Source organism: Chryseobacterium sp. SIMBA_028, from assembly GCF_046535285.1.
Classification (GTDB): Bacteria; Bacteroidota; Bacteroidia; order Flavobacteriales; family Weeksellaceae; genus Chryseobacterium.
The window spans coordinates 57,672-115,342 of the sequence record NZ_JAWRWZ010000011.1 but is presented as its reverse complement, the minus strand read 5'-3'; the positions used below and the strand labels follow the sequence as shown (position 1 = coordinate 115,342).

Genomic DNA, 57,671 nt, shown 5'->3' with positions numbered 1-57,671 from the left:
AATTCTCATGCCGGAGGATTAAGTAATAGCAGACAGGCGTTCAGTACAGCAAATGGAGTACCAGGAATGCCAGATGATGGATTAACTTATAGTTGGACTCCGTCAGCTTGTAAACCGCCTCTTTCTGTTGGAGTAAATAATATTACAAAAAATGCAGCCCAAATTTCGTGGACACAGCCGGCTGTTGTTCCTAATGAAGGCTATGATATTTATTATTCAACTTCTGATCTTGCTCCTGCATCATCTTCTATACCAAGTGCTTCAGGAGTAATGGGTTCTTCTTATTCAATTTTATCCGGATTGCAGCCGGGAACTGTATATTATGTCTGGTTACGCTCAAGATGTTCATCTACAGAAAAAGGTAACTGGACACAGGCCAAAGCATTTTTAACAATGTGCGAGCCATCAGCAATTACATCTACAGTAGGTGCTGAAACATGTATAGGACCAGCTTCAATGACATTATCTGCGACTGCAGCACAAGGATCTCAAATAGCATGGTATGATGAACAAACAGGAGGAAACAAGGTAGGAACAGGAAACAATTTTGTTACTCCTCTTATTTCCTCAACAAAAGATTATTGGGCAGGTACCTCTACTGAAAGTATTGGTACTATTGGTAAGTCTACACCTTATTCCTTAGTGGAGGATCTTACTTATGAAAATGGATTAGTATTTAATGCTGAGAGAGATTTTACACTGAAATCTGTAGATATTTATCCTATTCATAATACCAGTACTACAGGACTTGTAAAGCTTGTTTTGAAAAGCTCAGCAGGTGTTGAGTTACAGAGTAAAATAGCCAATGTTAATGTATTGAACTATGGGGTGGTAAATACCATTCCTCTTGATTTTAACATACCGGCGGGAAGTGGCTATAGATTAGTGATAACTGCTTCTTCGGGGGTGTCGAAACTTCTTATGGAAGCTTCAGGAGAGCGATTCAGTTATCCATATGTACTACCTGGAATAGGCAGTATTACGTCAGCATTTTCAGGAGGAAATAACTCTTTTGGTACCTATAGATATTTTTATAATTGGAAAGTACTTATAAATTGCGAATCAGAAAGAACAAAAGTAACGGCAACAATAGGGTCAGGTTGCCTTGGTACAGCAGAAACAGAAGCTAAAAAATCTGTAGAGGTTTATCCAAATCCTTTCTTAGACAATGTCAATATCAACAAACCGGAGTTAGTAAAATCTATAAAGATTGTAGATGTTGCAGGAAAACTGATCAAAAGAATAGAAAATCCACAATCTGTACTTGTGTTAAGTAATCTTTCACAAGGAATCTATATGATGATTCTTGAGATGAAAGACGGATCGCAACAACAGAAAAAAATAATTAGAAAATAGCAATTCATTGCTATTCAGATTAAAAAGCCGGAAATAGTACTATTTCCGGCTTTTTCTATTCTTTGCAAAAATTGAATTTTGCCTATTCTGAAAAAATAACTAACTTCGTCCCATACTTTAGGGGTGTCTGTTATCTACAGACTGAGACTTTACCCTTTGAACCTGATCTGGATCATACCAGCGTAGGGAAAAGTAGGTGACTTTTGCTGTACATTCTATTGTACAATAACGGCCATTCCTAAAGTATATTTAAAATATTAGGAATGGAACTTATAATCAACCACACCCGAAAAACATTTAATGTACTTCCTGAAAATCTGGAAGCACTATTGGCTATGGAATTACCCGGAAAAAAGAAAGGAATTGCTGTAGCCCTCAACAATCGTATCATTCCGCTGTCCGCCTGGGCAGAGACATTTCTTAAGGATCAAGATTCAGTTTTAATCATTACTGCCACTCAGGGCGGTTAATTCATATTTAATACCAATATTTATGGCTCATTCAATTACGTGTTCGCCATTTCCGAACTCAAAGAAAATTTACGTTGAAGGAAAAATTCATCCTATCAATGTAGCAATGCGCGAAATACAGCTTAGCCCTACAAAGCTTAGCAAAGGCGGTTTTGAAGAAAATGCACCGGTAACGGTTTATGATACTTCAGGGCCTTATACTGACGAAAATGCAGAAATTGATATTCAAAAAGGTCTTCCAAGGATAAGGGAGCAATGGATTCTCGATAGAAAAGATGTTAATATTCTGGACGGCATTACATCAGAATACGGAAAAGCTCGTCTGGCAGATACAAAACTTGACGAATTACGTTTCGCCTATGATCATAAACCTAAGGTGGCAAAGAATGGAAAAGAGCTGACTCAGCTTTACTACGCAAAACAAGGAATCATTACCCCTGAAATGGAATATGTAGCCATCAGGGAGAATCAGCGTATAGAACAACTGGAAACCGTTTCAAAAGAGATGTCTTTTCAACATGTCGGAAATAGTTTTGGAGCCAACACTCCAAAAAATAAGATTACTCCAGAATTTGTAAGAGATGAAATTGCAGCCGGAAGAGCTATCATTCCTAACAACATCAATCATCCGGAAAGCGAACCTATGATTATAGGGCGAAACTTTTTAGTGAAAATCAATGCCAATATCGGAAACAGTGCTGTTTCATCAAGTATTGACGAAGAAGTGGAGAAAGCCGTTTGGGCATGCCGATGGGGAGCTGATACCATTATGGATCTTTCAACAGGAAAGAATATTCATGAAACCAGAGAGTGGATCATCAGAAACAGTCCGGTTCCCATAGGTACAGTTCCCATTTATCAGGCATTGGAAAAGGTAAAAGGAGTGCCGGAAGATCTGACATGGGAAGTTTTTAGAGATACCTTGATAGAGCAGGCAGAGCAAGGAGTGTCTTATTTTACAATCCATGCCGGAGTTCTGCTACGATATATTCATTTAACAGCAAACAGAGTAACAGGAATTGTTTCCCGAGGGGGATCCATTATGGCGAAATGGTGTCTTTTCCATCATAAAGAAAGCTTTTTATACACTCATTTCGAAGAGATTTGCGAGATCATGAAGAAATACGATGTAGCTTTTTCTCTGGGAGATGGTCTTCGTCCTGGTTCTATTGCTGATGCCAATGATGCTGCTCAGTTTGCAGAACTGGAGACCTTAGGTGAGCTTACAAAAATTGCATGGAAACATAATATACAGGTCATGATTGAAGGTCCCGGACACGTTCCCATGCACATGATCAAGGAAAATATGGAAAAGCAATTGGAAGAATGTCAGGAAGCTCCATTTTATACCTTAGGTCCCTTAACTACAGATATTGCGCCGGGTTATGATCATATCACATCTGGAATTGGAGCCGCAATGATAGGATGGTTCGGTTGTGCCATGCTTTGTTATGTAACACCAAAAGAGCACTTAGGACTTCCTAATAAAGATGATGTAAAAGTGGGCGTAATTACCTATAAGTTAGCCGCTCATGCAGCAGATTTAGCAAAAGGACATCCCGGATCACAATATAGAGATAATGCATTAAGTAAAGCCAGATTTGAATTCAGATGGGAAGATCAGTTCAATCTTTCACTAGATCCCGATACGGCAAGATCTTATCATGACGAAACCCTTCCTGCTGACGGAGCAAAAATTGCCCATTTCTGTTCTATGTGCGGGCCAAAGTTCTGCTCCATGAAGATTACGCAGGAAATTAGAGAGTCTGCAGAACAAGGAATGCTGGATAAATCACAAGAGTTTATCGAAAAAGGAAAGGAAATTTATATATGATCCTTGTTATCACTCCTGAAACAATAATTCCCAATGAACCTGAGATTATTAATCAAATGTTTAATGAGGGCCTGGATCTGCTTCATATCAGAAAGCCCTGGATCAATAGAGAAGAGATGACGGGTTTTATAAACAGCATTGATGACTCTTTTTCCGCTCAATTGATTTTGCATACTCATTATGAGGTTGGAAAAGATTACAATATTTCCAGATTTCATTTTAGAGAAGAAGATCGAAGGCAAGGCAAGTACAAGACATGGATGACTGAAAATATTATTTCAACCTCTGTGCATGACATTACAGCCTATAATATGTTGGAAAAAGAATGGGAATACGCCTTTATAAGCCCATTATTTCCGAGTATTTCCAAAAAAGGATATGGTGCTGATTCAACGGTAATGGATAGTGTAAGGCAAAGAAATAATCCGGAGGTAAAATTGGTTGGCCTGGGAGGAATTGGTGCTGATCATATTCACGAAGCTTTTGAGGCTGGAGTAGACGGAGTGGCCTTATTAGGAGCAATTTGGGAAAGTAATGAACCCTTAAAAGTTTTTAAAGAATGCAGAAAGAATATCCCTTCGTTATAAGCATTGCTGGTTTTGATCCAAGTGGAGGAGCTGGTTTGTTATCAGATATTAAAACGCTGGAACAAATAAAAGTAATGGGATTGGGAATATGTACAGCCCTTACCTTACAGACAGCTTCTCAATGTCTTAGCCTGGAATGGAGATCCATAGATGAGATTGTCAGGGAAATTAATGTATTGATGAGCCATTATCCAGTTTCCGTTGTGAAAATTGGAATTGTAAAAGATGCTGAATTTCTGATTGAAATTATCAACACAGTTAAGGCTTGTCGTGCTGATGCTAAAATTGTTTGGGATCCCGTATTGAAGAGTACGTCAGAATTTACTTTTTTCAACCTTAAAACACTTCCCTTATTGAAAAACAGAGTAGACGAGATCAGTTTAATTACGCCTAACTATAATGAATACAGTGTTTTAAAGGATAATGATCTTCTGTCAAAAGAAAATTCCTGTTCAGTGCTTATCAAAGGAGGACATAGAGAAGACCTTTTAGGAACGGATGTTTTAGTTGAAGACGGAATTGAAACCTTGCTGGCCCCAAGCAACGGAGATTTTGTATACCATCCAAAACATGGATCTGGATGCGTTTTGTCTTCGGCAATTGCAGGGGAACTCGCTAAAGGTGAAAATCTGGAAGCTGCCTGTAGAAAAGGGAAATTATATATAGAAAAATTTTTAAAAAGCAGTCCCTCTTTACTGGGAACACATGCATAGTAACTATGGAAAAACTACAATACATATCACAGGGAAATACGTTTCAGGAGCAGGAACTCAATATTCGTAAAGCTTTGGATAACGGAATAAAATGGGTACAGATCCGTTGGAAAAATGCCCCTGAAAATGAATTAATCAGCCTTTGCGAAATCTCAAAACAACTTTGTTCAAAATATCAGGCAGTTTGTATCATCAATGATCATGTTCATTTGGCAAAAAATATAGAGGCTGACGGTGTTCATTTAGGATTGAATGATGGTTCTATTGAAGAAGCAAGGCTTATTTTAGGTGGAAGTAAAATTATTGGAGGAACAGCTAATACACTTTCTGACGTACTCCAAAGAATAAACGAATCATGTGATTACATAGGCTTAGGACCCTTGAGGTTTACCTCTACCAAGGAAAAACTCAGTCCTATTCTGGGATTTGAGGGATATCAGGAAATTATTAACCATTTTCAGGAAAAATCAACAGAAACCCCCAAGATATTTGCCATTGGCGGTGTTGCCCTTGAAGATATTACCCGTCTACGGCAGATTGGGATTTATGGAGTAGCTGTTTCAGGACATATTACGACTCAACCCTCCATCATTAATGAATTTAAAAAAGCAATGATATATGCATAATCAAAAATTAATAATAGCAGACAGAACCTTTGAATCAAGACTGTTTTTAGGGACAGGAAAGTTCGGAAGCCTTATGGATATGGCTGCATCCGTCGTTGCATCAGAAACCAATATGGTAACGATGGCCTTGAAAAGAATCGATGCCCAGTCCGCTGAAGACGATCTTCTGGACTCATTAAGAGATACAAAAGTTCATCTTTTACCCAATACCTCAGGAGCAAGAACTGCTAAAGAAGCTGTATTGGCAGCGCAATTAGCAAGAGAAGCTCTGGAAACCAACTGGGTAAAGCTTGAAATTCATCCAGACCCAAAATATCTATTACCAGATCCTATTGAAACCCTTTATGCAACGGAAGAATTGGCAAAGCTGGGATTTGTGGTAATGCCATACATTCATGCTGATCCGGTCTTGTGTAAGCGTCTGGAAGATGCAGGAACTGCGGTAGTAATGCCTTTGGGGGCACCCATCGGAACTAATAAAGGATTAAGAACATTAGACTTTTTAGAGATTATCATCAGCCAAAGTAAAGTTCCGGTTGTGGTAGATGCAGGAATAGGAGCTCCATCTGATGCCGCCAAAGCAATGGAAATGGGAGCCGATGCAGTTCTTGTTAATACAGCAATTGCAGTGGCCAGAAATCCGGTGAACATGGCTGTTGCCTTTAAAGAAGGAGTCATTGCAGGAAGAAGAGCATTTGAGTCAGGATTAGGCGCAATAGCCAATCATGCAGAAGCTTCAAGCCCATTAACCTCATTTTTATTCGAATAACAATTAACATGATGAATAGCTTTAAAGATGTTTTTGAACAATACCAATGGGATGAGATAAAAGCTAGACTTGAAAAAGTAAGTATATTTGATGTTCAGAACAGTCTTCAGAAAAAGAATAAAACACTGGAAGACTTTTTGAATCTGCTTTCACCGGCAGCCTCACAGGAATTGGAACTGATGGCAAAGATGACGCGATCTCTTACCCAAAAACGCTTTGGAAAAACCATTCAGTTATACGCTCCGTTGTATCTCAGTAATGAATGTCAGAACATATGCACCTATTGTGGTTTCAGTTTGGATAATAATTTAAGGAGAAAAACCCTTACCGATTCAGAATTAATGATTGAAGCCTCCGTTCTGAAGTCAATGAGTGTTAATCATGTTTTACTGGTGAGTGGAGAAGCCAATAAAATAGTGGGAGTTCCTTACTTTAAGAACGCTGTTCGTTTACTAAGACCTCATTTTTCCAATATTTCCATTGAAGTTCAACCTTTGGAAGAAGAAGAATACAGACTTCTTCATGAAGAGGGAGTGCATTCCGTATTGGTATATCAGGAAACCTATCATCAGGAAGTATACAAAGAATACCATCCAAAGGGTAAAAAATCAAACTTTCATTTTCGTTTGGATACCCCTGACAGAATTGGCAGAGCCGGCATTCATAAAATGGGCTTAGGTGTTTTGCTTGGATTGGAAGACTGGCGTGTGGATAGCTTTTTCAATGCTCTTCACATCGATTATCTCCAGAAGCAATACTGGAAAAGCAAGTTTTCGGTATCCTTTCCAAGGCTTAGACCGGCAGAAGGAATTATTGAACCTAATTTTATCATGGAAGATAAAGACTTACTGCAATTGATCTGTGCCTACAGAATTTGGAATGAAGATCTTGAAATATCAATATCCACAAGGGAAAATGAAGTCTTCAGAAACCATATCGTATCACTAGGTGCCACGGCAATGAGTGCCGGTTCAAAAACCAATCCGGGAGGCTACTCTGTAGATAAAGAATCTCTGGAACAATTTGAGACCAGTGACGAACGAAGTATGGAAGAGATAAGGAATATGATTAAACAGTCCGGCTATGATCCTGTAATGAAAGATTGGGATTCCGTGTACCGTGGATTTTAAACTATACTATTCAAAATGGAAAGCGAAGATATTTTTAAAAGATACAGCCGACAGATTTTTATTGATGAAATTGGGTTAGAGGGGCAAAAGAAAATTATGGCTTCCAAAGTTCTTATCATAGGAGCCGGCGGATTGGGAAGTCCCGTGATCCAATATTTAGCGGCTGCAGGAGTTGGAACTTTAGCCCTTGCTGACTTTGACCATGTAGAGCTTCATAACCTGAACCGCCAGATCATCCATAATGAGAAGAAAGTAGGAATGCTGAAAGTAAAAAGCGCAGAGACTTTTGTAAAAAAACTAAATCATCAGGTAGAAGTGATAGGTATTGAAGAGAAAATTAATGCAACTAACGCTTCAGAGATACTCTCCCAATATGATATTATTGTGGACGGATCAGACAATTTCTCCACCAGATATTTGGTTAATGATACTTGTGTAGTACTGAAAAAAACATTGGTGTACGGAAGCATCTTAGGGTTCTCCGGACAAATGGCGGTCTTCAATCATCTGGGAAGCAAAAACTTGAGAGATCTTTTTCCAGAACCTCCTGTTGATGAAGAGGTGCCGGATTGTGATAGCTTGGGTGTTCTTGGAGCTTTACCTGGAATCATAGGAAGTATGATGGCACTTCAGACCTTGAAAATAATTACGGATCTTCCTATAACCTTAGACCAGATAACACTTGTTGATACACTGGACTGGAGATTTCAAACGATAGATTTTTAGATGATTTCTGATGAAATTCATGAAATAAAAAATGAGGCTGTAAAACTATTACAGCCTCATTTTGGTTTATTTTATCATGTAAATCTATTGTCCTTGCTGCATTACGCCTCCATTATCCTCTTTCTTAGGTTGGTTTAAGATACTAGCATCTTCCTTGGCCAGCTTATTCTTGGTAGGAATTTTATAGTTGATCGAAATACCAAAGTTTCTTGAGTCATACTTGGTTCTTAGTAATACAGATTCGCTGGCTGGCAGATTAGAGTAAGCCTGCGTCACCTGGCTGTTGAAAATATCATTAGCAAATACGGAAACACTCAAACGTTTATCCATAAACTTTTTAGTCAATGTAATATTTAGGGAGTTATTAAACGGTTTATCAGCCGTAAAATAGAAGTACCCTCCTTTTGCCGTTACATAACTGTAATTTACATTCATGTTGATACCCTTAGGAAGAATCAATTGAGTCATAAGGTTGAATATCCAGAAACCTTTATTGTTAAGATTGTCAATTTCATGCTTTTGATATCCCGCATACAGATACATAAAGTTGATTTTATCAGGATTAAAATTAAATTTCATCACCTCACTCAATGGTTTACTGAAAAGCATGAACGGAATAGGAAGTCCCACATTGAAGTTATGAATCTTCATGTTGGATATGTTAACCTGCTGATTAAATAAGTTATTTCCACTTTTTCTAACGATCTGCGCAACCTGATTGGTTGCTGAACTTACACTATAGCCAATAAATGCATAATCAAAAGCAGAAACCTTTAGTTCATAATTGTCAAAAATAGTAGGCTGTAGATTCGGGTTACCGGTTATTTGCGTATTGGGACCGCCAAATGTTGTGTTATTTGGGTTTAGGGCGGAAATACTCGGTAAACTGATCTTTCTGTTATAATTAGCCGCTACATATACCTGACTCATCATATTATACTGAATGCTGGCATTAGGAAAGAACTTAAACTTATTGAAAGGAAGCAAGTCAGCCTGAACCAATTTATCATCCTTATCAAAATACCTTGTAACCCCAGAAATATCATAGTTTTCAAAACGTGACCCTAATGTGAAGTCAAATTTTTTCAGCTTAGCCTGAAACTCCAAATAGGTTGATGCTGTTTGTCTCTGATATTCAAGGTTCGTAAGTCCAAAACTTTCTGTATCATAATCCTGTCTTTCATATAATCCTCCCAGGCTTACTTTTCCACCATCAAGAAGCTTTATAGGCTGAGAATAATCTACCTTAAAATTGGCTATTCTCATATCCGATTGATTGTTAATGATATTCCCTCTGAAATAATTAAAAGGTGTATTGTCATTGGTGAATTTTCCTTTTTGGTAGAAGTTGTCCTGCCCAAACTTACTGTTGGATTTTGTATAACCAAACTGGAAATCTAATTTTTGAGATTTATCAGAGAAACGTTTTTGGTACGTTACAACAGCCTCTTGTCTTACATTGTTTGTATTTGCCGCATCATAAGCATCAAAAAGCCCCTCTTTGTATACATTAGGCTTTGCGCTCACAAGAATATTAGCAATACCACTACTTAAAGTATAGTTGTCATTATTATTGTGGTAAATATCGTAGTTCAATAATAACCTGTCCTGTCCAAGATCAAAAGTAGCACCTGCTTTTGCAAAGTAACCACGGGCTAATCTATCTGAATTGGTATCCAGTATATTTTCTTGTTGAGAGCTCAACATCGTTTCACGATAGTTTTGTCCTACGTTAAGCTGCCATCCGAAAAGCTTATTTCTAGCATTCAGATTAATAGAATTGGTTGTTCTGCTTCTGAACTTATCATAATTGGTGAATGTGTAATTCCCGGAATAAGTAGCTGTTAAATATTTATTAGCATTTTTGTTGGTGATGATATTCATGATGGCACCCCCTGAAGTAGCAGGAAACTCTGCTCCCGGCTGGGTAATCACTTCAATTTTGTCTACTGAGTTAGCCGGCATTCCCTCTAGAAATGCATTTAGATCATTGGATGTAATATTCAAAGGTCTTCCGTTTAAGAAAACATCCAGTATCTTTCCCTGATACATCATTCCTGCAAGATCGGTGGCTACCAGTCCAGGAAGTTTTTTAAGCCCCTCCAGAACATTTCCATTATTCAGCTGAGGCTGCTCAGAAAAATCAAAAATGGTACGATCTGCTTTTTGTTCAACGGCTTTTTTAGTTTTGGTGATGACAACCCCTTCAATTTGTTTTTCATTGGTTGTATTATTGCTTTTCTCCTGTGAAAAAACGCACACAGAGGTTATAAGCGATAAAGCGAATATAATTTTTTTCATAATGTTTTTTACAACTAATCAGTTAGACGCACAAAATGAAAAATTGTTACGGAATAATTTTCAAAAATAGCTTTTTTAGTAATTTTTTATCTCTGAAAACTATTGTGCCCTATCTTTCTCCTCAAACTTAATGTTCTTTTTGTTGATGCTCTTTTTGCCTGTTCCAAAGGTATAAGTGGCGCTTAATCGAAAGCTTCTTCCATCCCAGTAATTGTCAAAATGCTGGCTGTTATCTTTAAAATACATGTCACCACGAAATCTCTGAGCAAAAATATTGGTAACAGTTACATTGATCTGCAACTTTTTTTCAATGAGGGAGATTTTTAATCCAGACGCTAGCTCCGGAAAGTTGTGAAAATAAGAATTCACATTTATGTAAGGGAGGCTGTGATCAAAATTCACAAATAAAGAAACAGTTTTTTCTTTGTTCAGGCTAAAAGTATTGTTAATAGAGTAACTGAATGAACTTCCTTTCCTTGGATCTGCCTCAATACCAAATACGCTAGAGTTTTGAAGAGATGCATTCATGGAAACGCTGGCTTCCCAGAATTTGAAGAAAGTATCGGTATAAGAGGCGTTTATACCCCAAAAATCGTTATTATAATAATTCAGATAAGTACTGATTTGTGATAATCCGTCTATATTGGAAATCTGACCGAATGCATTTTTCATTTTCAGGTAATAAGCACTTACTGATAGCTTATTGTTAAAGGTATATCCCAGTTCCCAATTGTTGATGTAGGCAGGCGTAAGCAGAGGATTTCCTGAAGAATATGAATACGGGTTTGAATACCAGCGGAACGGATTAAGGTTGCTCATACTCGGACGGTTGATTCTTCTGGAATATGAAAAACTGAATACATTTTTATCTTCCTTATAAGAAATGTAAGCAGAGGGAAACCACTGTCCATAATTATATTGATTATCCGTATTGGAAGAGGGCGTAAAACTTTCTGCATTTGTATTTTCATAGCGAATGCCAGCTTTGGTTTCCCAATGCTCTCCAAAAGACTTTGAAAAACTTACATACCCTGCGTAGTTTTCTTCTTTGTATTGAAAAACATTCGCTCTTAACGGATCAGGTATATATTGCCCGGATATAAGGGTAAGATATTGTAAGTACGAAGTGTTTTTAAACTGATTGAATTTTACCCCGGTTTCAATAGTTCCAAAAGAAAACGGAAGTTCTAAATCTGCTTGTGCAGAAAAGATTTGTGGTGCAACAATGGAAATAGTTCTAACATCTTCAATAGATTGATTGGAGTACTTCAACGTAGAAAAATTAACCTCAGTATCAGAATTATTTTTATAAAAATTTCCGGCAATGCTTAATTTTTTTCCTAGTGAATCTAGCTTTACATCATAATAAGCACTCAAAGTATGAGTAGGAAGATTTTCCCGATGAAAAGTACTGGTGAAAAGGTTTTCCTCCTTAGCCTCAGAATTAACATTTTTCGTTGTGTTAACGATATCCATCCCTGATTTTTGATGTGCATAAATATATTCAAATCCGATTTGTGAATTTTTACTGATTTTATAGGAGATATTAAGATGAGGAGTCAGTTCTTTCCACATGTCTTTTCTTATCGAATTGCTATAGTTCTGGCTCGCTCCTAAAATCATTTCATTTTCATTAGAACGTTTAGCAGAATTATAATACGTTAGTTTCAGGCTGCTGGTGAATCTATCCGTTTGGTAATTCAGCGAGCCATTGGAATTAAACCCGAAATAGCTTCTTTGAATGAAATTAGAATTGATATTTCCGCTAAAACCCATATTAGGATTTTTTTTAAGTATAATATTGATAATACCACTATTTCCTTGAGCTTCATACTTTGCCGGAGGAGTGGTGATAACCTCTATTTTTGCAATATTTTCGGACCTGATGGATTTTAGATAATTAAATAAAGCAGTTCCTGAAAGATTAAGCATTCTTCCGTTGACCATTACACTTACGGTACTTTTTCCGGTAATGGAAATTAAACCTTGATTTTCATTTACTTTCAGCATGGGAACATTGGCAAGTGTTTCCGAAGCGTCCATTCCCTGTGATGCAATAGAAGCATCCACGTTGAAGATCAAACGGTCTGCCTTTCTTTCGACCAATTTTTTCTTTGCAAGAATATTGACTTGTTCAAGGCTTTGAATGCTGTCTTTTTGGATTTGTGCCGACAAGGCTGAAGAAAAAAGACTGATGATAAAAAAGTATTTTAGGGTCATGGTGTGTAATCTTGAGACAAAGATATTTTCAAACTTTCTGTGCTGAAACGGCATCTAGATTTTAACGGAAATTAATCCGTTCAAAAAAGATTCATCGGAAAAAAAATAGGTTTTGTCGAAAATGTCTAGGAATTTGGAAGTACAGATTCTTACATTTGAATATGAAGCAAAAGCAAATTTTTTTCCTGCATTTTTTCTATTGGCTACTGGTTCTTAGTAAAAATATATTAACAATGATCGCTTATCAAAATAGTAATATTGATATTTTTAATACTACTATTTTTGCAGCCAGTTTTTTGGGTTTCTATGTTAATTATTTTTTTGTTGTTCCGAGGTTTTTTAATCCTAAAAGACTATATCTTACTATTATAGGTTTTTTTGTTGGTGTATTTTTCTTTGCCTTATTTCGTTATTCTTTAGAAGAAGTCTTGCTTCCTAAAATTGTTGGATTTGGAAACTACGCAGAGGGCACCTCTTTTATCTATTATTTTTATGATAATGTATATTATTCTAGTTTAACGATTTTTGTAAGCACCAGCTTGTGGCTTTTTACTTACTATTCTAAGTTAGAAAGAGAACGGTCACAACTTATTGAAGAGAGAAAGCATGCTGAGCTTCAGGCTTTGAAAACACAAATTAATCCCCATTTTATTTTTAATTCTTTAAACAACATCTACTCACTGGTCTATCAGAATTCAGAAAGAGCTTTGCCGGCCATAGAAAAGCTTGGAGAACTCTTGAGATATACTACCAAAGACCTTGAAAAAGAATTTATCCGTCTTGATCAGGAGGTGGGGTATATTGAAAGTTTAATTGAGCTGGAAAAACTAAGAATCGGAAATCCTGAATTATTGATTGTAGAAAAGAAGATCAACCAATTCGGAGTTCTTATTTCACCTATGATTCTTGTTCCATTTGTAGAAAATGCTTTTAAACATGGAGATTTCAGAGGGAAAGGCTTTGTTGTTTCTATTTCCGAAGACAATGGGAAATTGAATTTTTATCTTCAGAATTTTAAGATTATTCGTGAAAAAGATAAGGTATCCGGCATAGGAATAGAAAATGTAAGAAAAAGGCTCGAAATCTTATATCCTAAAAAATATGAGCTTCATATTAAGGAAACGGAGTCAGAATTTATTGTAGATTTAAGAATAGATTTGTCCGTATGAGAAAACTAAAATGCATTATTGTAGATGATGAACCATTGGCGATCTCTCTCATTGAAAATTATGTGCAGAAGATTCCTTTTTTTGAGCTCGTTTTTTCTACAGAGAATCCTGTTCTGGCACTGGAATTTCTAAAGAAGAACGAATCTGATCTGATTTTTTTGGATATCCAGATGCCTGAGCTTACCGGAATTAATTTTATGAAGATCAATGGAGACAAACAGAAGTATGTTTTGACAACAGCCTATTCTGAGTATGCCATGAATGGTTATGAACATAATGTCATTGATTATCTTTTAAAACCTATCTCTTTTGAAAGGTTTATGAAAAGTGCTTTAAAAGTGAAGGAGCGATTTGCTTTTAGTGATGAGGTAGATTCCCATTTTTTTGTAAAGTCTTCCGGACAACAGCATAGGATAAGCTTTAAAGACATCCTTTATATCGAAAGTATTAAAGACTATGTGAATATCCGGATATCTGATGAAGAATATATTGTGTTGGATACCCTTAAATCAATGGAAAATCAACTTCCTGACAGCTTTGTAAGAATTCATAAATCTTTTATCATAAATCTGGATAAAATCAAAAGTATTGGAGCGAAAAAGCTGATGTTATCAGAACAGGAAATCCCGATAGGAGATAGCTATAGAGCAAACCTTTTGGAAAAATTAAAATAAAATAGGAGAGTTGCTCAAACCTATAAGGTTTAGATCTGCTCAACCTCCAAAATCTGCGTGAGAATTTTTTTTTTTCAATAATGCCTCGCAGATCTTGCTGATTATGCAGGTTTTTATGTTTTGGATAAAGCTAATATATTGTTTTGATATGAAAAACAGACTTTAGTCCGCTTCTATTGAAAATGTAATGATTGGGCTTAAAGTGAAATTAACAACATAAGTATAGTTTGGTATCAGTTTAAGTAATTAAAAATAAAAAAGACGGCTAATGAAAGCCGTCTTTTTATTAATCGATCTAACAATTAATTTTATTTTTCTTGCTGCTTAATCAGGTTCAAAGCAGAACCAGCCTTAAACCATTCGATCTGTTGGTCGTTATAAGTATGGTTGGCCAGAATGATATCTTTAGTTCCGTCTTTGTGAACGAATTCTAAAGTGAGTTGTTTTCCTGGAGCAAACTGATCAAGATCTAAGAAATTAACAGTGTCATCTTCCAGAATTTTGTCATAATCAGCCTCATTAGCGAAAGTGATTCCTAACATCCCTTGTTTCTTAAGGTTGGTTTCATGGATTCTCGCAAATGATTTTACCAATACAGCTTTCACACCAAGGTGTCTAGGCTCCATGGCAGCGTGTTCTCTTGAAGAACCTTCACCATAGTTTTGGTCTCCTACAACAATAGTTGGAACTCCTGCAGCTTTGTAAGCTCTTTGAACCGCCGGAACTTCACCATATTCACCCGTTAATTCATTTTTAACGTGGTTGGTTTCCATGTTATAAGCATTTACTGCTCCAATTAACATGTTGTTTGAAATATTATCAAGATGGCCTCTGTATTTCAACCATGGACCAGCCATAGAAATGTGGTCGGTAGTACATTTTCCGAAAGCTTTGATCAATACCTTAGCGTTTTCAATGTTCTTACCGTCCCAAGCTGGAAACTCTTCTAGCAACTGAAGTCTATCTGAAGTAGGGCTTACGTTCACAACAACGCTGGATCCGTCTGGAGAGGGAGCCTGATATCCGTTATCATCTACGGCAAAACCTTTTGCAGGAAGTTCAAAACCTTTAGGTTCATCAAGCTTTATTTGCTCACCTGCTTCATTGGTTAAAGTATCAGTAATCGGGTTAAAGTCTAATCTTCCTGAGATTGCAACAGCAGCTACCATTTCAGGAGAAGCTACAAATGCATGAGTATTAGGGTTACCATCAGCTCTTTTCGCAAAGTTTCTGTTGAAAGAGTGAATGATAGAGTTTTTCTCTCCTTTTTCAGCTCCTTCTCTGTCCCATTGTCCAATACATGGGCCACAAGCGTTAGTGAAAATTCTTGCATTTTCAAATTTTCTGAAAGAATCCAGGAAACCGTCTCTTTCCGCTGTAAATTTCACCTGCTCAGAACCAGGGTTGATTCCTAAGATAGCCTTAGGCTTTACTCCTTTTGCCACCGCATCTTCAACAATGGAAGCAGCTCTTGATAAATCTTCATAAGAAGAATTGGTACAAGAACCGATAAGTGCCCATTCAACTTCTAAAGGCCATCCGTTAGCTTCAGCTTTTGCTTTGAATTCAGCAACCGGAGTTGCTAAATCTGGCGTGAAAGGTCCGTTTAAGTGAGGGGTTAGCTCAGAAAGGTTAATTTCGATTAATTGGTCGAAATATTGTTCTGGATTTGCATATACCTCAGCATCACCTGTTAAGTGTTCAGCAATTTTATCAGCGGCATCTACTACATCCTGTCTTCCTGTAGCAGCCAAATATCTTCTCATGGAATCATCGTATCCGAAAGTAGAAGTGGTAGCTCCAATTTCAGCACCCATATTACAGATAGTACCTTTACCGGTTGCAGAAAGAGATTCTGCCCCTTCACCGAAGTATTCTACGATACATCCTGTACCTCCTTTTACGGTGAGGATTCCTGCTACTTTTAAGATGACATCTTTTGCAGAAGTCCATCCGTTCATCTTACCGGTTAATTTTACTCCGATAAGCTTTGGCATTTTAAGCTCCCAAGCCATTCCTGCCATTACATCTACTGCATCTGCACCCCCTACACCAATGGCAACCATTCCTAGTCCGCCAGCATTTACAGTGTGCGAGTCAGTACCAATCATCATCCCCCCAGGGAACGCATAATTCTCTAATACAACCTGGTGGATAATACCAGCTCCGGGTTTCCAGAAGCCAATTCCGTATTTATCACAAACAGAGCTCAAGAAGTTGAATACCTCAGAGTTTTTGTTGATCCCCTCTTGTAAATCGGATTCTGCACCCACTCTTGCCTGGATCAGGTGATCTGCGTGAGCAGTTGATGGAACAGCTACTTTAGCTTTTCCTGCTTGCATAAATTGTAATAGCGCCATCTGCGCAGTGGCATCCTGCATTGCTACTCTGTCTGGTGCAAAGTCTACATAAGAGTTTCCTCTTTCATGTGCCTGTGTAGCATTTCCTTCCCAAAGGTGGGTGTAAAGAATTTTTTCTGAAAGGGTAAGAGGTTTTCCCACAATGTGTCTTGCTGCAGCAATTCTTTCAGGGTAACGCTCGTACACTTTTTTGATCATATCAATATCAAAAGTCATATCTTAATTTAGTTTTGTTCTTTTTCCGTTAATACTTCTTTCTCTGATGTGTAAGAAAGAAAAATCATTTTTTTATACATCAAAAAACGTTCCTATAATCCATAAATAGGCATGAATTTGATTGTAAATCAAGAGATTTTATAACTTTCAATTTAAGAAAAAATAGATTCTATTTTCTAGATTTTGTCGAAAAAAAAATGTATTTATCTTAAAATGGAAACGTTCTAAACAAAAAATTGAAAGATTTTAAATCCTTAAGGACCAAAATCTTTCAATTTTATAATTTTAAAAGCTATTGTCGGGTGCTGTTAATGGCCAACCTGAACCAACTCCTTAATTGGAGGAGCGAACTTAGTAAGGTCAATACCCTCAACTGCTGCTTTATATTCATCGATATTAGGAATACGTCCGATAATTGCTGAAAGAACAACAACAGGTGTAGAAGCTAATAAAGATTCTCCTTTTTTACGTTCAGAATCTTCAACCACTCTTCCTTGGAAAAGACGGGTTGATGTTGCCAATACTGTATCTCCTTTAGCTGCTTTTTCCTGGTTACCCATACAAAGGTTACATCCAGGACGCTCAAGATACATTACATTTTCGTATTCTGTACGAGCTTCACCTTTGGGTGCATTGTCATTAAATTCAAATCCTGAATATTTTTCTAATAATTCCCAGTCTCCTTCTGCTTTTAGTTCATCAATGATGTTATAAGTAGGGGCTGCCACTACAAGAGGAGCATTGAATTCCACTTTACCTTGTTGTTTTTCAAGGTTTCTAAGCATTTGAGAAACAATTTTTAAATCTCCCTTGTGAACCATACAAGATCCAACAAAACCAAGATCTACTTTTTTCTCACCGCCATAATAAGAAAGATCTCTGATGGTATCGTGAGTGTATCTCTTAGAAACATCATCATTGTTTACATCCGGGTCAGCAATCATTGGTTCAACAATTACGTCAAGGTCAACCACAACTTCTGCATAATATTTAGCATTAGCATCAGGTGCTAAAGCCGGCTTTTCACCAGATTTAATCTCTGCAATTCTCTTATCTGCTTTATTGATTAATCCTTGAAGAACTTTATTATGGTTATCCATACCCTTGTCAATCATGATCTGGATTCTTCCTTTTGCAATTTCCAATGATTCAATTAGGGTATTGTCTTCAGAAATATTGATAGAAGCTTTTGCTTTCATCTCTGCCGTCCAGTCTGTAAATGTAAATGCCTGGTCAGCAGGAAGTGTTCCGATGTGAACCTCAATGATTCTTCCCTGGAATACGTTTTCACCTCCAAATTGCTTAAGCATTTGAGCTTGTGTTGCATGAACTACATCACGGAAATCCATGTGCTCTTTCATATTCCCTTTGAAAGTAACTTTCACAGATTCCGGAATAGGCATAGAGGCTTCACCGGTAGCTAATGCAAGAGCAACCGTTCCTGAGTCAGCTCCAAAAGCAACCCCCTTAGACATTCTCGTATGAGAGTCACCACCAATGATGATGGCCCACTCGTCTACAGTAATGTCGTTAAGAACCTTGTGAATAACGTCTGTCATAGAGTGATATTCACCTTTAGGGTCACGGGCAGTGATCAAACCGAAATCATTCATGAATCTCATCAGTTTTGGAATGTTTGCCTGAGCTTTTTTATCCCATACTGAAGCGGTATGACATCCTGATTGGTAAGCACCATCCACTATTGGAGAAATTACAGTAGCTGCCATTGATTCAAGTTCCTGAGAAGTCATAAGACCTGTCGTATCCTGTGAACCAACAATGTTTACCTGTACACGAACGTCTGAACCTGCGTGAAGTACTTTTCCTGGAGTTGATCCCACTGCATTTCTGTTAAAGATCTTTTCTACAGCTGTAAGGCCTTGCCCTTCGTGAGAAATTTCTTTTGAAGGAGCAAAAACAACCGGAGCTTCAATTCCTAAAAGCTGCGCTGCAAATGTCTGTAATTTTTTACCAAATACGATAGCGTAAGATCCACCAGCTTTAATGAATTCCATTTTCTGAGGCGTGAATGCCTTAGAAATGTCAATCAACTCCTGGTCTCCATTATATAATTTTTTTGTTTTTGTATTGATGGTAAGCACTGTTCCTGTAGCTACTGAGTAAGCTTGTTCAAGAATTGGTTCCCCATTTTCATTACGAACAGGGTTTCCGTCTGCATCCAATTTTTTAACCCAGTTTTTAAGGTCGATACCGATACCTCCGGTAACATCCACCGTAGTAAGGAAGATTGGAGAAATACCATTTGTTCCTCCAACAATTGGAGCAAAGTTTACGAATGGTACATATGGACTTGCCTGTTTTCCTGTCCAAAGAGCTACGTTGTTTACTCCTGACATTCTGGATGAACCTACACCCATTGTTCCTTTTTCAGCAATAAGCATAACGCTTGCATCAGGATGTTGAGCCTGTAAAGCTTTGATTTCTTCCTGCGCCTGAGGAGTGATCATACACTTCCCATGAAGTTCACGGTCAGATCTAGAGTGAGCCTGGTTACCCGGAGAAAGTAAATCTGTTGAGATATCTCCTTCACCTGCAATAAATGTAACTACTTTAATTTCTTCAGCTACTTCTGGAAGTTTAGTGAAGAATTCAGCTTGTGCATAGCTTTCCAGGATTTCTTTTGCGATTTCGTTACCGCTATTGAATGCATCCTTTAGGCGGTTTGTATCCGCTTCATAAAGGTACACCTGTGTCTTAAGAACTTTAGCCGCTTCTTTAGCAATGGCTGCATCATTACCTAAGGCAAGATCTAACAATACTTCAATTGATGGACCTCCTTTCATGTGAGATAATAATTCAAAGGCGTAAGCTGGCGATATTTCTTCTACTACGGATTCACCTAGAATGATTTCTTTTAAAAATTTGGCTTTTACCCCCGCTGCACTTGTTGTTCCTGGTAAGGTGTTGTAAATAAAAAATTTAAGAGAGTCCGTTCGATCTGCATTACCTGAATCTTTAATTTGCGCAATAATCTCGCTTAGTAATTCAGCACCATCAATTGGCTTTGGATGAAGCCCTTGGTCTTTTCTTTCTTCAATCTCTTTGATGTAATCCTTATAAATATTCATAATAGAAGTCTTTCTCTTTTAAAAGGAGATTAGCAAAAATGACTATTCAGTCATCACCTTTCTTTTACCGGTTTGTATATAATAAACAATAACATTTTGAGCCTCCGCATTTTGATGCGAAATAGGAACCGGATAAAGTCAGTATAATCTACGTCTTTTTTTTAAGATTTTAAAATTATTAAACAATTCAAAATGTTCCCCAAAATTACGAATTTTTAATATTTTAACGGAATGAATTTATTTAGATTCTTTATAAATATGAATTTTATAATATCTATTTTTGGTTGTATTTTTGCAGCCAAATGATGAATATGAAAAATATCCTGACTGTTTTATTCGTTTTAATTTCGATTTCCTCTTTTTCACAGACCAAATCTGTGAAGAAAATTGGAGCTAAGAATATCGCGAAGACCCCCGTTAAAAAAGGGAGTTTAGTATCTAAGCCCAATCCTGATCTGGTGGTTATCAATAAAGATCTTCCGCTTCTTATTCCTAAAAAGAAAGGAGATAAGTTTGGCTACGTCAATCAAAACGGAAAATTCATCATTCAGCCGGAATATCATATTGCCGTATTTTTTTATGAAGATTGTAATCTCTTGAATTCTCCTAACGAAAAAGTGAGAAAGTACGGAACAAAGGAATATGCAACCGTAGAAAAGGATATGATTTCCTATCGTGTTGATCAATCTGGAAAGAGGGTTTATCAATTTAAAGATTCAGATCTTGGGAGATGTAAGTTTGAGGAATACAAGCATCAATTGTTTCAGGCTTATATACTGAATGGATTCTATGGAATTATTGAAAAGGCAAAATTTGTCAATGCGGCAGATTATCGACAATATCAGATTTATCCCCAGTACCAATATCTTTATATTATGGAGGGAGATGATGTAGCTGATCCGATGATTGTTGCATCCAATAATGATAAATTCGGAGTGATCGATGTCAATAATAAAATCATTGTTCCGTTCGAATATTCCAATATAAAAAGAAACTTCAGCTGGAAGCTTGGGAAGATGTTTGAAGTAACAAAAGACGGTACAAACTACTATTACATTGATGCGAATAACAAAACCTACTAAAAACTGAATTACGAATAGTGAATAATTGTTAGAGATATCTTCACGTAACCTCACTTTCAGATATCCTGCATCTGGAAAGCGAGATCCCTCAATTCAATTTTATCTCATATATTTTTTGTAATTTTGCGGTTGAAATAAAGGGGTGCTTTAACAGGCTGAGATTATACCCAATGAACCTGGAACAGGTAATGCTGTTTAGGGACGTAGACTCTACTAAAGGTCTAAACTGTATAATATCTTATCGATCCCCTTTTATTCATTAAATGTTAAAGATTTATAGAATGAAAGGATTATTTTTTTTAGGGCTTACTGTAGGCTCTGTAGCCTTTATCCAGGCTCAAAATAAGGATTCTCTGAAAATCAGGGAAATTGAAGCAGTCAGCTTTACCAAGAGACTTCCTGTTGCTAAGGAAATTATCAATGTTCAGAAAGATTTAGATGGGAAAAATTTGGGACAGGATCTTCCTATTCTTTTAAAAAATCAAACCTCCATCATTTCTACTTCAGATGCCGGAAATGGGGTAGGGTATACTGGTTTTAGAATTCGTGGGGTATCAGGATCGGCAATTAATATAATGATGAATGGTGTTCCTTACAATGATTCTGAAAGTCAGGGAACGTTTTTCGTAAATGTTCCGGACTTAACAAGCTCTGCATCACAGATTGTTATTCAAAGAGGAGTAGGTACTTCCAATAACGGAGTTTCTGCGTTTGGAGCAAGCATTAATGTAATTTCAAGGGAGCCGGAAGAAAAATTCTACTTCAAAACAGATGATAGCTATGGTTCTTTTAATACCTATAAATATTCAGCAGAAGTAGGTTCCGGGAAATTCTGGAAGAATCGTCTTTCTGTGATGGGAAGATATACCCGTATTCACTCTGATGGATATATAGACAGAGCTTCATCAGATTTGCATTCTTACAACTTTACGGCCTTGTTTGAGGAGGGAAAAACGAAATTGCGTTTAATGGCTTTTGGAGGAAAAGAAAAAACCTATCAGGCCTGGAACGGAATCACGAGAGAAATGTGGGAAACCAATCCAAAATTCAACAATTCCGGTTCAATCAAGGATGCTAATGGAAATGTGACAGGTTTCTATGATAACGAAACAGATAACTACAGACAAAACCATTATCAGTTGCTTTGGGAGCAAAAATTTGATGATCATTGGAATTTAGAGACCACCGTTCATTATACCAAAGGAAAAGGATATTATGAAAATTACAAACAGAGAAGTTCTTTCTCAAAATATAATCTGCCTGATATTATTGAGAACGGACTGACTATTAAAAAATCAGATTTTATCAGAAAAAAATGGCTGAATAATGATTTTTACGGTGTGGTTTCAACACTTTACGGGAAGTTTGAGAACCTTGACCTGAACTTTGGAGCAGTGGCCAACCAATACTATGGAAGACATTATGGAAATGTTACCGGAGTATTTTATCCGCAGATTGACGAAAGTGAATATTATAGAAATCGTTCTGTAAAGAATGAAGTTTCCGGTTTTGCTAAGGCTTTATTCAGAATGGAAAATTTTGAATTCTTCGGAGATTTACAGCTTAGAAGTATCAACTATAATACAAAGATCTTAATGGCAGGAGATGGAGAAGGTGCTGATCTTGATAAAAGCTGGCTGTTCTTTAATCCAAAGGCTGGAGTAAATTATAAAATCAATGGCGGAAAGATATTTTTATCCTATGCCCATGCCCATAGAGAGCCAAACAGAGATGATATCATGGCCAACAATGATGTAAAGCCCGAAAAGCTGCATGATTTTGAAGCCGGTCTGGAAAAACAGTTTGGTTTTTTATCCTTAACCGCGAATGTTTATTATATGTACTATGTTAATCAATTGGTTTTGAATGGTCAGCTTAATAATGTTGGGGCATTCATCAGAACCAATTCAGGAAAGAGCTACAGAAGAGGAGTTGAAGTAGGAGCATTGGCAAAACTATCAAAACAATGGGAAGTTTCAGGAAATCTAACGTTAAGCCAGAACAGAAATCAGGATTTTAATATAGAAGTTGGGGCTGCTCCGATAAGTTTGGGAAATACTCAGATTTCATTTTCTCCAAATATGATTGCTAATTTGGGAGTGAAATTTAATCCCAATAAAAATTTCCAGTTTGCTTTAATGAACCAATATGTTGGAAAACAGTATATAGATAATACGGAAGATAAAAACTTAGAGCTTAAAGATTATTTCCTTATAGACTTTAATGCGCAGTACCAGTTTACTATTGGTAAGAATGATATTGCATTAAAATTATTGGTGAATAACCTGTTCAATAAAAAATATGTAAACAATGGTTCTATTAATGATGAAGGGAATCCTTTATACTTTGCACAGGCGGGAACTAACTTTATGTTCGGAATAAGCTGGAAAATTCAGTAAGCTAAGGAAAAGAATTGCAAGAAAGTAGAAAACAACATCATGGGTACCCTTGCAAATTTGCCTTTTATGATTTTAGCTTTTTACTCTTTTCATAATAATGGCTAAGCTTTAAAAAAGAACTTTAAATAATTGTATCCATGTTTTAGTACGGAATACTCAAAAGACTGTCTCGGCAGTCTTTTTTTATATCAGTTAAATATCTTCAAAAGTCATGAAAAAGTTATAAATTTGCCACCAAATGAATATTTCAGCATACATTTTAGAATACTTAAAACAATTTGGAACTGCCACGGTTCCAGGCTTTGGTGTGTTTTCTCTGAAAAATTCTAAGGCAATTATCAATTCTGAAAACGGAAGTATTTTACCTCCGGCCAGTCAGATTGAATTTTCAATTGACTATGAAGTACAGGCTGAAGATCTTACCGCTTTTATAGCCCGAGAAAAACAAATGTCCTTAGAGGCCTCCAGAAGTGATCTTAAAATCCAGACTGATTTTTGGAAGAAAAAGCTTCAGGCAGAACAGATTCTTGAAATTCAAAATCTGGGAACAATCTTCATTGAAGAGGGGCATACCCATTTCAAAGGAAAAAGAGTGGAAGCTGGGCATCCGGATTTTTATGGATTGGAAGAAATCAGGTTCTCCGACATCAATAATGGAGAAAAAGTAAAGGCTTCTGAAAACCGTGAAAAAGATTATAAGTTTAAAAAAACGATCCTTTGGATTTTCCTTTTGATTATTCCGATCTTGGGTATCTTATACTTTGCATTTACCCAGCAGGAACTTCTTTTTGGAAAGAAATCTTTCAATAAGGTTTCCGTACAAACCTCTACACACAGAATTGTAAAAGATACGGTGAAAATGGTGGCACATACACCAGAAACTGCGGTTTCAGATTCACTGAAAAAAGACTCACTGGCAAAACCTGTCGGAAAAGGAATAAAGACTGTTCCGGCAGCTCCAAACAACACTAAGAATAAATGGCAAAAATAAAAAAAGCGTCAGAATCCCTGACTATCATGACTAATATCGTTCTTCCGAACGAAACCAACTCTTTAAGAAACCTTTTTGGCGGTGAGCTTTTAGCAAAAATGGACCGTTGTGCATCTATTTCTGCAGCAAGACACTGCGAAAGAAGAGTAGTAACAGCATCGGTAAACCACGTTTCTTTCAATCATCCAATTCCTGAAGGAGGAGTGGTTGTATTGGAATCTAAGGTTTCTAGAGCATTCTCTACTTCTATGGAAGTGTATGTGGATGTATGGTCAGACGATCCTATTAATCAGAAAAAAATTCACACTAATTCTGGGATCTATACTTTCGTTGCGGTAGATGAATTCAACCGTCCGATTCCAATTCCTGATATGGTTCCGGAAACAGAAGATGAAAAAGAAAGATATGCAGCTGCATTCCGTAGAAAAGAACTTTCATTAATCCTTTCCGGAAGAATGAAGCCTTTGGAATCTGTGGAACTTAAGAAGTTATTCCAGGAGCCACAAGAGCCGAAGAAAGACAAGAAATAAAAAAAATATTTTATAAGAAAGAATGCTTTTAAACTTTGCTAAGTGCTAACGCCTTTGCGAGCTTAGAAGCATTTATATTTTTCATACTCTAGTAAAATGAGGGTTTAAATAAAATATCCTATCATTCAGAAATAACATTTACGTATTTCTTAATTTCTAAATTTTATATTAAGATGAAAGTTCTCCTTTTAGATAAAAACCATCCTCTTATTACCGAACAGCTTTTAGCTCAAAATTTTATATTGGAAGAAGACTTTACGTCCTCTTATGATGAGGTTTGTCAGAAAATTAAAAACTATGACGGAATTATTATCAGAAGTAGAATTCCTTTGGATAAAAATTTCCTCGAACAAGGAAAAAACCTGAAGTTTATTGCCAGAGTAGGAGCGGGAATGGAAAATATTGATATTCCGGCTGCAGAAGCCCTGGGGATTCAACTTATCAATTCTCCGGAGGGTAATAGAGACTCAGTAGCAGAACATGTGGTAGGAATGCTGTTGGTAATAATGAACCGCCTTTTTATTGCTTCTCAGGAGGTGAAAAATGGGATCTGGAAACGTGAAGAGAATAGAGGAGACGAATTACTAGGGAAAACAGTAGGACTTATAGGATACGGAAATATGGGGAAAGCCACGGCTAAAAGACTTTCAGGGTTTGGATGTAAGGTGATTTTCCATGATATTCTTCCTGATCTTTCTGACGAATTTGCTACACAGGTTACATTAGATGAACTAAAGCAGTCTGCAGAGGTTCTGAGCTTACATATTCCATTGACTTCAGAAACTCATTATCTTATTGATAAAAAATTCATTTCTGAAATGAAAAATGACTTCTATTTTGTCAATACAGCAAGAGGGAAAAATGTTGAAACTAAAAGTTTAGTAGAGGCATTAAAAGAGGGTAAAGTAAAAGGAGCTTGTTTAGACGTTTTGGAATATGAAAAGTCTTCTTTCGAAAATCTAGAAATAGAAAATGAAGATTTAAAATATCTGCTGCAATCCGAAAAAACAATCGTAACACCACATATTGCAGGCTGGACGCATCAAAGTAAGGAAAAGCTCGCACAGTTTATTGTAGATAAAATTGTAGCCTCACACGGTTAGATAAATTTTCTTAAATTGTTATGACATAATTTTAGATAGATAAATAATTATGAAACTATGATCTGGACACCTATAACAATAGAAGAGATTTTAGAAATGATTCATTCAACAGAAAATGACCTTAATGATGATCTTTTGAGTTTTTGGAATTTAATCAAGATAGATCCAGAAAAATGGATTGAAGAAGAGTATGGGAAAGAAGGTGATGGGTTTTGGGTTGTAGGATTAATCGGAAGAAAAGTTATTTATTATAACGATATTGAAGAAGGTTTTAATATCTCAGATTATACAACATTTGGAACGATTGATGAATATATCTGTAATCAGGATGATTTACGTATTGCCATTCTGAATATTTATGAACTTCTTAAATTTTGGAAAAAATAATAGGCGAAGTTATAGCACCATTAAATTTATTGGATTGGCCTCCTTCGTTTTTGCATTTCTTTCTCAGTATGTTAAATAATTCATAATGTCGTCTTCATATTTACTATTTACTTTCGAGTTTTATTAAATTGCCGCTCATTTTTGAATCTCATGAAGACGCGTAACTTAGTACTTATTGTAACTGTTTTTTTATCCCTTTTTTCCTGTAAAAATAAATCTGAATCCAAAGAGGCTTCTGCTGAAAACACGACCAATCTTCCCAATTATGGAAATGTAGATCTGGGAAGTGTTTTTACAAAAGCAGATGGCCAGCTTTCTGATAAAGAATCATTAACCGGATATATAGATCAATACTATAAAAAAATATGGGATGGGGGCGACTTGAGCGGAGGCATATTAGTAGCAAAAGGTGATGAAATTCTGTATGAGAATTACAGAGGTTTCGGAAGAGAAGGCCATCAAATGCCGATTGATAAGAATACACCATTACATGTAGCTTCTGTTTCGAAAACCTTAACAGCTATGGCCATGATGAAATTGGTAGAAGCCGGAAAAATTAAACTTTCCGACCATCTTACTCAATTCTTTCCAGGGTTTCCTTATCCTAATGTTACCGTTCAGACTTTATTGGATCAGAGAAGCGGTCTTCCAAAATATGAATATTTCATCACTAAAATACAACCCGCTCCGGCAGAACTTTCCAAGCTATTCATCACCAATAAGGATGTATTGAATATGATCATCAAATATAAACCTGACTTGGCAAGAGATACCGATACAGGATTTATGTACTGTAATACTAATTTTGCTTTATTGGCTTTGTTGGTTGAGAAGGTAACAAAGACTCCTTTTCCACAGGCGATGAAGGAGATGGTTTTTACTCCTTTAAAAATGAATAACACTTACATTTTTCAGGAAAAAGATATTCCAACGGCTTCACAGTCTTTCTATTATGGGGCAAATAAACTGTATCCACTAGACAGATTGGATCTTATTTATGGAGATAAAAACGTTTACACTACGCCAAGAGATTTATATAACTTCTCAAAAGCTATGTTTTCAAAGGACTTCCTAAAGCCAGAGTTAATGCAAATGGTCTTTACGCCATACAGCAATGAAAAGGCAGGAATGAATAATTATGGTCTGGGCTTTAGAATGAAAATATTTGATAACGGTGAAAAGCTTACCTATCACAATGGATGGTGGCATGGGACCAATTCTGTATTTGCCCATCTATTGAAGTCCAAGGTTACCATAGTAGCCATTGGAAATAAGTATTCAAATAAAGTATATACAGCACTTGCATTATCCGGATTATTTGAAAATTTCCCTGTACAGCAGGAAAAACTTCAAACTATAATGACCGGCAGTAAAGATACTTTGAATAGCGGACACGAAGTTTTTGGAGAATAATGTTTACTTTTGCTTAAACATTTTCATGAAAAGGTTTCTTTTATTATTTGTTATCTGTTTTCTTGTACACTCTTGTGCAAGAGTTGGGTCTCCTGTAGGAGGACCTAAAGATACGCTGGCTCCAAGATTTTTAAGTTCAAATATTGATACCACAAGAATCAATGTAAAAAGAGATATCCACGAACTCCGTCTGGATTTTGATGAATATATTACATTAAAGGATATCAATAAAAACCTGATTATCTCCCCGCCAATCAAAAATATCAAGCGAATTCTTCCGTCTAATATTGCTAATAAATTTGTTCTTATCCAATGGACAGATACTCTTCAGGCAAATACCACTTACAATTTCAACTTTGGAAATTCAATTGTAGATAATAACGAGACTAATATTCTGCGTTACTTTAATTTTGCTTTCTCTACAGGAGATAAGCTGGATGATTTGTATATCAGTGGTGAGGTAAAAGATGCCTTGGAAATCAAAAAGAAATCCGGTAATAATGAAAATAAATTGGTTGTAGGGCTGTATCAGGTAAAAGATACCATGAACTATAAGCAAAAGCCATATTATATTACGAAAGTGGATGATGATGGGTATTACGAAATGAATTATCTTTCTCCGGGTAAATATAAGATCGTTGCTTTCGATGATGAGAACGGAAATTCTGTGTATGATCCTGGAAAAGAAAAAATAGGATTTAATAAGGAAATTATAGATGTTGAAAAGTCCATTTCAGGATTAAACTTAAAAGTCTATCCATCCAAGAAGCCTTTGAAATATTCAGAAATGAAAGAAATTGGTGGTGGAATTCTCATGACATTTGAGGGGCATCCGGAGGAAGTGAAAGTACAGTCTGTCAATAATGATAAGCTTAAAGATATAAAGGTAACTCACCGTCCCAAATCAGATTCTGTAAGAATTTGGTTTGATGCTGTTAAAGATAATATAGGACAGGAAACTACTGAAAAACTTCAGTTTAGCTACGATATTGGCAGTAAACAGGATACTGTTTCTGTATTCTATAAATATAATAAGAAGAATGCAATGGATATTGTCAGCGATAATGGTGGTGGGTCATTAGTTCCAAAATCTGACTTTAAAATTGCTTCTGCATACATTGTTGATAAAATTGACCCATCAAAATGGGTGTTGAAAAGTGATAGTTTGACAACGCAGGAGTTTACAGCTGCAATTTCGAAGACCAATCCATATCAGATTATCGTGAAGTCAGACTTTGTCAGTGGGAAGAAATATCAGCTTACCATTCCAAAAGAAACAGTTTCTTCTTTCTATACTAGAAATACACAATCAAAAAGATTCGATTTTGAATATGATAAAGTAGAGCAGTTTGGAAGTCTGGAATTTACACTTCAGAATGCCCCGGCATCCAGCTATTGGATTCAGTTACTAGACTCTTCTGAAAAGATATTGTATCAAAAATATACCAAAGGAGATATTATAAAATTTGATATTCTGAAACCTGAAGAATATATCGTAAGAATATTGGTAGACAATAATGAAAACCAGTATTGGGACGAAGCAGATTTCAGTAATGAAACATTTGCAGAAGATGCTTACGTTTTCTATAAGAAAGCTGTAGTGAGGCCACTGTGGGAAACCAGAGAAAATTGGGACCTAAAAGATACCCGAACTCTTGATAATCCTAAAGGGACCTCTTCTTCAACAGCACCTACGACACTTTCTGCACATCAGGAAGAAGCTGTGAAGACAGAAACAACAGAAGCTAAAAAAGAAATCAAGTCCGATAACGCGATTATAACTCCGGTAAAGTAGACTTATGAAGATGGCAAAGAAAATAATATTCTGGGTTTTTGTGGCTTTTGCCCTGATCCAATTTGTTCCTATTGATACAGTTAATAAATCTGTTGATTCCAAGGTGAATTTTGTTCAGGTTAAGAAGACCCCGGAAAAGGTCAGTACATTGCTTAAAAATGCATGCTATGACTGTCATTCCAATGAAACAGTCTATCCTAAATATGCTTTTATTGCCCCCATTTCGTGGTCTGTAAAGAGCCATGTAAATGAAGGACGCCAGCATCTTAACTTTTCTATTTGGGGGACCTATAATAAAGAGCTTAAGGAGAATATGCTCGATAGGTCTATTGAGGCTCTTAAGCATAAGACAATGCCATTTCCCGGATATATTGTTTATCATAAGGAAGCCAATCTTTCAGAAGCTGAAAGGTCACTGCTTATTCAGTATTTTGAAGAAATGCTGAAATCTAAGACCTATTAACTCCAGAAATTTCTAAAGTTATTTTTAATCATAAAAAATCTCTCGCAGATTTTGTAAATTAAGCGGATTATTAAATCATAATCATCTGCCGAATCTACAAAATCTGCGAGAGAATATATATAAATTATTTCTTTAAATACTCCTTAAAGAATCTCTTCTGAGAATCAAAGGCGATATCTTCAAGCTGAAGTTCCTCTAAAGGAATCCATACCGCTTCTGAAATCTCTGAAAGTTCAAGATTTGCCTCAAATTTTTCCGATACATTGTATTCATAAAAGAGATCAATTGTATTATAATCAATTTCCTTATACTGATAAATATTGGGAAGACTGATAAGGTATTTCAGGTTTGAAATATCAATATCAAGCTGAAGCTCTTCAAAAAGTTCCCTTTTGCAGGTTTCTTCCGCACTTTCCTTAGGGTCAACGAAGCCTCCGGCCAAATCCAGTTTTCCTTTTTTAGGATCCCTGTTTCTTCGGGTAAGATAAATTTCATCTCCGCACCTGATGACAACTGCTACGGCACCTGCCACATTGTTATAAAGTGAAAAACCACACTCAGGACAGCTCCATTTCTTTTCACCATCCCAATGTAAGGACTCCTTGCCACAGCTTGGGCAATATTTCAATAATTTCATCTATTTATAATTACTTTTTCAAACTTCAACATGGAGCTTGATTTCATTGAGTAATATTCATATTTCTAGGGTGATAACTCAGGATAACATCTCTTAGTTCTTCTGTCTTCAGGTGAGTGTAGATTTCCGTTGTTGTAATACTGGAGTGTCCCAGCATTTCCTGGATATAACGAAGATCAGCTCCATTCTGTAGCAAATGAGTTGCAAAAGAATGTCTGAAAGTATGCGGAGAAATTTTTTTGTTAACCCCTGCTTTATCTGTAAGTTCTTTAATAATAAGAAAGACAATTACTCTAGACATGGATGTACCACGACTATTCAGGAATAAAGTGTCTTCATATTTCTTATTGATTTTACCCTTTGAGCGTACCTCTTTAATATAACTTTCCAACAGCTCTGCCGTATAATCAGCCAAAGGAACAAAACGGGTTTTGTTTCCTTTTCCATTGACTTTAATATACTGCTCTTTGAAGTTGATATTGGAGATCTTCAGATCAATCAGTTCAGAAACACGGAGTCCGCAACCATACAGTACCTCAATGATGCTCTGGTTTCTTTTTCCGAGATCTGTATTGACCTCAATAGCTGCAATAATTCTGTTAATGTCAGGTAAACTTAAAGTATCAGGTAGATACAATCCCAGTTTAGGGCCTTCAAGTAATGCTGCAGGGTTGTCTTCACGATATTCGTCCTCTAGTAGAAATTTAAAGAAAGACTTTATGGAAGATATCCATCTTGCCTGAGATCTCTCGCTGAATTTCTGTTTAGAAAGATTGAAAATGTATTCCTGCAGGTTTTCGTAGCCGATAGAATCTGGACCGACGTTTGCCAGATCTTCTTCTGCGTAATCTTTTAGTTTTTTAATGTCCCGAACGTAAGCGTCGAGCGTGTTTTCTGAAAAATTTCTTTCGAAGCGAAGAAATATTTCAAAATCTTTGATCTTTTCATCCCAAGTCATTTGTGCTTATTTTTTTAGTTCACAGTCCGATATTTGTTCTATTTCAATGTTATGGTTTCTCAGGAACGATATCCCGTCGTCATCCGAATACTCATTAATATACACCAGTCTTGCAATACCAGCCTGTAAGATTAGCTTACTGCATTCCTTACAGGGTGACAGCGTTAAATATAACGTTGCTCCTTTTGCTGATTGTGTAGAAGCTGCTAGTTTTAATATAGCGTTGGCTTCTGCATGTAATACATACCAGTGCGTTTTTCCCTCCCCATCTTCACAGCAGTTTTCGAATCCCGAAGGAGTTCCGTTGTAACCATCTGAAATAATCATCCTATCTTTTACGATAAGAGCCCCTACTTGTTTTCTCTTACAGTAGGAGAGTTTTGCCCATTCTTGAGCCATTTTTAGATAAGCTTTATCAAACTTATTCATACCGCAGCATTAGTTTTTTCGAAATAATTTGGATTAAAATCTTTTTGAAAGATTAGAAGTTTGGCTTTCTTTTCTCTAGGAAAGCAGTTACTCCTTCTTTCTTGTCTGCCATTTCAAAAAGCTCCCCGAAATACTTGATTTCAGTTTCAAAACCTTTATCCGTGTCAGATAAATTTACGGCGTTTATAGCCTTTGATATTGCCATTGGTGAATTGTAGGCAATAGTGTTCGCTAATTCTTTCGTTTTGGTTAATAATTCTTCAATAGGGTATACTTCACTTACCAGTCCGATCTCTTTTGCTTTTTGAGCAGGGATCATTTTGGCAGAGAAGATCATTTCGTTGGCAATACCTTTTCCTACAAGCTTTGGAAGCCTTTGAGTTCCTCCGTATCCTGGAATTAATCCCAAGGTTACTTCAGGAAGCCCCAGTCTGGCGTTTTCCGATGCATATCTGATGTGGCATGCCATAGCAAGCTCTAAACCTCCTCCTAATGCAAAACCGTTTACGGCTGCAATAACAGGCTTAGACATATTTTCAATTTTGTTGAACAGAGAATTTTGTCCATTTCTGGCAAGCTCTTCCGCTTTTTCCTGTCCAAAATCACTAAATTCTTTAATATCAGCCCCAGCTACGAAAGACTTTTCTCCACTTCCTGTAAGGATAATTACTCTACAAGAAGTGTCTTTATTAAGCTCATCCAGTGCTGTACTGATTTCCTGAATTGTTTTTGCATTTAAAGCATTTAAACTTTCAGGTCTGTTTATGGTAATGATAGATAATTTATCTTCCTTTTTTAATAATATATTTTCGTAACTCATTTTTCCACTTTAAAATATCATCCTTTGCAAATTATGAATTTTTTACAAAAAAAAGGAAAAAATATTATTTTTTTTTCCTTTTTTTTTATTTATTGTTCAATATGATCATTTGGAATGATTCATCATATTTGCATCAATATTCACGTTTAATTGTGAAGCCACTTTCATGCCAAGCTCAATGTTAGCACGGAAAAAATGACACAATTGGCGGTTAATGATTTCATCTTTTTTCGGTCCGCTGATTCCTTTCATACTTCCTACAATATTTTGGATCAAGCGGTCCCTGTCATCAGCGTTCATCGCCTTTGAATAAAGAAGCCCCGGCTGAGTATAATGATCACTGTCGTTATCATTTCTGTTGTAGCTGGCAACATGAGCGCTATCTAATTCATACTCATAGTTTTTGTAAGATGAATCTGCTTTGATGTCATCAAAACTGTTCGGATGATAGTTGGGTTTGTCCTGATAGTGGCTTGAGTCTGCCATATAGCCATCTCTTTGATAGTTATTAACAGCAAAAGGACATCTGTTCACTTCCAGCTGGTGAGCATTAACTCCTACTCTGTATCGGTGTGCATCCGGGTAGGAGAATAATCTTCCCTGAAGCATTTTATCCGGAGAGAAACTGATTCCGTTGATCAGGCTGCTTGGTGAGAATGTAGATTGCTCTACGTGTGCAAAATAGTTGACAGGAACTTCATTCAGTTCCATTTCTCCTACTTCAATCAAAGGGAAGTCATCATGGAACCATACCTTGGTTACATCAAAAGGATTCCATCTGAAATCTTTTGCCTGTTCCTCGGTCATCACCTGAATGTACATGGTCCATTTCGGAAAATCTCCATTTTCAATGGCATTGCAAAGATCTTCTTGTGCAAAGTCTGGATTTTCTCCTGCCATTTTTACAGCTTCTTCATCGGTGAAGTTTTTTACTCCTTGTTTTGTCTTGAAATGAAACTTCACCCATACTCTTTCATTGTTATCATTGATCATAGAGAAAGCATGAGATCCGAAGCCGTGCATATGTCTGTAGCCATAAGGGGTTCCTCTGTCTGACATTAATATAAGGACCTGATGAAGTGATTCCGGATTTAAACTCCAGAAATCCCACATCATGGTGGAGCTTTTTAAATTAGTCTTAGGTACCCTTTTTTGGGTATGTATAAAATCCGGGAATTTTTTTGCATCCTTAATAAAGAATACAGGAGTATTGTTTCCTACAAGATCCCAGTTTCCATCTTCAGTATAAAATTTTAGAGCAAAGCCTCTAGGGTCTCTAGCGGTATCTGCACTTCCTTTTTCGCCACCCACTGTAGAAAAACGGGCAAACATTCTGCATGAATTTCCTACTTTTGAAAATAAATTTGCTTTTGTATACTGGCTGATGTCATGCGTTACGGTAAAGGTTCCGTATGCTCCGCTTCCCTTGGCGTGTACAATTCTTTCAGGAATTCTTTCCCTAACGAAATGTGCAAGATTTTCCTGAAGAATAAAGTCCTGCAGCAATACCGGGCCTCTTGGTCCTACCGTCTGGGAATCCTGATGCTCAAAATAAGGTGCGCCGTTGCTTAACGTTAATTTTTTAGAATCCATATAATTGATGATTTTGAATAATTGTTTCCTTTTTCTAAATCGAAGTGTAAAGGTAGTGAATATCAAATTTACTGGAATTTTTAATTGCTAATAACAAAAACGTTATATCTTTGTAATAGATAATATTAATCAAATGAACATTCAGCAACTTGAATATCTTATCGCTGTTGATAAGTATAAACATTTTGGTAAAGCAGCTCAGGCTTGCTTCATTACCCAACCTACGTTAAGTGCCATGATACAGAAATTTGAGGACGAACTGGATGTAAAGGTTTTTGACAGAACAACTCACCCGATCCGTACTACAGATGTAGGTCTTCAGATCATTGATCAGGCCAAGGTGATTATAGAATCTGTCAATGAGCTGAAAAACAAAGCTAACCTTTTGAATAATATTTTAGGAGGAACAATTAATCTGGGAATTATTCCTACGGTTTCTTCATTTATTCTGCCTACGGAAATCTTTAAATTTCTTGAAGACAATCCGAAAATCCAGATGAATGTAAAAGAAATGACTACTGATAATATTATTAAAGCTCTAAAAGCCGGAGAATTGGATGCAGGAATTATTTCCACTCCTTATGATACTGCTGACGAGTTTTATCAGGATTTCTTATTCAACGAAGAATTAATGATCTACAGCTCCAATACTGAAGCGAACAAAAAGAACTCTTACATTATTCCAGAGGATCTTAATGTAGAAAAAGTATGGTTGCTTGAAGAAGGAAACTGTCTTAGAAATCAGTTCGAAAATATCTGTCACCTTAAGGAAAATACTCTAAAGCCTAAAAACTTAGATTTCCTGGCTTCCAATATTCAAACCTTGGTACACATGGTAGATAAGGTAGGGGGAATCAGTATCCTTCCGGAATTGGCATTAAGCCAGCTTTCTGAAGAGCAGAAAAAGAATGTCTTCAGATTCAAGAAGCCTTTCCCTTATAGAGAAATCAGTATTATTTATTATAAGCCAACCTTTAAACAGAAGATTATTGATGAATTATCACATTCTATCAAAAGTTCTTTAGAATTGAAACTGAATTATCACGCAAGTCCGAAAGAATTTGTAAGCATAAAGCCTCAGTAATAAAAAGGCTTTAAAGTGATATAAATCATTAATTTAAAGAAAATTATAATTAGTAAACAAAAATTTTGAGTATTACAAAAATAGTGCTTAAATTTGCTGACGTTTACCACGAGGAAAAATTTGACCTGATTGCAACCTCTATAAAAAAATGCTAAAACAGTATTCTTTTTTCGGGCAATTTTATTCTTATTTTTCTTCGTCAATATTTTTTAATCTAAAAAACAAAGAATAATATGTCTTATTTATTTACGTCTGAATCAGTTTCAGAAGGACATCCGGATAAAATTGCAGATCAAATTTCTGATGCATTAATCGACCATTTCTTAGCGTATGATAAAAGTTCAAAAGTAGCTTGTGAAACTCTTGTCACTACAGGACAGGTAGTATTGGCCGGAGAAGTAAAATCTGATGCTTATCTTGACGTTCAAACAATTGCCAGAGAAGTAATCAACGGAATTGGGTATACCAAAGGTGAATATATGTTCAACGGAGATTCTTGTGGAGTTATCTCTGCAATCCATGAGCAGTCACCTGATATCAACCAAGGAGTTGACAGAGCTGTAAATGATGAGTCTTTCGAAGCTAAAGCAAATGCACAGGGGGCTGGTGACCAAGGGATGATGTTTGGATATGCTACCAATGAAACGGCAAACTATATGCCTCTTGCTTTGGATTTAGCACATACAATTCTTAAGGAACTTTCTGCAATCAGAAGAGAGAATAAGGAGATCACCTATCTTCGTCCTGATGCGAAAAGCCAGGTGACTATTGAGTATTCTGACGATCATAAACCAATCAGAATTGATTCTATCGTAGTGTCTACTCAGCACGATGACTTCGGAGCAGAGGAAGAAATGCTGAACAAGATCCGTGAAGATATCAAGAGCATCCTTGTTCCTAGAGTTGTTGCACAGCAAACAGAGGAAATTAAGGCTTTATTCAATGATCAAATTAAATATCACATCAACCCTACAGGAAAATTTGTAATCGGCGGTCCTCACGGAGATACTGGTCTTACAGGTAGAAAGATCATCGTTGATACATATGGTGGTAAAGGGGCTCACGGTGGTGGTGCTTTCTCTGGAAAAGATCCATCAAAAGTAGACAGAAGTGCTGCGTATGCTACAAGACACATTGCTAAGAACTTGGTAGCGGCAGGTATTGCTGACGAAGTTTTGGTACAGGTTTCTTATGCTATTGGAGTAGCTGAGCCTTGTGGTTTATATATCAATACGTATGGAACTGCAAAAGTTGATCTTCATGATGGAGATATCGCTAAAAAAGTTTCTACAATCTTCGATTTAAGACCGTATGCTATCGAGCAGAACTTAAAATTAAGAAACCCTATCTATCAGGAAACAGCTTCTTACGGACACATGGGTAAAGAGCACTATGTGGCAGATAAAACATTCAACAAAGGTCATAAGAATGAACTTACATTGAAAGATCTTGAGTTCTTTACTTGGGAAAAACTAGACAAAGTAGAGGAAATTAAAGCCGCTTTCGGAATTTAATTTTCCCCTTGGAATAAATATATGAACTGCTTTATCCTTTGATAAGGCAGTTTTTTTTAATTTTACACGATAATAAATAGAGAGATGATGAATTTTCGGACTGCAATTACAATCTTATCCCTGTTTTTGCTAAGCACATTGGTAAAGGCTCAATATACCATGCACAAAATGATCACGGTAGGATATACCTATCAGAATCAAAGTTTTGGAGAAGTAGGAGGTAAATTGCTTTTTCTTAAAAACGATGATGTCATTTACAGATTAGGAGGTTCTGCTTTAATGGGAGTTGCTGATTCCAAGTTTGCCATCATGCCGAAGCTTCAGGCGGATGTATTGCTTAATTTTGAAAAGAATGTAGATTTCTATCACTCCTATTACTTTTTAGTAGGAGCAGAGGGTACCAACAAATATATAGCCCCGAAAATAGGCGTTACTTTATTTGGAATGCTGGATCTTACAGGAGGCTATGCCTTCCCTATCGGAGATACCCGATTAAACGGTAAGGAAATGAAAGGTCTAAATATTAATTTTACATTAAATATCCCTACTGTCTTTATTCATGACATGTTTAAATGATTTTTTTTAAATTTTTCTTGTGAAAAATTAATAATAGCTTAACAGTTATTAAAAAATTATTATATTTACACCATAATATAAGTGTACCGCCTATTGAAGAGACTCTACTCTAGAAAACTGTTTTGTATATACAGCAAAGGCCAGATGAAATATCTGGAGGATTACCTGTCTGCAAATTTTTATATTGAGAAGAGTTATGAAATCAAAATCGGATAGTTTACTAATTTCGCTTTACCAGAAAGGTGACGAGGGAGCATTGTCAACCCTCATTCATCGCCACCAGAGAGAGCTTTTTACATTCATTTTTTACAAAATTAATGATGAAGACTTAGCCAACGATGTTTTTCAGGATACATTCATGAAAATTATTGTTATGCTAAAGGAAGGACGTTATAACGAAGAGGGTAAATTTATCCTTTGGGCCAAAAGAATCTCCCACAACCTAATCATCGATCATTTCAGATCAAAAGCCAAAAATATCAAGGTTTCAGAAACTACGTTTGAAACTGATGAATATTCTATTTTTGACCTGATCAGAGAGCCTTCAGAAAATATTGAAGATCAATTGGTGACGAACCAGATTCAGGAAGACTTGTTGAGAATGTTACAGTTTCTTCCACAAAATCAGCAAGAAGTAATCAAATTAAGATTCTTTGACGGGCTGAGCTTTAAGGAAATTGCAGATCATACAGATATGAGCATTAATACGACACTGGGAAGAGTAAGGTATGCGCTTATAAACCTGAGAAAAATCATGGAAGAAAATAACATAATATTAACCAGATAGATAATATTTTGTGAAATTTCACGTTTTTAAGGAAAACATACTTCGCCTATGAAAAAAAATGATTCCTTAAAAGTGAAAACTTTGAAACCTAAGAAACAAACCATTGATTTTCTGCTCAACTTTTCTAAAAATCTTGAAATTGTGAAAAGCAAGAGTAATAATTATCCTATCTCAAAAAATTAAAATTACTAACTTTGTGCTGTATGAAAATGCAGCACGTTTTTTTTGACCTGGACAATACGCTCTGGGATCATCGCAGAAATGCCTACCTAACTATCAAAGAACTTTTCGAAAAACAGGAAATCACTTCGAAGTACAATATCGGCTTTGAAGAGTTTCATGATGTTTACCACCAGATCAATGAAGATCTTTGGGAAAAGATACGAGACGGGATTATAGGCAAAGAGTATTTGAGAGAACACCGTTTTTATGATTCCTTCATGCATTTTGGAGTGGATAATAAAGAACTGTCACTTTATTTTGAAGAACATTTTCTGGATAACATTGTAAGCCATAATGAATTGGTGGAAGGTGCAGAAGATATTCTTGATTATTTAAAGGCTAAGAATTATACATTACACATTATTTCTAATGGGTTTCAGGAAGTAACGGAAAGAAAATGTACCCTATCAGGCATAGCACCTTATTTTAAAACAATTACCAGTGCCGATGCCGTGGGAGTAAGAAAACCCAACCCCAGGATTTTTGAATATTCTCTAGGGCTTTCTGATGCTAAAAAAGAAGAGAGTATCCTGATCGGGGATGACTGGATTGCTGATGCTGTGGGAGCAAGAGATTTCGGGATGGATTCTATTTTCTTTGATGTCTATAAGGAAGATAAACAGGGAACGGGATTAAAAGCCATTACCCATCTGCACCAGATCAAGGAATATCTATAGTTTTCCGAGCAAAGCTTAAAAGCAAATTTATAAATAAACCATTAAGGCTATTGAAGCTCTTAAGGGAAATAGATGCCGTATAAGGCTTTAATTCTCTTAAAAACTCACTTTACCTTAGTGGTTTATTTATATCCTTTATTCTTGCCATTTTTATCACTTTATTTTTGAACCACTATATTTTTCCTAATTCTTTCCTAAATTGATTTGGATCTTTGCTTTATAATAATGACAGAAAAACTTAATGTTATGAAAAATGTAAAGAAAATCACAGGAGTATTTATTTTAATTTTTATGTTAATGGGAGGCGTAATGTTTGCACAGGACAGAGCTATAAACCCTAACCAACTGCCTAAGACGGCCAAAACTTTCCTTGCAGCTCACTTTAAAGGGATTGCTGTAAGTTCAGTGATAGAAGACAGGGAAATCTATGGGGTGGATGATTATAAGGTATACCTGAGCAACGGAATGAAAATGGAATTTGACAGTAACGGAACCTGGAAAGAAGTGGATGGCAAACATCAGAAAATTCCATATGGTTTTATTCCTGCATCCATTAAAAACTATAGCACAAAAAATTTCCCAAATACCTATATCATTAAGATAGAAAAGAAAAGATGGTCTTATAAGGCTGAGCTTTCCAATGGACTGGAACTAGAGTTTGATAAAAGTGGAAATTTTAAAAGAATTGACGACTAATTCTGAACTAAATGCTAACAATAAAATTTTAATGGTATGGTTAATTGGAGTTTAATAAGCAGCAATGGAAGAAAAGCTTCTTCCGGTAAGATTAGAAAAAGTATGGTGTCTTTTATGACCAAGCACCATCCGTGCAGTGTGGTTAGTTCCATTGAAAAAAAGTATAATGCCTATAAAATTCATTTAATGAACGGATTGTGTCTTATTTTTGATGCAGATGGACGCTTTGTGAAATCAAATTAACTTTTGAAAGAAAGGGAGCCGGAGGACTAAAGAATGTTGAAATGACAAGCTTTATTCTTCTGGCTTCCAACTTTATAATTTCATATATTTGATATAAGCTTAATTGTGCCAAAAGGCATTACAAACCGCTGGTAATATGAAGATTTTAATAGTAGAAGATGAACCGGACCTAAGGGAAACTGTACAGAAATTTCTGGAAGCAGAACATTTCATTGTAGAGCATGCGGAGAATTACAGTTCTGGATTAGAAAAGATTATATCCTATGAATATGACTGCATTCTTCTGGATATTATGCTGCCTGACGGAAGTGGTATAGACCTGTTGAGAGAAATAAAGAAACTGCACAAAAAAGATCCGGTAATCATTCTGTCTGCCAAAGATTCAGTGGATGATAAGGTAACCGGATTGGAAATTGGAGCAGATGATTATCTTGCAAAGCCCTTTCACCTTGCAGAGCTGATGGCGAGGATCAGATCTGTAATAAGAAGAAAAAATCAGGATGGAGAGAATATTATCAGGTATAAAAATATAAGCATTGATCCGGAAAGCAGAAATGTAAAGGTTGGTAATGTGGAACTTGTTCTTAATCGTAAGGAGTATGATCTTTTGTATTACTTTGTGATTCATCCGGAGAAGACATTACAAAAAACTACTTTGGCAGAAGCTATCTGGGGAGATTATATAGACCAGGCAGACAGCCTTGACTTTATTTACTCACAGATCAAAAATCTTCGTAAAAAACTGAAAACACTGAACGCCGAAGCAGATTTTCAGGCGGTATATGGAATAGGATATAAATTTATCTAATGAAGGTTTCTTTAAAATATTATACCATCAAATACCTTATCATGATCCTTCTGCTGATTATCGCAGTTTGGGCAGGATTATTTTATGCCTATATTCTGGATGAAGTACATGATAATGTGGATGATGGACTAAAAGATCGTAAAATACAGATCATTAAGGCAGTGTACCTTAATCCTCAGTTGTTAAAAAACAATGATTTTGGCTTCAATGAGTTCAAGATTGTGCCTATTCATGCTGGAGAATATAAAAACAAAAGCAGGCTCTACAATAAAATGTATTATATGGAGTATGACGATAAAGATCAGCCCTACAGGGTCCTTGAGGCAGACTTTATTGATCAGTTTAAGCATCATCAGAGATTGGTGATCAGAACGTCCACTGTAGAGGAAGATGAACTAATCTATGATCTTACCACTGCTTTAATTGTGCTTTATATTGTTTTGGTGATAAGTATTGTTGCAGTCAATGGATATCTCCTTAACAAAGCCATGCGGCCGTTCTATTTAATTTTGGATAAGCTTAAAAAATACCAGTTTGGAATTCCATTTTCGCAGGAAGAACAGAGCTATCGCATAACAGAGTTTGAGGAATTGAATGTTGAAATCAATGAGATGGTTGAACGTAATGAACTGGTTTTCTATCAACAAAAGCAATTTATCGAAAACGCATCTCATGAGCTTCAGACACCGCTAGCCATTGTTATCAATAAAATAGATCTCCTGATTCAGAATGAAGATCTTGATAAAAAGAACCTGAATTTTCTTACCGAGGTTAAAACCGATCTGAGAAGAATGGTGGGACTGAATAAATCCCTGTTAATGCTTTCTAAAATAGAAAACAGCCAGTTTAATACAATGTCCGGGGTAGATTTTAATACCATGATTCATACGCTGGTTCAGAATTATGAAGACTTTATAGAGTTTAAAAAAGTAGATGTCAATATCATTGAAAAAGGAAATTTTCAGGCAGATTTTAACAAGGACCTTGCCGATATTCTCCTATCTAATCTTTTGAAAAACGCCATTAAGTATAATAATGAAGAAAGAACATTAAATATTATTATTGAGACAGACAGAATTACTTTTCAAAATAGCGGAACATCTGCTCCTCTGGATAAATCTCAGATTTTTAATCGTTTCTATAAGCAAGGTTCAGATCATGGCTCAACCGGATTGGGGTTGTCTATCATTAAAACAATCATTAAGCAATATCCGGGTTGGGATATTCTCTATGAATTTGATGATAAAATGCATTATTTTATTCTTACGAAAAATAAGATTAGATAGTTTAAATATTATAAAAACAAACCATATCGATACATAGAAAAAGCCCTTCAACTTGAAGGGCTTTCTTATATTTTGAAGCTTGTGATTAAAAACCTAAGCTTGTTCTTACTCTTTTAAGGGTTTCCAAGGCAACTGGTCTGGTCTTTTCTGCCCCTTGTTGTAATTTTGCTTCCAGCTCGTCCAGATTGTTCATATAATAAGTGAACGTTTCTCTTTCTTTAGCAAAACGTACCAAAATAAGGTCTAAAAGCTCTTTTTTAGCATGTCCGTATCCAAAGTTTCCAGCAAGATATTTTGCTCTTAGCTCTTCAGTCTGTTCCGGTGTAGCAATCAATTGATAAATAGCAAACACTTTATCAGTTTCAGGGTCTTTAGGTTCTTCTAAACCTTTAGAATCAGTCTCAATACTCATCACCTGTTTTTTCAATTCCTTTTCAGGTAAGAAAATATTGATAATATTTCCCATGGATTTAGACATCTTACGGCCGTCTGTTCCCGGAACATATTTTGTGTCTTCCTGAAGCTCAGATTGTGGAAGTACAAGGATTTCCCCCATCTGATTATTAAATCTTGAAGCTACATCCCTTGCAAACTCTAAATGCTGAAGCTGATCTTTTCCTACAGGAACAACCTCTGCATCGTACAATAAAATATCTGCTGCCATCAAGATGGGATAGGTAAACAAACCTGCGTTCACATCCTGAAGACGATCTGCCTTATCTTTAAATGAGTGAGCCAGTGTTAATCTTTGATAAGGAAAAAAACATGATAAATGCCAAGATAGTTCACAGGTTTCAGCGATATCACTTTGTCTGTAGAAAAATGTTTTTTCGGTATCTAATCCACAAGCAAGCCAAGCCGCAGCAATCTCGTAGGTATTCTGTCTTAAAGTCTGCGCATCTTTAATCTGGGTAAGTGTATGAAGATTCGCAATAAATAAAAATGATTCATTTCCTTCCTGCTTAGAAAGTTCGATAGCAGGAATAATTGCCCCAAGTAAATTTCCAAGATGGGGAGTTCCGGTGGCTTGAATGCCGGTAAGAATTCTTGACATTTGTTTAAAATTTATATTTAAAAATTAATGAATTGCAAATTTACGCAAAATTACTTTCTAATTGCGTTATAGTAATGAATTCCGATTCTTTTCATCCATGTAAACGGAATCATTTTTGATTGTTTTTTGTGAAGATTGGTAACCACAGCACCTGCTACATAAATAAAATAAGTATACTTTCCATCATTAATGATAAGTGAATAGGATGGAGGAACACCAAAGCTAATTAGGTTTTGTGTATTTTTAACCTGAGAATCAGATATTCTGTAATGGTGGTCTTTATAGTAATCTAGACGGTTTTGGATGGTCTTGGCAGCAATAGGAGATACTATGCTTATGGAGTCTTCCTTATGAGTATATAGAGAGTTATCATTTTCGGAAATGCTTTTGATACTGAAAGGTTCCTTGTATATACCATTTCTGTTAAACGTTTGGAATATTTTGATGGCGTCTGGAAAAGAGATAAAATTTAAATTATAATGTCTTCTGTCCAGATGGTTGATCTTAAACTTTGACAAAAAATTCACTGCATTTTCTTTTATTGTGGAACTATCAGAAGGGACGACCGCAGAGGCATAAATGACAAGATCATCTTCAGGGATTTCAGTATTAGGATGTTGACTCAAAATACTTCCCATATTAATCAGCTTTTTCATTCCCACCATGTTGAGGTCATTTCGGTCAAACTTTGGGTTTTTAAATGTGCTGTAGAACTTTACCACTTTTGCGGTTTTATTATCTACCACTATTATTTTTTCCCTTACCCATTCATCAAAAAGAGCCTTGTCTTTTGGAATGGAATTGTCTTTTGATGCCAGTTCAAAGACTTTCGTTCTTATAGTATCCAGATTTGTTTGATAAGAAACAGAATCCAGGGTAGTATGAATTTTTAAATTCTTTTTCTTTGGATCAATATCCAGTTTTTTTAATTCTGCATCAACAAATCGAATGACGGGACTGTCTTTAATTTCTTTATTGTTGGCGTAATAATAAATATTTTCTTTCTTGCAGGAAACAAGAATACAGATCAATATAAAAAACTGTATGGCTTTCATTCAACCTAAGTTAAGGAATTATTATCTTCTCTCCACCAAATTTTGGTTCTATTCCAAATAGTAAGTCCCAATATACTTTGGCCTTGGCAAGATATTCTCTCATATTGGTCTTTAATCCTGCATATTTATTCACATCTTCAGCATTGTATCCAAAGGCTTCCATTCCATTTTTTTGAGCAAGGAAAATGGCTCTTTCATTGTGGAACCTTTGGGAAATAATCACAATTTTAGTCTGCCCAAAGATATCTTTTGCTCTTACCACAGAGTCCAATGTTCGGAATCCGGCATGATCCAGTATGATCCTATCCTGGGGAACCCCCTGCTGAACCAATGCAAACTGCATATCTTCCGGTTCATTATAATCCTTGGTGCTGTTGTCACCGCTTACAATGATGTATTGGATTTTTCCACTTTTATATAAATCGGTAGCAGCCTTGATTCTGTTGTAGAAATAGGCATTCGGCGTACCATTGCTTAGGGTTTTCCCTGTGCCTAATAATAAGGCAGCTTTCGCTTTAGGAACATCTTTAATGTTATAAGATACGAAAGACGCACTTTCATTTTTGATACTATAGTTGGCCCAGGCAATAAAAATAATTCCTGCAACGAGAAGAAGCAGGAAAAATTTAAAAATATTTGTGATAATTTTTTTCATTTAAGATAAATCTTTTAAAACTCAAGACCGTTCGGAAATGCTTTTTTTCTAAAGATTAATAAGAATGTAGCTCCTACCGTAATCGCTGAATCAGCAACGTTGAAAATGTATTTGAAGAACTCAATGTGCTTTCCACCAATTAATGGCCAGTTATCGGGAACATACCAATCTACTAACGGGAAGTGGAACATATCTACAACACATCCTTTCATAAAGCTGGAATATCCCTGTCCAAAAGGAACAATCTTGGATATCCCACCATAATCCAGCCATCGGTCAATACTTGGGTCGTAAACTGATCCGCTATCGAAGATCATTCCATAAAACATTCCGTCAATAAGGTTTCCTATTGCTCCGGCAAAGATGATAGACATTGGAATTAAGAGATAGTTTGAAGCACCTTCTTTCAACCATTTTTTAAACATGTAAACCATCCCTCCGATTAAGAAAACTCTTAAAATCACAAGTAAATATTTTCCGATAATTCCTCCGAAATGAAACCCATAGGCCATGCCTGGGTTTTCTACAAACGTTAGTTTAAAACCGGGAAAAATAGAAACGCTGTCTCCTAAATTAAAATTAGTTTTAATATAAATTTTAGAAGCCTGGTCTATTAACAATACCAAAAATGTGATAGCTAATATCTTTTTCATTACTCTCCTTTTGGTTTTGAAGGTTTATTAGCTGGTTTTATATTTTTGTTATCGCTCGCTTTCTTGATCACTTTCTGCCCATTAAATGAACTTTTAACATGAGCTTTCTCAAATTTAATGTTCATTTCTTTCAAAACACCTTTCAGTGCGCTAAGCTCCATTGCATTTTTCGGATGTACGATAATAGATTCCATTTCTTATATTTAATTTTTACATTTTGGACAACTCGTCGAGTCGCTTTCTTTCTCTTTCTGATAAGTCATGGACTCCGTTTTTGCCCATCTTACTCAAAAGTCTGTCAATTTCTTTTTCCCTCTCGCGTTTATCAGAATTAAACTGGTCATCGATGGTGTAGTTGGTGTGCTTTTCCGGGAAAAATCTGTTTTTGATCCATTTCCTGTTGAAGAACAGTAAAACTACTGCCACGATGATTACCAAAATTAAGACTTCGCTCATGGGTATACATTAAAAATTAGGTTTATAAAGTATCCGTGAATACCATATAAACCCAATATTATTTTACAAACCTTACGGCTATTTCTGCATATTTTTCGCTTCAATGCTCAGCGTAGCGTGAGGAACGGCTAAAAGTCTTTCCTTAGGAATTAATTTTCCTGTTACTCTGCAAACACCGTATGTTTTGTTTTCGATTCTGATTAAAGCATTCTTAAGATCACGAACGAATTTTTCCTGTCTTCCTGCGAGAATAGAGTTCTGCTCTTTGCTCAAAGTTTCTGCACCTTCTTCAAATGCCTTGAATGTAGGTGAAGTATCATCTGTACCATTATTCTGGTCATTGATGAAACTTTCTCTGATCAGCTGAAGATCTTTCTCCGCCTTTTCTATTTTTTCTTTAATGATCGCTCTAAATTCCTGTAAATCAGCATCGCTGTATCTAACTCTTTCGTCTGACATATTCTTTCTCTTTTTTAATAAAATTATGAAATGGAATTTGAAATACAATAACTACATGTTAATTTTTTTCGACATTTATCTTAAAATTAACCTCATCTATTTCGATTTCGTTAAAATTTGAAAGTGAAGATACAATTTCTATTTTATTTGACAAGACTTCAGAAGAAATATATTCTTCATTTTTCTTTACATCTTCAAGGAATGGTGAATTCTCTTCAATGAAGATATTGATCCTGTCTGTCAGTTCAAAGTCTTTCTCTTTTCGCAGGTTTTGAACTCTGTTAATGAATTCTCTTGCGATACCTTCTGATTTTAACTCATCGGTTAACGTCAAATCTAATGCCACAGTAGTCTTTCCGTCGGAAGTTACTGTCCATCCCGGGATATCTTTTGTAGAGATTTCCACATCATCAAGCGTGATCTCATACCCCTGAACATCAAGTTTTCCCTCTTTTTCAAGACCGGCAATCTGTTCTGTACTAAAATTACTGATTTCGGCACCTACCACCTTCATGTCTTTTCCTAATTTAGGACCAAGAGCCTTGAAGTTGGGCTTTATTTGTTTTACAATTAAATGAGATGCTTCTTCAGCATTAATTAACTGTAGTTCTTTTACGTTTACTTCTTGCTTGATAAGGTCTGCAACCGCTAAGATCTGCTGTTCTGTTTTAGCATCCAATACAGGAACCAATACCTTTTGTAATGGCTGACGAACCTTTACGTTTTCTTTCTTTCTCAGAGAGAAAACCATACTGGTAATGTTTTGCGCCAGGTGGGTCTTTTCAACAAGATCCTGATCAATCAAACTTTCATCAGCTACCGGGAAGTCTGTTAAATGTACAGATTCACAGTTTTCTTTACCGGTTACTTTATTCAGATCCTGATACAACTGATCCATAAAGAACGGAGCAATAGGAGCTGATAATTTTGCCACTACTTCAAGACAGGTATATAAAGTCTGGTAAGCAGAGATTTTATCATCTGAATATTCTCCTTTCCAGAAACGTCTTCTGCATAATCTTACATACCAGTTACTCAAGTTATCATTCACAAACGTGCTGATTGCTCTTGCTACTCTTGTAGGTTCATAATCTTCATAGAATGCCTTTACTTCCTTGATAAGAAGGTTAAGCTCGGAAAGAACCCATCTGTCAATTTCCGGACGGTTTTCCACTTCTTTTTCTGAATAGTTGAATCCATCAACGTTGGCGTATAGAGAGAAGAATGAATACGTGTTGTAAAGTGTTCCGAAGAACTTTCTTCTTACCTCATCAATTCCTTCAATATCAAACTTCAGGTTTTCCCAAGGGTTGGCGTTGGAAATCATGTACCAACGGGTAGCGTCCGGTCCGTATACAGATAATGTTTCAAAAGGATCTACAGCATTTCCTAAACGCTTTGACATCTTTTGTCCGTTTTTATCCAAAACAAGGCCGTTACTCATTACATTTTTATAAGCAACAGAATCAAAAACAGCGGTCCCGATTGCATGAAGGGTATAGAACCATCCACGAGTCTGGTCAACACCTTCTGCGATGAAATCTGCAGGGAAAGCCTTATTGTTATCAATTAATTCTTTATTTTCAAAAGGATAGTGTAACTGTGCATACGGCATAGAACCTGAATCGAACCAAACGTCGATCAAGTCGCTTTCACGCTTCATTGCTTTTCCTGATTCGGAAACTAAAACCACTTGGTCTACTACATTCTTGTGAAGATCAACAAGTTCGTAGTTTGATTCAGACATATTGCCGATGATGAACCCTTTGAATGGGTTTTCAGTCATTACCCCTGCAGCAATTGATTTCTCAATTTCGTTGTATAATTCTTCTACAGAACCTATGATCTTTTCTTCTTTCAGATCATCTGTTCTCCAGATTGGCAACGGAATACCCCAGTATCTTGAACGGGATAAGTTCCAGTCGTTTACATTCTCTAGCCAGTTGGCAAAACGTCCTTCTCCGGTCGCTTTTGGCTTCCAGTTGATCTCTTTGTTTAAGTTAACCAATCTGTCTTTTACAGCGGTCATCTTTACAAACCATGAATCTAGCGGATAGTACAATACAGGTTTATCTGTTCTCCAGCAGTGTGGATAAGAGTGGACGTATTTCTCTACTTTGAAAGCTTTGTTTTCTATTTTTAATAAGATGGCAAGTTCTACATCCCAAGATTTTTCAGGAGCAGTTCCCTCATCGTAGTATTCGTTCTTTATATATTTTCCTGAGAAAACTTCAGGAACATTTTCTCCCTGAATAAATTTACCCTGTAAATCTACCAATGGAACAAGATTGTCATTTTCATCCTTTATCAACATCGGTGGGATCTCAGGCTGAGCCATCTTGGCTACTCTTGCATCATCTGCACCGAAAGTAGGGGCAGTGTGTACGATACCTGTACCGTCCTCTGTTGTTACGAAATCTCCTAAAATTACTCTGAATGCATTTTCAGGATTGTCGTTGGGCGTAAACCAAGGAACTAATTGCTCATATCTTGTATCAACAAGTTTTTCTCCGGTAAATTCTTTTAAAACTCTGAAAGGAATTACTTTGGTTTCTGAAGTATAGTTTGCAAAATCCTCATCCGTACCCTCAGCATATTTTTTGCCGAAAACCTTAGGTAAAAGAACGTTGGATAATACAACCGTTATAGGTTCAAATGTATATTGGTTGAAAGTTTTAACCAAAACATATTCAATATCTCTACCTACGGTAAGTGCCGTATTGGAAGGCAACGTCCAAGGAGTTGTCGTCCATGCAAGGATATGTACATCTCCGTCCACATCGTTGAACAATGCAGATGAATCTTTCTTCACTTTAAACTGAGCTACCACAGTGGTATCCGAAACATCACGATAGGTTCCTGGCTGGTTCAATTCGTGAGAAGAAAGCCCTGTTCCTGCTTTTGGAGAGTAGGGTTGGATGGTGTAACCTTTATACAACAAGCTTTTGTCATATAATTGCTTCAACAACCACCAAACGGTTTCCATATATTTTGATTTGTACGTGATATACGGATCGTCAAGATCTACCCAATACCCGATTTTTTCGGTAAGGTTGTTCCAAACGTCTGTATATCGCATTACTGCTTCACGACATGCTTTATTATAATCTTCAATAGAGATTTTTTTACCAATATCTTCTTTAGTGATTCCTAATTCTTTTTCTACACCCAGTTCCACAGGAAGACCATGCGTATCCCAGCCTGCTTTACGGAAAACCTGCTTCCCGTTTTGAGTCTGGTAACGGCAGAAAATATCCTTCAATGCTCTTGCCATTACGTGGTGAATTCCAGGCATACCGTTTGCTGAAGGTGGACCTTCATAAAAAACAAACTCAGGATTACCCTGACGAATCTCAACACTCTTATTGAAAGTTTTATTTTGTTTCCAAAATTCCGCTACATTCTCTGCTACGTCAATAAGGTTGAGGTTTTTGTATTCTTTAAATTGGCTCATTGTAAATATCTCAATATTCGTTGATAAATTAAGTCTGCAAATTTACTAAATTTTGTCGGTTTATAAGATATGTTTTATTGAGGTAATTTCTATTAAAAAGTTCAATTTCAGAAATATAAATGAGGAAAGTAGGAAAAAGCGAATGATGAATAGAGAATAAGAGAGCATTTCTAACTCTTTTGAACATGAAATTGAAGCCATTTTATTTGTGATAGAAACTGTTTTTATCTATAAAAAAGCCACCCGAAAGTGGCTGTAAATTATTGAAAGTCGCTAAGTCTGGGCATATCCGGCCATCTTCCTGCTTCATATTCTTGGATATAATATTCTATTTCTCTTTCTGTTCCAAGCAATATAATTTTACCATTGCTATTTTGAACGATGAAAGGGGCATTCCCCATTAATGTATTATCATCATCGTTTCTTGTATCATTATATTTTTTTGTATTATATCGAAATATTATTCCATAAGATTTTTTAATGCATCTATCTTCCAAAATGACAAGATCTAACCCACTTTTTTCACTTCTTTCTTTTACGTAATTTTTTGCAATTTCTATTACTTCTTGTTCTACTAACATGTAAATTTTATTTTAGTATGAAAGTGAACCTAATATTAATTCTGATTAGGATCCCAAACTCCATGAGTACTGGGTTTCCATGTGCCATTTTCATACCCATTTAAATAATACTCTACATCGTCAGATGTTCCAAATTGAATGACTATACCGGTATCATTTTTTACAAGGAATGGGCCGTTGCCTGCCAAACGATGTTTCGTAGAATCTTTGGCGACATAACCATAAACATTTCCATAACTTTTTTTAGTTTCACTAAAAACTATAAGTTCAATATTTATTTCCTGACCTATTTGGTTGACATATTTATTAGCTATTTCTAGCATTTTGTTGTCTGTTAGCATATTATTTTATTTTAATTGTTTGACTTTTAAATATTCTACAAATTCTGCTTTTTCAAATGTTTGCATAAGTCCTTTTTGCCCATTAAGAAGGATTAATCTTTTATTTATTTTTATAACATTGAAAACATGACCATATTGATATCCCTTTTTATAAATATACATTATTCCAATTTCACCTTCGGCCATGTCAATAGTTCTAATGTCTTCAATTCTAACAGGTGAAGAAAAATTATTCTTATATATTTGTTCTAAAACTTCAACATCTTGTCCTGCGGAATGTAATGCTTGTGATATATTACCTGTTTCTAAATATTCTATTACTTTTTGAACAACATTAACACAATTGGAGTCATAAACCATAACAACCTCATTATTAAGTATATGATGATTAAAATAAGGTAATACATCATATATATAGTCAATTGCGTTTTCAGCATTGATTTGAGTTTCTTCAAGAACTTTTAATCCCGCTTTAAACTCTTCAACAGTAAGGCTAATGTGAGGTGTAAGATTCTCCGCCATTCCGGCAAGTCTGCTAAGCTCTTCTTCAAGCTTACCTATATTCCCTCCAGCTTTTCTATAGATATAATCTAAAAAAATATTGGTTCTTGCGGGAGACTTTCCTTGGGAAAGTAATTTTCCTTTATGAATTACACCTATTTCTTTCTCTGCATTCTCTACAAAAAGCACTTTCAGCTTCTCAAAATCAGAAGAGTGTTCTGTAATGCTTTTTATGCTTTCTTTTGAAAGGGCTGCTAATCCTTTTTTAGAATAATTTCTTAAAGGAAACGAATATAATGTATTTTCAATTAATTTCTTAAGGCTTTTCTGCTGAGACGGATATCGGGAAGTGTATAACATTTCTACACTTGCATCCAGTGCTTTTTCTGCCTTAGGCAACATGCTTACCATAGCACTTGAGGTGCCTTGGGCCATATAGATATCATCCCATAATTCTAAAAGCTTTCTCCCTTTGGTGGTCATTTTAAGCTCATCTCTGAGTTGAGCCTCTATATAAAAATCCGAAAGAGCAACCCCGATATCTGCATAAGCTGCATATAAAGGCAATCCTGAGACACCGGATTCTATAGTCGCAAGACTGGCTGATATAACCATGAGATCGGCAGCAACACGAAGACACCTCAGCGCATCTTCTGCTGCTTTCTTTTGTGCGATGTGATAAAGGAATAATGCCGGGACTTCAGTATCTGTTTCAATAGTTTGAATCTTACCGGAGGGAAGTTTTGCTTTTTCATAGACCTTGAGATGCAGCATATCCAATGGTCTGAACTCTCCGTTTTCAATTTCATTCTCAACTTCAATTTTCTTTGTTTTTAGATTCCAGACTTTTACAGTATTAATCAGCGTTACAATATTGTCAGGATCTCCTTCCATAAAATATCCTGTAAGCTCACAATGTCTTTCTATCGTATCAGAATCTCTACTAACTCCCAATGCGAAAAGACTTCCTGTTTGTGAAGGCTGATGAGCATCATCCATTGCATGTTGAGCCTGCATGAAAGCCGTTACATAAATAGCAAAAAGTTCTTTGTTCTCAAACATTTGCCCGTGAGCTACCTGATTGGTATCCGAAATAATGCCTTTTCCCATGTAAACACTCTCTCCGTCTAAAGAATGATAAATATGAAGAATGAGTTTAGGGTCGTTTTTAATTTTTTTATAAACGAATTCTCCGGAAATTGCTGTGAGAATACGGATCGCATATCGGCTTTTGTCTCTGAAGGGCTCTACTGCCAAAGCAGCGGCTTTACCAATTGAATCTACATCACGAAGTAATTGGGAATCATAATTTAAAAATTGTAAAAAATGATCCCATAACATCTGATCAGAAAGCTTTTTTGCTTTTCCTTTGTAGTCTACTCCAGTCAGGGCAAAATTAGGAAGCTGGTTGTAGAAAAACATCAGATCATCTATGGAAGTAAGTCCACTTCCTGCTTCTTCAAAATGAGCAATGAGACCCACCTGTGCCATTTCCCGATGATAAGGAAAAAGATAAGTGATAACATCCATATAATCTTCCACATCACTAAGATTAATTTTTATAGCGTCAGGAGATTTTGAAGCGTAGCCTATCGTGGTTTCTACTTCGTTTATTACAGTTTGTGTGGCTTCCCTTTTATATTCACGATAAGGAATATTAATGGTACATTCTATTTTTCGTTCCCTAATTCCTATCTCTGTATGATGGGTGTAATTTTTAGGATCAATATAACCGGGACTCACATTGAGCCATACCTTTTTATCAATACGCTCTAAAAAAGAATTTTGAAACTGTTTTTCATCTATTTGAGGCTCCTGGATGACCAACTTTTCAATCATCTTGGTCTTCACTCTTACGTTATCAATTTTAGCAGGAGGTATTTCTTTCAGGTTTACTTTTTCTACTTCTTGCGAATAGTCTATAAAATTCTTCTTTGCATCAAAGAGGTAAGTATTGAAATCTGTTGAAGAAGAAAGGAGCCTGAAAAGCTTTCTTTCATCTACCCATAGGTTGGTAAAGAAAGGTTCTATAGAATTGGTTACGATCTTTTCTCCTTTCATACCTGCCCATATTTCCCGACTTATGCTGTCAAAATCGTCCATCCTTGTTAAAGGGTCTTTAAAATCCATCTTTAAGTTTTTTCATTAATACTATTTTCATGTTTTGGTTGTTGGAATATAACTTCAGATAAACAGGAATTCTCCATGAATTTTCATCTGAACTTTTATGATGCAAATATCAATGCCTATAGCGACAGAACATGGCGTGTAAAAATAAAAGTGATTTAAAAAAGGATAATTGTAGCGATGATGTATTGGCCGGAATTTTGTACATTTAATAGACGTTTAAACCCAAATGCTGTATGAAAATCTTTTATCAACTGATGCTTTTTGCTTGTATGATCAATAGCATCCTTTTCCAGGCTCAGAATAATTATCCACAAAATTATTTCCGTAATCCATTGAATATTCCCATGCAGCTGGCTGCCAATTTTGGAGCGGTAAGAACCAACCATTTTCATATGGGACTGGATTTGCGAACCAATAGCCAGGAAAACCTATCCGTAGTGTCAGCGGCAGATGGCTATGTGAGCCGAATAAAAGTTGAACGATATGGCTTTGGAAATGCGGTTTATATTACCCATCCCAACGGATACACCACGGTGTATGCCCATTTGAACAAATATTTTGATAAACTGGATGAATATGTAAAAGAAAGACAGTACAAAGACGAAAAGTGGGAGCAGGATATTGCATTCCAACCCGGACAGTTTCCGGTTACGAAAGGGCAATTGATTGCCTTAAGTGGAAATACAGGAGGTTCGGCCGGTCCGCATTTACATTTTGAAATAAGGGATACCAAAACAGAAGAATGTCTTAATCCCCTGCTTTTTGGTTTTGCTATTCCCGATTCTGTAGCACCCATTATCAGTGGCTTATACTGGTATGATCGTCGTTTCAGTACGTATGAACCCGCAGCTAACGGAGTGGCTGTCAAAAAAGTGGGTAGTACTTATACTGCAGATGTTGTGAGGGTAAATTCTCCCACGATAAGTTTTGGGATTAAAGCGGTGGATAAAGCCAATAAAGGATTTAATCTCGGTATTTATCAGGCAGAATTATTGATGGATGGAAAATTGATCTATAGTTTTTCCATTGACAAGGTCAGCTATGATGATACTCGTTATCTGAATGGCTGTATAGATTACACCAAATTTATCAGAGATAAAATAGGGATTCAGCATTTGTCTGCATTGCCGGGAATGAAACTGAAGAACTATAGCATTCCTAATCTTTCAGGAGTTATTAATCTTCTGGATGAGGAAGTTCACAATATTGAAATTGTTTTAAAAGATGTAAAAGGAAATACCAGCAGATTAATCACAAAGGTTCAGCTTAATAAAGCAGGAGATAAGGTTGCTTCCACCACAAAAACTGTTCTTCCCAATGATGGAAAAACTATTAGCTCTGTGAATGCAGAAATTGTTTTCAGCAAAAATGCTGTTTATGATGCTGTGAATTTTAATTTGTATGAAAAACCTGATGCAGATGCCGTTTCCAATGCAATTATATTAAATAGTCCCTACATTCCAGTTCATGATAATTACACTTTGAAAATAAAACCAACAAGAAAACTTACCAAAGAAGAGAAAGATAAAGTAGTTATTTCCCTTAATTATGGAAGTGATACCAATGTGATAAAAGGAAAATGGAATGGAGATCAGGTAGAAGGACAATTCAACAGGTTGGGGACTGCAAAACTGATATTAGATAATGGCTTGCCCTCAGTTTCTTCTGGATGGAAAGATGGAGCAGTCATTAACGGTGGTTCGTTACGCTTAAAAGGAAATACAAGAATTGGTGATATTGCTTCATTTCGGGCAGAGCTTGATGGAAAGTGGCTTAGGTTTGCCCGTGTAAAGGATGACTTTGTCTATATTTTTGATGAAAAATGTCCAAAAGGTTCGGGTGAACATACCTTGAAAGTGACAACAGTGAATACCGCAGGAAATACAAATACACAAACTTTTACATTTCAGAGGTAAAATGATGTAATATCCAGGATTTTCATCACCAATGAATAGTAATGTAAATCCACAACCAAAATCATTACCACATTTTACATCAATACATTCTACAAATTAATAAATTTGCTTAAAATTAAAATCATTGGAATTTCATCCGTTCATCGAAAAATCTAGCACTCAGGAAATAAAAACCATTCAGGAAGAAAAGCTTCAGAGGCTTTTGGTTTATCTTGAGGGGAATTCACCTTTTTATCAGAGGCTGTTTACAGAAAATAATATCAACATTGCAGAGATCCGTACCCTGGAAGATCTGCAAAAAATTCCTACCACATCAAAGAATGATTTGCAGCAGCATAATCACGATTTTTTCTGTATTTCACCAGATAAGATTGTAGATTATAGTACGACTTCCGGAACTTTGGGAGATCCGGTAACTTTTGGATTGTCCGATGGCGATCTTGAAAGACTGGCTTACAATGAAGCAATATCCTTTGCCTGTGCAGGAATTCAGAAAGGAGATGTAGTGCAGATGATCACTACGATTGATAAACGTTTCATGGCGGGACTTGCTTATTTTTTAGGATTAAGAAAAATGGGCGCAAGTGTGGTCAGAATGGGCCCAGGTATTCCAGAACTGCAATGGGACTCTATTTTTAGGTATAAACCAAAATACCTGATTACCGTTCCGTCTTTCTTACTTAAGATGATCGATTATGCCGAGAAACACGAATTGGATTATAAAAATTCAAGTGTTTACGGAGCAGTATGTATCGGAGAAAGCATCAAAAATCAGGATTTTACAGATAATATTCTCTCTCAGAAGATTAAGGAAAAATGGAATATTAAACTCTTTTCTACCTATGCTTCCACAGAAATGAGCACCGCTTTTACAGAGTGTGAGTTTCAGAGAGGAGGTCACCATCACCCTGAACTGATCATTACGGAAATTCTGGATGATGAAGGAAACGTTGTGAAGGAGGGCGAAAGTGGTGAATTAACTATTACAACTTTGGGGGTAGAAGCAATTCCTTTATTGAGATTTAAAACCGGAGATATCGTAAAGGCTCATTACGAGCCATGCCAATGTGGTAGAAATACAATGAGGCTGGGGCCTGTAATTGGACGGAAACAACAAATGATCAAGTATAAAGGAACAACATTGTATCCGCCGGCAATGAATGATATTTTGAATGATTTTAATAATATTCTATGCTATCAAATCGTCATTCAGTCCAACGAAATAGGATTGGATGAAATTATCATCAAGGTAAGTACAGAGCAGGAAAATGAAAACTTTGTGAATGAAGTAAGAGACCATTTCCGGGCAAAATTAAGGGTAAGCCCCAAGATTGAAGTGATAGACTTTGATATTTTATCCAAAACAGTTTTTAATCCAAACAGTAGAAAACCGATTACATTTATAGACTTAAGATAGATTAAATTAAAGTAACAAAAGAACATAAATCACTTTTTATAATATCTTTGTCAGCTTAAATAGAAAAACTATAATTATGAAAAAATTATTTCTGCTGGTGTTCATGGTTATGATGACAACTGCCGCTTTTGGACAAGAGAAAATGAATCTTGTTTCAGGTGGTTTTGAAGTCTTAAAAGATCAGACTGAAGTGAATGTAGAATTGAAATTTGAGGATGTATTATTTATGAAAGAAAATATTACAGAAACTCAATATCTGGAAAACA

Annotated in this window: 53 protein-coding genes and 1 riboswitch (2 of these 54 cut by a window edge); of the genes, 33 read left to right on the top strand and 20 right to left on the bottom strand. The window is 36.1% G+C overall.

The window, feature by feature from the left end; all coding sequences use genetic code 11:
- From SCA31_RS15735 to SCA31_RS15695, 9 genes are all read left to right on the top strand, one after another.
- A protein-coding gene (locus SCA31_RS15735; RefSeq protein ID WP_410697905.1) for a T9SS type A sorting domain-containing protein crosses the window boundary here: on the top strand, positions 1-1,356 show its 3' portion. The gene continues 678 nt to the left of window position 1, outside the view; the window shows 1,356 of its 2,034 coding nt (coding positions 679-2,034); its start codon lies off the left edge, out of view; the stop codon is at positions 1,354-1,356.
- Between the two features lie 109 nt (positions 1,357-1,465).
- A riboswitch (TPP riboswitch) is annotated at positions 1,466-1,562 on the top strand.
- A 57-nt stretch (positions 1,563-1,619) separates the two neighbouring features.
- Positions 1,620-1,826, top strand: coding sequence for a sulfur carrier protein ThiS (gene thiS / locus SCA31_RS15730; RefSeq protein WP_076356965.1), 207 nt, complete (start codon positions 1,620-1,622; stop codon positions 1,824-1,826).
- Between the two features lie 22 nt (positions 1,827-1,848).
- Positions 1,849-3,660 (top strand): phosphomethylpyrimidine synthase ThiC, encoded by a 1,812-nt coding sequence (gene thiC / locus SCA31_RS15725; protein ID WP_410697904.1) that lies wholly within the window; start codon positions 1,849-1,851, stop codon positions 3,658-3,660.
- Positions 3,657-4,247: a thiamine phosphate synthase gene (locus tag SCA31_RS15720; protein ID WP_410697903.1), complete on the top strand. Its 591-nt coding sequence runs from the start codon at positions 3,657-3,659 to the stop codon at positions 4,245-4,247. Before thiC ends, SCA31_RS15720 begins: the two co-directional genes overlap by 4 nt.
- Complete coding sequence (locus SCA31_RS15715; RefSeq protein ID WP_410697902.1) at positions 4,220-4,960, top strand: hydroxymethylpyrimidine/phosphomethylpyrimidine kinase; 741 nt, start codon at positions 4,220-4,222, stop codon at positions 4,958-4,960. The genes SCA31_RS15720 and SCA31_RS15715 overlap by 28 nt, the downstream gene beginning before the upstream one ends.
- A gap of 5 nt (positions 4,961-4,965) precedes the next feature.
- Positions 4,966-5,586, top strand: coding sequence for a thiamine phosphate synthase (locus SCA31_RS15710; RefSeq protein ID WP_410697901.1), 621 nt, complete (start codon positions 4,966-4,968; stop codon positions 5,584-5,586).
- Entirely contained in the window at positions 5,579-6,355 is a 777-nt protein-coding gene (locus SCA31_RS15705) for a thiazole synthase (RefSeq protein WP_410697900.1), read from the top strand. Before SCA31_RS15710 ends, SCA31_RS15705 begins: the two co-directional genes overlap by 8 nt.
- An 11-nt stretch (positions 6,356-6,366) precedes the next feature.
- Complete coding sequence (thiH, locus tag SCA31_RS15700; protein ID WP_410697899.1) at positions 6,367-7,485, top strand: 2-iminoacetate synthase ThiH; 1,119 nt, start codon at positions 6,367-6,369, stop codon at positions 7,483-7,485.
- A 15-nt stretch (positions 7,486-7,500) separates the two neighbouring features.
- Entirely contained in the window at positions 7,501-8,211 is a 711-nt protein-coding gene (locus SCA31_RS15695) for a HesA/MoeB/ThiF family protein (RefSeq protein WP_410697898.1), read from the top strand.
- A gap of 84 nt (positions 8,212-8,295) precedes the next feature.
- On the opposite strand, the gene SCA31_RS15690 is transcribed toward SCA31_RS15695, so the two are convergent.
- Both SCA31_RS15690 and SCA31_RS15685 read right to left on the bottom strand, forming a co-directional pair.
- Positions 8,296-10,512, bottom strand: a complete 2,217-nt coding sequence (locus SCA31_RS15690; protein WP_410697897.1) for an outer membrane beta-barrel protein — start codon at positions 10,510-10,512, stop codon at positions 8,296-8,298.
- 99 nt (positions 10,513-10,611) lie between these two features.
- The gene (locus tag SCA31_RS15685) at positions 10,612-12,786 is read right to left on the bottom strand and encodes a TonB-dependent receptor domain-containing protein (protein ID WP_410697896.1); all 2,175 of its coding nucleotides are present in this window, start codon (positions 12,784-12,786) and stop codon (positions 10,612-10,614) included.
- 179 nt (positions 12,787-12,965) lie between these two features.
- Here SCA31_RS15685 and SCA31_RS15680 point away from each other — a divergent pair, with 179 nt between their 5' ends.
- On the top strand, positions 12,966-13,901 hold the full coding sequence (locus tag SCA31_RS15680) for a sensor histidine kinase (RefSeq protein WP_410697895.1): 936 nt from the start codon (positions 12,966-12,968) through the stop codon (positions 13,899-13,901).
- Complete coding sequence (locus SCA31_RS15675) at positions 13,898-14,575, top strand: LytR/AlgR family response regulator transcription factor (RefSeq protein WP_410697894.1); 678 nt, start codon at positions 13,898-13,900, stop codon at positions 14,573-14,575. Before SCA31_RS15680 ends, SCA31_RS15675 begins: the two co-directional genes overlap by 4 nt.
- A gap of 308 nt (positions 14,576-14,883) precedes the next feature.
- On the opposite strand, the gene SCA31_RS15670 is transcribed toward SCA31_RS15675, so the two are convergent.
- Both SCA31_RS15670 and SCA31_RS15665 read right to left on the bottom strand, forming a co-directional pair.
- A complete protein-coding gene (locus tag SCA31_RS15670) occupies positions 14,884-17,151 on the bottom strand; it encodes an aconitate hydratase (RefSeq protein WP_410697893.1) in 2,268 nt (755 codons plus the stop codon).
- 308 nt (positions 17,152-17,459) lie between these two features.
- On the bottom strand, positions 17,460-20,240 hold the full coding sequence (locus SCA31_RS15665; RefSeq protein WP_410697892.1) for a bifunctional aconitate hydratase 2/2-methylisocitrate dehydratase: 2,781 nt from the start codon (positions 20,238-20,240) through the stop codon (positions 17,460-17,462).
- A 311-nt stretch (positions 20,241-20,551) separates the two neighbouring features.
- Here SCA31_RS15665 and SCA31_RS15660 point away from each other — a divergent pair, with 311 nt between their 5' ends.
- The 9 genes from SCA31_RS15660 (at position 20,552) to SCA31_RS15620 (ending at position 30,403) form a co-directional block, all read left to right on the top strand.
- On the top strand, positions 20,552-21,322 hold the full coding sequence (locus SCA31_RS15660) for a WG repeat-containing protein (RefSeq protein ID WP_410697891.1): 771 nt from the start codon (positions 20,552-20,554) through the stop codon (positions 21,320-21,322).
- Between the two features lie 281 nt (positions 21,323-21,603).
- Positions 21,604-23,721, top strand: coding sequence for a TonB-dependent receptor (locus SCA31_RS15655; RefSeq protein WP_410697890.1), 2,118 nt, complete (start codon positions 21,604-21,606; stop codon positions 23,719-23,721).
- A gap of 238 nt (positions 23,722-23,959) precedes the next feature.
- Complete coding sequence (locus SCA31_RS15650; protein WP_410697889.1) at positions 23,960-24,712, top strand: hypothetical protein; 753 nt, start codon at positions 23,960-23,962, stop codon at positions 24,710-24,712.
- Complete coding sequence (locus SCA31_RS15645; protein WP_410697887.1) at positions 24,700-25,242, top strand: acyl-CoA thioesterase; 543 nt, start codon at positions 24,700-24,702, stop codon at positions 25,240-25,242. Before SCA31_RS15650 ends, SCA31_RS15645 begins: the two co-directional genes overlap by 13 nt.
- A 173-nt stretch (positions 25,243-25,415) precedes the next feature.
- Positions 25,416-26,345 (top strand): 2-hydroxyacid dehydrogenase, encoded by a 930-nt coding sequence (locus tag SCA31_RS15640; RefSeq protein ID WP_410697886.1) that lies wholly within the window; start codon positions 25,416-25,418, stop codon positions 26,343-26,345.
- A 57-nt stretch (positions 26,346-26,402) separates the two neighbouring features.
- A complete protein-coding gene (locus SCA31_RS15635) occupies positions 26,403-26,732 on the top strand; it encodes a hypothetical protein (protein WP_410697885.1) in 330 nt (109 codons plus the stop codon).
- A 150-nt stretch (positions 26,733-26,882) separates the two neighbouring features.
- Positions 26,883-28,145, top strand: coding sequence for a serine hydrolase domain-containing protein (locus SCA31_RS15630; RefSeq protein ID WP_410697884.1), 1,263 nt, complete (start codon positions 26,883-26,885; stop codon positions 28,143-28,145).
- A gap of 25 nt (positions 28,146-28,170) precedes the next feature.
- Complete coding sequence (locus tag SCA31_RS15625; protein WP_410697883.1) at positions 28,171-29,940, top strand: Ig-like domain-containing protein; 1,770 nt, start codon at positions 28,171-28,173, stop codon at positions 29,938-29,940.
- A gap of 4 nt (positions 29,941-29,944) precedes the next feature.
- Positions 29,945-30,403, top strand: a complete 459-nt coding sequence (locus tag SCA31_RS15620; protein WP_410697882.1) for a heme-binding domain-containing protein — start codon at positions 29,945-29,947, stop codon at positions 30,401-30,403.
- Positions 30,404-30,527: 124 nt separating this feature from the next.
- Here SCA31_RS15620 and SCA31_RS15615 read toward each other — a convergent pair whose 3' ends face one another.
- From SCA31_RS15615 to SCA31_RS15595, 5 genes are all read right to left on the bottom strand, one after another.
- Positions 30,528-31,040, bottom strand: coding sequence for an NUDIX hydrolase (locus SCA31_RS15615; RefSeq protein WP_410697881.1), 513 nt, complete (start codon positions 31,038-31,040; stop codon positions 30,528-30,530).
- A gap of 43 nt (positions 31,041-31,083) precedes the next feature.
- Positions 31,084-31,998, bottom strand: coding sequence for a site-specific tyrosine recombinase XerD (xerD, locus tag SCA31_RS15610; protein ID WP_410697880.1), 915 nt, complete (start codon positions 31,996-31,998; stop codon positions 31,084-31,086).
- Positions 31,999-32,004: 6 nt separating this feature from the next.
- Entirely contained in the window at positions 32,005-32,427 is a 423-nt protein-coding gene (locus SCA31_RS15605) for a deoxycytidylate deaminase (RefSeq protein ID WP_076356921.1), read from the bottom strand.
- Between the two features lie 52 nt (positions 32,428-32,479).
- Positions 32,480-33,247, bottom strand: a complete 768-nt coding sequence (locus tag SCA31_RS15600) for an enoyl-CoA hydratase/isomerase family protein (RefSeq protein ID WP_410697879.1) — start codon at positions 33,245-33,247, stop codon at positions 32,480-32,482.
- Between the two features lie 105 nt (positions 33,248-33,352).
- Positions 33,353-34,840: a catalase gene (locus SCA31_RS15595; protein WP_410697878.1), complete on the bottom strand. Its 1,488-nt coding sequence runs from the start codon at positions 34,838-34,840 to the stop codon at positions 33,353-33,355.
- 133 nt (positions 34,841-34,973) lie between these two features.
- Here SCA31_RS15595 and SCA31_RS15590 point away from each other — a divergent pair, with 133 nt between their 5' ends.
- From SCA31_RS15590 to SCA31_RS15545, 10 genes are all read left to right on the top strand, one after another.
- Positions 34,974-35,924, top strand: a complete 951-nt coding sequence (locus SCA31_RS15590) for a LysR substrate-binding domain-containing protein (protein WP_109623453.1) — start codon at positions 34,974-34,976, stop codon at positions 35,922-35,924.
- 233 nt (positions 35,925-36,157) lie between these two features.
- A complete protein-coding gene (metK, locus tag SCA31_RS15585; protein ID WP_410697876.1) occupies positions 36,158-37,438 on the top strand; it encodes a methionine adenosyltransferase in 1,281 nt (426 codons plus the stop codon).
- An 84-nt stretch (positions 37,439-37,522) separates the two neighbouring features.
- Positions 37,523-38,014 carry a hypothetical protein gene (locus tag SCA31_RS15580; protein WP_410697875.1) on the top strand — a complete coding sequence of 164 codons (492 nt, stop codon included), beginning with the start codon at positions 37,523-37,525 and terminating at the stop codon, positions 38,012-38,014.
- A gap of 196 nt (positions 38,015-38,210) precedes the next feature.
- The gene (locus SCA31_RS15575) at positions 38,211-38,801 is read left to right on the top strand and encodes an RNA polymerase sigma factor (protein WP_106917969.1); all 591 of its coding nucleotides are present in this window, start codon (positions 38,211-38,213) and stop codon (positions 38,799-38,801) included.
- Positions 38,802-38,849: 48 nt separating this feature from the next.
- Positions 38,850-38,984 (top strand): hypothetical protein, encoded by a 135-nt coding sequence (locus SCA31_RS15570; protein WP_410697874.1) that lies wholly within the window; start codon positions 38,850-38,852, stop codon positions 38,982-38,984.
- Between the two features lie 20 nt (positions 38,985-39,004).
- Positions 39,005-39,700: a YjjG family noncanonical pyrimidine nucleotidase gene (locus SCA31_RS15565; RefSeq protein WP_410697873.1), complete on the top strand. Its 696-nt coding sequence runs from the start codon at positions 39,005-39,007 to the stop codon at positions 39,698-39,700.
- Positions 39,701-39,946: 246 nt separating this feature from the next.
- Entirely contained in the window at positions 39,947-40,396 is a 450-nt protein-coding gene (locus SCA31_RS15560) for a PepSY-like domain-containing protein (RefSeq protein WP_410697872.1), read from the top strand.
- Positions 40,397-40,432: 36 nt separating this feature from the next.
- A complete protein-coding gene (locus tag SCA31_RS15555) occupies positions 40,433-40,639 on the top strand; it encodes a hypothetical protein (protein ID WP_410697871.1) in 207 nt (68 codons plus the stop codon).
- A 136-nt stretch (positions 40,640-40,775) separates the two neighbouring features.
- Positions 40,776-41,447, top strand: a complete 672-nt coding sequence (locus SCA31_RS15550; RefSeq protein WP_410697870.1) for a response regulator transcription factor — start codon at positions 40,776-40,778, stop codon at positions 41,445-41,447.
- Entirely contained in the window at positions 41,447-42,733 is a 1,287-nt protein-coding gene (locus tag SCA31_RS15545) for a sensor histidine kinase (RefSeq protein WP_410697869.1), read from the top strand. The genes SCA31_RS15550 and SCA31_RS15545 overlap by 1 nt, the downstream gene beginning before the upstream one ends.
- 85 nt (positions 42,734-42,818) lie before the next feature.
- On the opposite strand, the gene trpS is transcribed toward SCA31_RS15545, so the two are convergent.
- From trpS to SCA31_RS15490, 11 genes are all read right to left on the bottom strand, one after another.
- Positions 42,819-43,787 (bottom strand): tryptophan--tRNA ligase, encoded by a 969-nt coding sequence (gene trpS, locus SCA31_RS15540; protein WP_109623460.1) that lies wholly within the window; start codon positions 43,785-43,787, stop codon positions 42,819-42,821.
- Between the two features lie 50 nt (positions 43,788-43,837).
- On the bottom strand, positions 43,838-44,842 hold the full coding sequence (locus SCA31_RS15535; RefSeq protein ID WP_410697868.1) for a hypothetical protein: 1,005 nt from the start codon (positions 44,840-44,842) through the stop codon (positions 43,838-43,840).
- Positions 44,843-44,852: 10 nt separating this feature from the next.
- Entirely contained in the window at positions 44,853-45,497 is a 645-nt protein-coding gene (locus SCA31_RS15530; RefSeq protein ID WP_410697867.1) for a vancomycin high temperature exclusion protein, read from the bottom strand.
- 14 nt (positions 45,498-45,511) lie between these two features.
- Positions 45,512-46,150 carry a lipoprotein signal peptidase gene (locus tag SCA31_RS15525; RefSeq protein ID WP_410697866.1) on the bottom strand — a complete coding sequence of 213 codons (639 nt, stop codon included), beginning with the start codon at positions 46,148-46,150 and terminating at the stop codon, positions 45,512-45,514.
- Positions 46,150-46,344, bottom strand: a complete 195-nt coding sequence (locus SCA31_RS15520; protein WP_076356893.1) for a DUF2683 family protein — start codon at positions 46,342-46,344, stop codon at positions 46,150-46,152. Before SCA31_RS15520 ends, SCA31_RS15525 begins: the two co-directional genes overlap by 1 nt.
- 16 nt (positions 46,345-46,360) lie before the next feature.
- Entirely contained in the window at positions 46,361-46,606 is a 246-nt protein-coding gene (locus SCA31_RS15515; protein WP_410697865.1) for a DUF6576 domain-containing protein, read from the bottom strand.
- Positions 46,607-46,684: 78 nt separating this feature from the next.
- Entirely contained in the window at positions 46,685-47,065 is a 381-nt protein-coding gene (locus SCA31_RS15510) for a TraR/DksA family transcriptional regulator (RefSeq protein ID WP_045501318.1), read from the bottom strand.
- Positions 47,066-47,123: 58 nt separating this feature from the next.
- A complete protein-coding gene (gene ileS, locus SCA31_RS15505) occupies positions 47,124-50,519 on the bottom strand; it encodes an isoleucine--tRNA ligase (RefSeq protein ID WP_410697864.1) in 3,396 nt (1,131 codons plus the stop codon).
- 260 nt (positions 50,520-50,779) lie between these two features.
- On the bottom strand, positions 50,780-51,100 hold the full coding sequence (locus SCA31_RS15500; RefSeq protein ID WP_410697863.1) for a hypothetical protein: 321 nt from the start codon (positions 51,098-51,100) through the stop codon (positions 50,780-50,782).
- Between the two features lie 35 nt (positions 51,101-51,135).
- A complete protein-coding gene (locus tag SCA31_RS15495; RefSeq protein WP_284463316.1) occupies positions 51,136-51,441 on the bottom strand; it encodes a hypothetical protein in 306 nt (101 codons plus the stop codon).
- Positions 51,442-51,447: 6 nt separating this feature from the next.
- The gene (locus SCA31_RS15490) at positions 51,448-54,072 is read right to left on the bottom strand and encodes a hypothetical protein (RefSeq protein ID WP_410697862.1); all 2,625 of its coding nucleotides are present in this window, start codon (positions 54,070-54,072) and stop codon (positions 51,448-51,450) included.
- Between the two features lie 233 nt (positions 54,073-54,305).
- Here SCA31_RS15490 and SCA31_RS15485 point away from each other — a divergent pair, with 233 nt between their 5' ends.
- The 3 genes from SCA31_RS15485 to SCA31_RS15475 form a co-directional block, all read left to right on the top strand.
- Positions 54,306-55,988, top strand: a complete 1,683-nt coding sequence (locus tag SCA31_RS15485; RefSeq protein WP_410697861.1) for a M23 family metallopeptidase — start codon at positions 54,306-54,308, stop codon at positions 55,986-55,988.
- Between the two features lie 124 nt (positions 55,989-56,112).
- Complete coding sequence (locus tag SCA31_RS15480) at positions 56,113-57,405, top strand: phenylacetate--CoA ligase family protein (protein WP_410697860.1); 1,293 nt, start codon at positions 56,113-56,115, stop codon at positions 57,403-57,405.
- A gap of 76 nt (positions 57,406-57,481) precedes the next feature.
- Positions 57,482-57,671: the 5' portion of a hypothetical protein gene (locus SCA31_RS15475; protein ID WP_410697859.1), read on the top strand. It continues 422 nt past the right edge of the window; the window shows 190 of its 612 coding nt (coding positions 1-190); its start codon is at positions 57,482-57,484; the stop codon falls past the right edge of the window.

Coding starts and splice junctions, on each gene's coding strand:
- SCA31_RS15665 (WP_410697892.1), bottom strand. CDS start 20,240: ATGAATATTTATAAGGATTACATCAAAGAGATTGAAGAAAGAAAAGAC.
- SCA31_RS15590 (WP_109623453.1), top strand. CDS start 34,974: ATGAACATTCAGCAACTTGAATATCTTATCGCTGTTGATAAGTATAAA.
- SCA31_RS15520 (WP_076356893.1), bottom strand. CDS start 46,344: ATGGAATCTATTATCGTACATCCGAAAAATGCAATGGAGCTTAGCGCA.
- SCA31_RS15560 (WP_410697872.1), top strand. CDS start 39,947: ATGAAAAATGTAAAGAAAATCACAGGAGTATTTATTTTAATTTTTATG.
- SCA31_RS15530 (WP_410697867.1), bottom strand. CDS start 45,497: ATGAAAAAAATTATCACAAATATTTTTAAATTTTTCCTGCTTCTTCTC.
- SCA31_RS15720 (WP_410697903.1), top strand. CDS start 3,657: ATGATCCTTGTTATCACTCCTGAAACAATAATTCCCAATGAACCTGAG.
- SCA31_RS15500 (WP_410697863.1), bottom strand. CDS start 51,100: ATGTTAGTAGAACAAGAAGTAATAGAAATTGCAAAAAATTACGTAAAA.
- SCA31_RS15550 (WP_410697870.1), top strand. CDS start 40,776: ATGAAGATTTTAATAGTAGAAGATGAACCGGACCTAAGGGAAACTGTA.
- xerD (WP_410697880.1), bottom strand. CDS start 31,998: ATGACTTGGGATGAAAAGATCAAAGATTTTGAAATATTTCTTCGCTTC.
- trpS (WP_109623460.1), bottom strand. CDS start 43,787: ATGTCAAGAATTCTTACCGGCATTCAAGCCACCGGAACTCCCCATCTT.
- SCA31_RS15625 (WP_410697883.1), top strand. CDS start 28,171: ATGAAAAGGTTTCTTTTATTATTTGTTATCTGTTTTCTTGTACACTCT.
- SCA31_RS15620 (WP_410697882.1), top strand. CDS start 29,945: ATGAAGATGGCAAAGAAAATAATATTCTGGGTTTTTGTGGCTTTTGCC.
- SCA31_RS15575 (WP_106917969.1), top strand. CDS start 38,211: ATGAAATCAAAATCGGATAGTTTACTAATTTCGCTTTACCAGAAAGGT.
- SCA31_RS15615 (WP_410697881.1), bottom strand. CDS start 31,040: ATGAAATTATTGAAATATTGCCCAAGCTGTGGCAAGGAGTCCTTACAT.
- SCA31_RS15660 (WP_410697891.1), top strand. CDS start 20,552: ATGAAAAATATCCTGACTGTTTTATTCGTTTTAATTTCGATTTCCTCT.
- SCA31_RS15490 (WP_410697862.1), bottom strand. CDS start 54,072: ATGGATTTTAAAGACCCTTTAACAAGGATGGACGATTTTGACAGCATA.
- SCA31_RS15630 (WP_410697884.1), top strand. CDS start 26,883: ATGAAGACGCGTAACTTAGTACTTATTGTAACTGTTTTTTTATCCCTT.
- ileS (WP_410697864.1), bottom strand. CDS start 50,519: ATGAGCCAATTTAAAGAATACAAAAACCTCAACCTTATTGACGTAGCA.
- SCA31_RS15705 (WP_410697900.1), top strand. CDS start 5,579: ATGCATAATCAAAAATTAATAATAGCAGACAGAACCTTTGAATCAAGA.
- SCA31_RS15565 (WP_410697873.1), top strand. CDS start 39,005: ATGAAAATGCAGCACGTTTTTTTTGACCTGGACAATACGCTCTGGGAT.
- SCA31_RS15495 (WP_284463316.1), bottom strand. CDS start 51,441: ATGCTAACAGACAACAAAATGCTAGAAATAGCTAATAAATATGTCAAC.
- SCA31_RS15670 (WP_410697893.1), bottom strand. CDS start 17,151: ATGACTTTTGATATTGATATGATCAAAAAAGTGTACGAGCGTTACCCT.
- SCA31_RS15680 (WP_410697895.1), top strand. CDS start 12,966: ATGATCGCTTATCAAAATAGTAATATTGATATTTTTAATACTACTATT.
- SCA31_RS15595 (WP_410697878.1), bottom strand. CDS start 34,840: ATGGATTCTAAAAAATTAACGTTAAGCAACGGCGCACCTTATTTTGAG.
- SCA31_RS15515 (WP_410697865.1), bottom strand. CDS start 46,606: ATGAGCGAAGTCTTAATTTTGGTAATCATCGTGGCAGTAGTTTTACTG.
- SCA31_RS15605 (WP_076356921.1), bottom strand. CDS start 32,427: ATGAATAAGTTTGATAAAGCTTATCTAAAAATGGCTCAAGAATGGGCA.
- SCA31_RS15555 (WP_410697871.1), top strand. CDS start 40,433: ATGGTTAATTGGAGTTTAATAAGCAGCAATGGAAGAAAAGCTTCTTCC.
- SCA31_RS15570 (WP_410697874.1), top strand. CDS start 38,850: ATGAAAAAAAATGATTCCTTAAAAGTGAAAACTTTGAAACCTAAGAAA.
- SCA31_RS15715 (WP_410697902.1), top strand. CDS start 4,220: ATGCAGAAAGAATATCCCTTCGTTATAAGCATTGCTGGTTTTGATCCA.
- SCA31_RS15655 (WP_410697890.1), top strand. CDS start 21,604: ATGAAAGGATTATTTTTTTTAGGGCTTACTGTAGGCTCTGTAGCCTTT.
- SCA31_RS15485 (WP_410697861.1), top strand. CDS start 54,306: ATGAAAATCTTTTATCAACTGATGCTTTTTGCTTGTATGATCAATAGC.
- SCA31_RS15535 (WP_410697868.1), bottom strand. CDS start 44,842: ATGAAAGCCATACAGTTTTTTATATTGATCTGTATTCTTGTTTCCTGC.
- SCA31_RS15675 (WP_410697894.1), top strand. CDS start 13,898: ATGAGAAAACTAAAATGCATTATTGTAGATGATGAACCATTGGCGATC.
- thiH (WP_410697899.1), top strand. CDS start 6,367: ATGAATAGCTTTAAAGATGTTTTTGAACAATACCAATGGGATGAGATA.
- SCA31_RS15650 (WP_410697889.1), top strand. CDS start 23,960: ATGAATATTTCAGCATACATTTTAGAATACTTAAAACAATTTGGAACT.
- SCA31_RS15710 (WP_410697901.1), top strand. CDS start 4,966: ATGGAAAAACTACAATACATATCACAGGGAAATACGTTTCAGGAGCAG.
- SCA31_RS15645 (WP_410697887.1), top strand. CDS start 24,700: ATGGCAAAAATAAAAAAAGCGTCAGAATCCCTGACTATCATGACTAAT.
- SCA31_RS15695 (WP_410697898.1), top strand. CDS start 7,501: ATGGAAAGCGAAGATATTTTTAAAAGATACAGCCGACAGATTTTTATT.
- SCA31_RS15685 (WP_410697896.1), bottom strand. CDS start 12,786: ATGCCGTTTCAGCACAGAAAGTTTGAAAATATCTTTGTCTCAAGATTA.
- SCA31_RS15580 (WP_410697875.1), top strand. CDS start 37,523: ATGATGAATTTTCGGACTGCAATTACAATCTTATCCCTGTTTTTGCTA.
- metK (WP_410697876.1), top strand. CDS start 36,158: ATGTCTTATTTATTTACGTCTGAATCAGTTTCAGAAGGACATCCGGAT.
- SCA31_RS15525 (WP_410697866.1), bottom strand. CDS start 46,150: ATGAAAAAGATATTAGCTATCACATTTTTGGTATTGTTAATAGACCAG.
- thiS (WP_076356965.1), top strand. CDS start 1,620: ATGGAACTTATAATCAACCACACCCGAAAAACATTTAATGTACTTCCT.
- SCA31_RS15545 (WP_410697869.1), top strand. CDS start 41,447: ATGAAGGTTTCTTTAAAATATTATACCATCAAATACCTTATCATGATC.
- SCA31_RS15510 (WP_045501318.1), bottom strand. CDS start 47,065: ATGTCAGACGAAAGAGTTAGATACAGCGATGCTGATTTACAGGAATTT.
- SCA31_RS15690 (WP_410697897.1), bottom strand. CDS start 10,512: ATGAAAAAAATTATATTCGCTTTATCGCTTATAACCTCTGTGTGCGTT.
- SCA31_RS15635 (WP_410697885.1), top strand. CDS start 26,403: ATGATCTGGACACCTATAACAATAGAAGAGATTTTAGAAATGATTCAT.
- SCA31_RS15600 (WP_410697879.1), bottom strand. CDS start 33,247: ATGAGTTACGAAAATATATTATTAAAAAAGGAAGATAAATTATCTATC.
- thiC (WP_410697904.1), top strand. CDS start 1,849: ATGGCTCATTCAATTACGTGTTCGCCATTTCCGAACTCAAAGAAAATT.
- SCA31_RS15640 (WP_410697886.1), top strand. CDS start 25,416: ATGAAAGTTCTCCTTTTAGATAAAAACCATCCTCTTATTACCGAACAG.